General features: G+C 65.1%; 52 protein-coding genes and 1 other RNA gene (2 of these 53 cut by a window edge). 15 read left to right on the top strand and 38 right to left on the bottom strand.

Annotation, left to right across the window (positions count from 1 at the left end; all coding sequences use genetic code 11):
• The 3 genes from ASF90_RS21175 to ASF90_RS02140 form a co-directional block, all read right to left on the bottom strand.
• A protein-coding gene (locus ASF90_RS21175) for a hypothetical protein (RefSeq protein ID WP_082473374.1) crosses the window boundary here: on the bottom strand, positions 1-185 show its 5' portion. 616 nt of this gene lie to the left of the window's left edge; 185 of the gene's 801 nt are visible here — the first part of the coding sequence; its start codon is at positions 183-185; the stop codon falls past the left edge of the window.
• A 174-nt stretch (positions 186-359) separates the two neighbouring features.
• Positions 360-1,409: a L,D-transpeptidase gene (locus ASF90_RS02145; protein ID WP_156364943.1), complete on the bottom strand. Its 1,050-nt coding sequence runs from the start codon at positions 1,407-1,409 to the stop codon at positions 360-362.
• A 239-nt stretch (positions 1,410-1,648) separates the two neighbouring features.
• Complete coding sequence (locus tag ASF90_RS02140; RefSeq protein WP_055846234.1) at positions 1,649-2,743, bottom strand: alkene reductase; 1,095 nt, start codon at positions 2,741-2,743, stop codon at positions 1,649-1,651.
• A 244-nt stretch (positions 2,744-2,987) separates the two neighbouring features.
• Here ASF90_RS02140 and ASF90_RS02135 point away from each other — a divergent pair, with 244 nt between their 5' ends.
• The 7 genes from ASF90_RS02135 to ASF90_RS02110 all read left to right on the top strand — a co-directional run bounded on the left by ASF90_RS02135 (position 2,988) and on the right by ASF90_RS02110 (position 8,531).
• Complete coding sequence (locus ASF90_RS02135) at positions 2,988-4,196, top strand: MFS transporter (protein ID WP_055845260.1); 1,209 nt, start codon at positions 2,988-2,990, stop codon at positions 4,194-4,196.
• A 265-nt stretch (positions 4,197-4,461) separates the two neighbouring features.
• Positions 4,462-4,638, top strand: a complete 177-nt coding sequence (locus tag ASF90_RS23165) for a hypothetical protein (protein ID WP_115559767.1) — start codon at positions 4,462-4,464, stop codon at positions 4,636-4,638.
• A 213-nt stretch (positions 4,639-4,851) separates the two neighbouring features.
• Complete coding sequence (locus ASF90_RS02130; protein WP_055845257.1) at positions 4,852-5,307, top strand: PA2169 family four-helix-bundle protein; 456 nt, start codon at positions 4,852-4,854, stop codon at positions 5,305-5,307.
• Between the two features lie 278 nt (positions 5,308-5,585).
• Entirely contained in the window at positions 5,586-6,188 is a 603-nt protein-coding gene (locus ASF90_RS02125) for a 2'-5' RNA ligase family protein (RefSeq protein ID WP_055845254.1), read from the top strand.
• Between the two features lie 47 nt (positions 6,189-6,235).
• Positions 6,236-6,841, top strand: a complete 606-nt coding sequence (locus ASF90_RS02120) for a hypothetical protein (RefSeq protein WP_055845253.1) — start codon at positions 6,236-6,238, stop codon at positions 6,839-6,841.
• 64 nt (positions 6,842-6,905) lie between these two features.
• Positions 6,906-7,088, top strand: coding sequence for an oxidoreductase-like domain-containing protein (locus ASF90_RS02115; protein ID WP_055845250.1), 183 nt, complete (start codon positions 6,906-6,908; stop codon positions 7,086-7,088).
• Between the two features lie 69 nt (positions 7,089-7,157).
• Positions 7,158-8,531: an AcvB/VirJ family lysyl-phosphatidylglycerol hydrolase gene (locus ASF90_RS02110; protein WP_055845247.1), complete on the top strand. Its 1,374-nt coding sequence runs from the start codon at positions 7,158-7,160 to the stop codon at positions 8,529-8,531.
• A 264-nt stretch (positions 8,532-8,795) separates the two neighbouring features.
• On the opposite strand, the gene mprF is transcribed toward ASF90_RS02110, so the two are convergent.
• Positions 8,796-11,360: a bifunctional lysylphosphatidylglycerol flippase/synthetase MprF gene (gene mprF, locus ASF90_RS02105; protein ID WP_055845244.1), complete on the bottom strand. Its 2,565-nt coding sequence runs from the start codon at positions 11,358-11,360 to the stop codon at positions 8,796-8,798.
• A gap of 261 nt (positions 11,361-11,621) precedes the next feature.
• On the opposite strand from mprF, the gene ASF90_RS02100 reads away from it, so the two are divergent.
• Together ASF90_RS02100 and ASF90_RS02095 are read left to right on the top strand one after the other, a co-directional pair.
• Entirely contained in the window at positions 11,622-12,329 is a 708-nt protein-coding gene (locus ASF90_RS02100; RefSeq protein ID WP_055846231.1) for a DUF998 domain-containing protein, read from the top strand.
• A gap of 10 nt (positions 12,330-12,339) precedes the next feature.
• Entirely contained in the window at positions 12,340-12,687 is a 348-nt protein-coding gene (locus ASF90_RS02095) for a RidA family protein (protein ID WP_055845242.1), read from the top strand.
• A gap of 375 nt (positions 12,688-13,062) precedes the next feature.
• Here ASF90_RS02095 and ASF90_RS02090 read toward each other — a convergent pair whose 3' ends face one another.
• From ASF90_RS02090 to ASF90_RS02000, 19 genes are all read right to left on the bottom strand, one after another.
• The gene (locus tag ASF90_RS02090; RefSeq protein ID WP_055845238.1) at positions 13,063-14,133 is read right to left on the bottom strand and encodes a cyclopropane-fatty-acyl-phospholipid synthase family protein; all 1,071 of its coding nucleotides are present in this window, start codon (positions 14,131-14,133) and stop codon (positions 13,063-13,065) included.
• 17 nt (positions 14,134-14,150) lie between these two features.
• Positions 14,151-14,933, bottom strand: a complete 783-nt coding sequence (locus ASF90_RS02085; RefSeq protein WP_055845235.1) for a DUF1295 domain-containing protein — start codon at positions 14,931-14,933, stop codon at positions 14,151-14,153.
• Positions 14,930-15,475 carry a DUF2878 domain-containing protein gene (locus tag ASF90_RS02080; protein ID WP_055845233.1) on the bottom strand — a complete coding sequence of 182 codons (546 nt, stop codon included), beginning with the start codon at positions 15,473-15,475 and terminating at the stop codon, positions 14,930-14,932. Before ASF90_RS02080 ends, ASF90_RS02085 begins: the two co-directional genes overlap by 4 nt.
• Before the next feature lie 3 nt (positions 15,476-15,478).
• Positions 15,479-16,765: a cyclopropane-fatty-acyl-phospholipid synthase family protein gene (locus tag ASF90_RS02075; protein WP_055845230.1), complete on the bottom strand. Its 1,287-nt coding sequence runs from the start codon at positions 16,763-16,765 to the stop codon at positions 15,479-15,481.
• Positions 16,762-17,646 (bottom strand): DUF1365 domain-containing protein, encoded by an 885-nt coding sequence (locus tag ASF90_RS02070; protein ID WP_055846227.1) that lies wholly within the window; start codon positions 17,644-17,646, stop codon positions 16,762-16,764. The genes ASF90_RS02075 and ASF90_RS02070 overlap by 4 nt, the downstream gene beginning before the upstream one ends.
• Positions 17,646-18,896 carry an FAD-dependent oxidoreductase gene (locus ASF90_RS02065; protein ID WP_055845228.1) on the bottom strand — a complete coding sequence of 417 codons (1,251 nt, stop codon included), beginning with the start codon at positions 18,894-18,896 and terminating at the stop codon, positions 17,646-17,648. Before ASF90_RS02065 ends, ASF90_RS02070 begins: the two co-directional genes overlap by 1 nt.
• Positions 18,893-19,888, bottom strand: coding sequence for an acyl-CoA desaturase (locus ASF90_RS02060; RefSeq protein ID WP_082473372.1), 996 nt, complete (start codon positions 19,886-19,888; stop codon positions 18,893-18,895). The genes ASF90_RS02065 and ASF90_RS02060 overlap by 4 nt, the downstream gene beginning before the upstream one ends.
• Positions 19,889-20,227: 339 nt before the next feature.
• Positions 20,228-21,064 carry an anti-sigma factor gene (locus ASF90_RS02055; RefSeq protein WP_055845225.1) on the bottom strand — a complete coding sequence of 279 codons (837 nt, stop codon included), beginning with the start codon at positions 21,062-21,064 and terminating at the stop codon, positions 20,228-20,230.
• A complete protein-coding gene (locus tag ASF90_RS02050; protein ID WP_055845222.1) occupies positions 21,061-21,624 on the bottom strand; it encodes a sigma-70 family RNA polymerase sigma factor in 564 nt (187 codons plus the stop codon). Before ASF90_RS02050 ends, ASF90_RS02055 begins: the two co-directional genes overlap by 4 nt.
• A gap of 58 nt (positions 21,625-21,682) precedes the next feature.
• Entirely contained in the window at positions 21,683-22,048 is a 366-nt protein-coding gene (locus ASF90_RS02045; RefSeq protein ID WP_055845219.1) for a hypothetical protein, read from the bottom strand.
• Between the two features lie 85 nt (positions 22,049-22,133).
• Positions 22,134-22,922, bottom strand: a complete 789-nt coding sequence (locus ASF90_RS02040; protein ID WP_055845216.1) for a hypothetical protein — start codon at positions 22,920-22,922, stop codon at positions 22,134-22,136.
• 340 nt (positions 22,923-23,262) lie between these two features.
• Positions 23,263-23,682, bottom strand: coding sequence for an Rnf electron transport complex subunit RnfB (gene rnfB / locus ASF90_RS02035; protein ID WP_055845213.1), 420 nt, complete (start codon positions 23,680-23,682; stop codon positions 23,263-23,265).
• Between the two features lie 6 nt (positions 23,683-23,688).
• Positions 23,689-24,279, bottom strand: a complete 591-nt coding sequence (locus ASF90_RS02030) for an HAD family hydrolase (RefSeq protein WP_055845211.1) — start codon at positions 24,277-24,279, stop codon at positions 23,689-23,691.
• Between the two features lie 455 nt (positions 24,280-24,734).
• Complete coding sequence (metG, locus tag ASF90_RS02025) at positions 24,735-26,825, bottom strand: methionine--tRNA ligase (RefSeq protein ID WP_055845209.1); 2,091 nt, start codon at positions 26,823-26,825, stop codon at positions 24,735-24,737.
• Between the two features lie 258 nt (positions 26,826-27,083).
• A complete protein-coding gene (locus tag ASF90_RS02020; RefSeq protein ID WP_055845208.1) occupies positions 27,084-27,533 on the bottom strand; it encodes a DUF2147 domain-containing protein in 450 nt (149 codons plus the stop codon).
• 395 nt (positions 27,534-27,928) lie between these two features.
• On the bottom strand, positions 27,929-31,519 hold the full coding sequence (locus ASF90_RS02015) for an ABC transporter permease subunit (RefSeq protein WP_055845206.1): 3,591 nt from the start codon (positions 31,517-31,519) through the stop codon (positions 27,929-27,931).
• A gap of 12 nt (positions 31,520-31,531) precedes the next feature.
• Positions 31,532-32,425 carry an ABC transporter ATP-binding protein gene (locus ASF90_RS02010; RefSeq protein ID WP_055845203.1) on the bottom strand — a complete coding sequence of 298 codons (894 nt, stop codon included), beginning with the start codon at positions 32,423-32,425 and terminating at the stop codon, positions 31,532-31,534.
• Positions 32,426-32,576: 151 nt separating this feature from the next.
• Positions 32,577-32,966 carry a VOC family protein gene (locus tag ASF90_RS02005; RefSeq protein WP_055845201.1) on the bottom strand — a complete coding sequence of 130 codons (390 nt, stop codon included), beginning with the start codon at positions 32,964-32,966 and terminating at the stop codon, positions 32,577-32,579.
• The gene (locus ASF90_RS02000; protein ID WP_156364942.1) at positions 32,963-33,130 is read right to left on the bottom strand and encodes a hypothetical protein; all 168 of its coding nucleotides are present in this window, start codon (positions 33,128-33,130) and stop codon (positions 32,963-32,965) included. Before ASF90_RS02000 ends, ASF90_RS02005 begins: the two co-directional genes overlap by 4 nt.
• A 139-nt stretch (positions 33,131-33,269) precedes the next feature.
• Here ASF90_RS02000 and mmuP point away from each other — a divergent pair, with 139 nt between their 5' ends.
• Both mmuP and mmuM read left to right on the top strand, forming a co-directional pair.
• Entirely contained in the window at positions 33,270-34,667 is a 1,398-nt protein-coding gene (mmuP, locus tag ASF90_RS01995) for an S-methylmethionine permease (protein ID WP_055845196.1), read from the top strand.
• Entirely contained in the window at positions 34,664-35,626 is a 963-nt protein-coding gene (mmuM, locus tag ASF90_RS01990; protein ID WP_055845193.1) for a homocysteine S-methyltransferase, read from the top strand. The genes mmuP and mmuM overlap by 4 nt, the downstream gene beginning before the upstream one ends.
• A gap of 195 nt (positions 35,627-35,821) precedes the next feature.
• Here mmuM and ASF90_RS01985 read toward each other — a convergent pair whose 3' ends face one another.
• The 5 genes from ASF90_RS01985 to ASF90_RS01970 form a co-directional block, all read right to left on the bottom strand.
• On the bottom strand, positions 35,822-37,771 hold the full coding sequence (locus ASF90_RS01985) for a DUF885 family protein (protein WP_055845190.1): 1,950 nt from the start codon (positions 37,769-37,771) through the stop codon (positions 35,822-35,824).
• A 218-nt stretch (positions 37,772-37,989) separates the two neighbouring features.
• A non-coding RNA gene (locus tag ASF90_RS21170) (sX9 sRNA) lies at positions 37,990-38,065 on the bottom strand.
• 68 nt (positions 38,066-38,133) lie between these two features.
• On the bottom strand, positions 38,134-38,910 hold the full coding sequence (locus ASF90_RS01980) for a queuosine precursor transporter (protein WP_055845187.1): 777 nt from the start codon (positions 38,908-38,910) through the stop codon (positions 38,134-38,136).
• 4 nt (positions 38,911-38,914) lie between these two features.
• Positions 38,915-39,589: a DUF502 domain-containing protein gene (locus ASF90_RS01975; protein ID WP_055845184.1), complete on the bottom strand. Its 675-nt coding sequence runs from the start codon at positions 39,587-39,589 to the stop codon at positions 38,915-38,917.
• A 225-nt stretch (positions 39,590-39,814) separates the two neighbouring features.
• Positions 39,815-41,368, bottom strand: coding sequence for an alginate export family protein (locus tag ASF90_RS01970; protein ID WP_055845180.1), 1,554 nt, complete (start codon positions 41,366-41,368; stop codon positions 39,815-39,817).
• A 378-nt stretch (positions 41,369-41,746) separates the two neighbouring features.
• Here ASF90_RS01970 and ASF90_RS01965 point away from each other — a divergent pair, with 378 nt between their 5' ends.
• Together ASF90_RS01965 and ASF90_RS01960 are read left to right on the top strand one after the other, a co-directional pair.
• Complete coding sequence (locus ASF90_RS01965; protein ID WP_055845177.1) at positions 41,747-42,109, top strand: PadR family transcriptional regulator; 363 nt, start codon at positions 41,747-41,749, stop codon at positions 42,107-42,109.
• The gene (locus ASF90_RS01960) at positions 42,109-43,023 is read left to right on the top strand and encodes a sensor domain-containing protein (protein ID WP_161963607.1); all 915 of its coding nucleotides are present in this window, start codon (positions 42,109-42,111) and stop codon (positions 43,021-43,023) included. Before ASF90_RS01965 ends, ASF90_RS01960 begins: the two co-directional genes overlap by 1 nt.
• Positions 43,024-43,155: 132 nt before the next feature.
• Here the strand turns inward: ASF90_RS01960 and ASF90_RS01955 are convergent, their stop codons facing one another.
• Positions 43,156-44,499, bottom strand: a complete 1,344-nt coding sequence (locus ASF90_RS01955; RefSeq protein WP_082473371.1) for a polyhydroxyalkanoate depolymerase — start codon at positions 44,497-44,499, stop codon at positions 43,156-43,158.
• 423 nt (positions 44,500-44,922) lie between these two features.
• Complete coding sequence (locus ASF90_RS01950; RefSeq protein WP_082473401.1) at positions 44,923-45,525, bottom strand: class I SAM-dependent methyltransferase; 603 nt, start codon at positions 45,523-45,525, stop codon at positions 44,923-44,925.
• 74 nt (positions 45,526-45,599) lie between these two features.
• Here ASF90_RS01950 and ASF90_RS01945 point away from each other — a divergent pair, with 74 nt between their 5' ends.
• Positions 45,600-46,046 (top strand): CopD family protein, encoded by a 447-nt coding sequence (locus tag ASF90_RS01945; protein WP_055845169.1) that lies wholly within the window; start codon positions 45,600-45,602, stop codon positions 46,044-46,046.
• 456 nt (positions 46,047-46,502) lie between these two features.
• On the opposite strand, the gene ASF90_RS01940 is transcribed toward ASF90_RS01945, so the two are convergent.
• The 8 genes from ASF90_RS01940 to lpxD all read right to left on the bottom strand — a co-directional run bounded on the left by ASF90_RS01940 (position 46,503) and on the right by lpxD (position 56,686).
• Positions 46,503-47,258: a tetratricopeptide repeat protein gene (locus ASF90_RS01940; protein ID WP_055845166.1), complete on the bottom strand. Its 756-nt coding sequence runs from the start codon at positions 47,256-47,258 to the stop codon at positions 46,503-46,505.
• Positions 47,259-47,322: 64 nt separating this feature from the next.
• Positions 47,323-48,282, bottom strand: coding sequence for an acetyl-CoA carboxylase carboxyltransferase subunit alpha (locus ASF90_RS01935; RefSeq protein WP_055845163.1), 960 nt, complete (start codon positions 48,280-48,282; stop codon positions 47,323-47,325).
• A 185-nt stretch (positions 48,283-48,467) separates the two neighbouring features.
• Positions 48,468-52,058 (bottom strand): DNA polymerase III subunit alpha, encoded by a 3,591-nt coding sequence (gene dnaE / locus ASF90_RS01930; protein WP_055845160.1) that lies wholly within the window; start codon positions 52,056-52,058, stop codon positions 48,468-48,470.
• A 283-nt stretch (positions 52,059-52,341) separates the two neighbouring features.
• Complete coding sequence (locus ASF90_RS01925; RefSeq protein WP_236699192.1) at positions 52,342-53,007, bottom strand: ribonuclease HII; 666 nt, start codon at positions 53,005-53,007, stop codon at positions 52,342-52,344.
• A 77-nt stretch (positions 53,008-53,084) separates the two neighbouring features.
• Positions 53,085-54,371, bottom strand: coding sequence for a lipid-A-disaccharide synthase (gene lpxB / locus ASF90_RS01920; protein ID WP_055845155.1), 1,287 nt, complete (start codon positions 54,369-54,371; stop codon positions 53,085-53,087).
• A 29-nt stretch (positions 54,372-54,400) separates the two neighbouring features.
• Complete coding sequence (lpxA, locus tag ASF90_RS01915; protein WP_055845151.1) at positions 54,401-55,192, bottom strand: acyl-ACP--UDP-N-acetylglucosamine O-acyltransferase; 792 nt, start codon at positions 55,190-55,192, stop codon at positions 54,401-54,403.
• Positions 55,193-55,217: 25 nt separating this feature from the next.
• Entirely contained in the window at positions 55,218-55,676 is a 459-nt protein-coding gene (gene fabZ, locus ASF90_RS01910; RefSeq protein ID WP_055845149.1) for a 3-hydroxyacyl-ACP dehydratase FabZ, read from the bottom strand.
• Entirely contained in the window at positions 55,673-56,686 is a 1,014-nt protein-coding gene (gene lpxD, locus ASF90_RS01905) for a UDP-3-O-(3-hydroxymyristoyl)glucosamine N-acyltransferase (RefSeq protein ID WP_055845145.1), read from the bottom strand. The genes fabZ and lpxD overlap by 4 nt, the downstream gene beginning before the upstream one ends.
• Before the next feature lie 127 nt (positions 56,687-56,813).
• Between lpxD and ASF90_RS01900 the strand changes: the two genes are divergently transcribed.
• On the top strand, positions 56,814-56,862 hold the 5' end (the start) of the coding sequence (locus ASF90_RS01900; protein WP_055845143.1) for a hypothetical protein. The gene runs 143 nt beyond the window's last position; the window shows 49 of its 192 coding nt (coding positions 1-49); it begins with the start codon at positions 56,814-56,816; the stop codon falls past the right edge of the window.

Here is a 56,862-nt window from a genome sequence, read left to right as displayed (position 1 = left end):
CCGTCGTGTTGTGCTACAGCAAGCGTACGCGCATCGGCCTGATGTAATTCCGTCACCTGGCGCGCATCCAGGCAGTCCGCGCTTGGCGGCGCAGGACGCGTGGTTTGTGCCGATGCATCGGCCATGGTGCATGCCATCACGTTGATGCCGAACAGAACCGCAGCGAGCAGGCGCATCACGCACATCCTTGGCAATGAGGTAACCGCATCATGTGCCAGCAGCGCTGTGCTGACAATCGCGCATCGGCAGCGAAGGAGCACCCAGTCGAAAGGACACGCCGCGCGCTGAGGATGCCGGCATGCAGTACGCAGCTAACGCCGCAGGTGCCTGCCTGTCCAGGCAGAGTGCTGATAGCGCGCTCATGGTGTTTCAGGCGGATCCGAATCCAGCACCTGCAGCTTGGCGCCGGTGGTCTCGGGCAGGATGCGCTGGTCGGTGGCGACCAACACCACGCCAGGGGTCAGCAGCGGCAGCAGCCCGGCCAGAAATGCGGGCGGCACCTGCAGGCGCGCGACGGTGCTGGCGTCCAGCGCCTGCCCTGCCGCTGCGGTACTGCCGGGAATGCCGATCCGCATCCAGTTGGGCATGCGCTGACCGGGCAGCCCGGGGAGGTCGCCCGGCAAAAAGCCCTGGCCGACGATGAAAGCCTGCGTGCCCAGCGGTGCGGCGCCGGGCTCTGCGTGCAAGGCGACTTGCGCGCGCCCGATTTCCACACCGTTGCGGTAGACCACCAGTTGCTGGTCAGTACTGCTGATCAGCATCGAGATCGGGCCGGCCGGCGCCAGATCCGGCTGCCAGGCAAATGCCTGGCCGTTGGGTAGCGGCAGCAGGGCGCGCTCGGCGCCGGTGGTGGGATCGATCGGGCTGAGCGCGCGCGGATGCACCACATCGTCGGCACTGATGCCGGCCTGCGCGACCACCACCACCATGCCCATGTTGGAATTGTCGAACAGCAATCGCGCAAATTCCGACGGCAGATGCACGCAACCGTGCGATTCCGGATAGCCGGGCAGGCCGCCGGCGTGCAGGGCGACGCCGTCCCAGGTCAGCCGCTGCTGATACGGCATGGGGGCGGCGTTGTAGATGTTGGAGCGGTGGTCCTTGTCCTTCTGCAGGATGGTGAACACACCGGTCGGCGTTTCGTGCCCGAGCTTGCCGGAGCTGATGGTGGACACGCCGATCAGGATGCCGTTGCGATATGCATACGCGCGTTGTTCGGTCAGGCTGACGATCACCGCCATCGGCCCCCAGCCTTTGCTGACGCCACCCCAGATCCATTCGCCCGGCTTGAGCTGCGTGGGCAGGGTATCGGCGGGGCTGGACTGGCGCGCGCCCCAGAACGGCACGGCAAGCGCTTGCCCGCCGATCAGCAGCGTGCAGCACAGGGCAAACGAGAAAAAGCGGCGCATTGGAATTCCGGCAGCAAGGGCCGCCTGGATGCTATCCGGATGCAACGGGCGCGTCATGTAGCGACGCTGTGGTGTCGGCGCGACACGCGAAGGGTGGCCTTGCACGCAGGCCGATCAATCGGGCTGGTCTGCGGTCGCTGCGCTGCACGGCTTCGCGCGTTGCGCGCGCGACCGATCCGATCCGCTACCCGATCACCGCCGCTTCGTTGCAGCGGTGATCGGGCGAGCTGTGGTCGGAATCAGTCCGCCAGTGCGGGGTAATCCGTATAGCCCTTGGCACCGCCACCGTACAGGGTGGCCTGGTCGACGGCTGCCAGCGGTGCTTTCTCGTGTAGGCGACGCACCAGATCCGGGTTGGCAATGAAGGGGCGGCCGTAAGCGATTGCATCGGCGTAGTCGCTGCTGATGGCGTGTTCGGACATGCCACGGTCGTAGCCGTTGTTGGCAATCCATGCACCATCGAACTTGGTACGCAATGCGGCGTAGTCGAAGGCGATGTTGTCGCGAGCGCCACCGGTGGCGCCTTCGATCACGTGTATGAAGGCCAGCCCGCCGATCAGGTTGAGCCGCTCGACCGCACGTTCGAACAACGGCTGCGGATCGGAGTCGTGTGCGCCGTACACCGGGGTCACCGGCGACAACCGCACCCCGGTACGCTCGGCACCGATCTCGTCGGCGATGGCCTGCACCACTTCGCTCAGCAGGCGTGTGCGATTTTCGATGTCGCCGCCGTAGGCATCGGTGCGCTTGTTGGAGCCATCGCGCAGGAACTGATCGAGCAGATAGCCGTTGGCGGCATGCACTTCCACGCCATCGAAACCGGCATCGATCGCGTTGCGCGCAGCGAGACGGTAATCCTCGATCAGTGCGGGAATTTCATCCAGTTCCAGGGCGCGCGGCTCGGATACATCTTCAAAGCCGCTCTTGGTGTAGGTCTTGCCTTCGGCGCGAATGGCGCTGGGCGCAATCGGCACTTCGCCCGGAGGCAGAACGCTGATGTGCGAGACGCGGCCGACATGCCATAGCTGCAGCACGATCTTGCCGCCACGGCGATGCACTTCGTCGGTGACTACGCGCCAGCCTTCGACCTGCGCCTGGGTGTAGATGCCGGGGGTGTCCAGATACCCCTGGCCGAGCGGACTGATCTGCGTGCCTTCTGCAACGATCAGGCCGGCGGTGGCGCGCTGGCCGTAATACTCGGCGGCGAGCGGCGAGGGCACCTGGCCGGCGCCGGCGCGGTTGCGCGTCAGCGGCGCCATGATCACGCGGTTGGCAAGATCCAATGCGCCCAGGCGCACCGGGGAGAACAACGGAGATTCAGTGGATTTGGACATCAGCAACCAGTTCGAGTTGGATCGCGCGCCAGGCGCGGCACCACGCCGATCGCGGTGCCCCACAGCGATGGTGGCGGACCCAAGCAGATTCGAGCGATGCCAATAGGACACTGCGTCTCCAGCACGCCAACGCGCGGCGAACTGTGATGTGCTGCGGGTTGGCGCTGAATCGCTGCAAGCACACGCCTTTCGCTAATTGCTGCATTGCACAATAATAAGCCGCCCCGTCATCCTGGAGTCGGGCATGTCCGATATCGATCTCTCAACGCCGCGCGTGCCACGGCGCGATTACGTGCTGATCCTGCTTGCGCTGGCGATGGGCGGTTTTGCGATCGGCATCAGCGAGTTTTCCACAATGGGCCTGATGACGCAGATCGCGCAGGGCCTGCAGATCAGCGAGCCGCAGGTGGGCCATGTCATCAGCGCCTATGCGCTGGGTGTGGTGGTCGGCGCGCCGTTGCTGGCGATTCTGGGCGCGCGCTGGCCGCGTCGCACCTTGTTGTTGCTGCTGATGGTGTTCTACGCGCTGGGCAACCTTGCCAGTGCGTTGGCGCCGAGCTACCACACGATGTTGTTGTGTCGCTTCATCGCCGGGCTGCCGCATGGCGCGTATTTCGGCGTTGCCTCTCTGGTTGCCGCCTCGATCAGCCCGCCCAATCAACGTGCCACTGCGGTGGGTCGCGTGCTGCTGGGCTTGAGCGTTGCCTTGCTGGTGGGCAACCCGCTGGCGACCTGGCTGGGGCAGATCGTGAGCTGGCGCTGGGCGTATGCGTCGGTGTCGGTGATTGCGCTGGGCACGGTCGCGGCGGTGGCTGCGTTGTTGCCGCCTGCGCCGGACGAGCCACGTCAGCAGCCATTGCGCGAGCTGCGTGCGTTCAACCAGCCGCAGGTGTGGCTGGCGTTGGCGATCGGCGCGGTGGGGTTTTCCGGGATGTTCTGCGTTTTCAGTTATCTGGCGCCGACCCTGACCGCGGTCACTGGCGTAGCGCCTGCGCGCATTCCGTTGGCGATGGCCGCATTCGGCGTCGGTGGCGTGCTCGGCAGCATCCTGGGCGGGTGGTTGTTCGACCGCATGCAATTCCGCGCGGTGCCGGTGCTGTTGGTGTGGTCGATTGTGGTGATGCTGACCTTCCCGCTGGCTGCGCATTCGGGCCTGTGGGTGTTCGTTTCCATTGTGGCGGTCGGCACGATGGGCGCTCTGGCGCCGGCGTTGCAGACCCGCCTGATGGACGTGGCAGCCGAAGCGCAGACGCTGGCCGCAGCGTCCAACCACGCCGCCTTCAATACCGCAAATGCCTTGGGCCCCTGGCTGGGCGGCATGGCGATCACCGCAGGCTGGGGCTGGACCTCTACCGGGTATGTGGGTGCAGCCACCGCACTCGGCGGGTTGCTGGTCTACGCGCTGGCGGTGTGGCAGGAGCAACGTCAGCGCAGTGTGGTGACCAACGACTGAGTGGCTGACCGTCGTAGCAGCGTGCGCTGATGGGCGTGCGCTGCGCCGCTGATCGCTACGCTTTGTAGATCCTGGTGATCTGCGATCCCTGCATCTGTGGCGTGCACGGCGCGCGCTCGCTGACAGCACGATTGGTTGAGCAGCGACCCATTGCGCTCGCGTTCGCTGCAGATGGAAGTGGCGGTTGCGTGCGGGCATCGCATCCACAAACAACTCACGGCCGCGCGTCGAGACTGCCCGCATTGCAACCGGACCGAACAGCGCCATGACCGACTTCACTCCACCGCCGTGGAAGCGCCCCAATCCCAAGCGAAAGTCCGCCTCCACACCGTTGACCGACGCACAGAAGGCCGCCGCGAAGCAGCGTGCAGAAGAGGCCGGGCGCCCCTATCCGAATCTGGTCGACAACATGTGGGCGAGTCGCCAGCCGAAGGGATCTTGATGCGTCGTTGCCAACGATGAATCGCAATTCATCGGCCGCACGATGGCGTGAGGACGATGCCCGTATCGCTCACATGCCGATTATGGTCGCGCCGCCAGGATACAGCCGTACACAAGGTCACGGCATCGCAATCAAGCCATCGATTGCGCTTCTCCCCGAAAGCCAGCGCATTGCATCCCTCGCAACGCTGGTGCATCCAACAAGGAGCGACACATGAGCATTCAGAGCAAGACCGAGCATAGCCTCAACGACCTCATCGCCATCTCCCGCGACGGCAAGGACTTCTACGACGAAGCCGCTGCCAAAGTGGGCGATGTAGAACTGGCGACGTTGTTCCGCCGCATTGCCGGGGTCAAGACAGACATCGTCAGCAGCCTGAGCAGCGTGGTCGCATCGGCCGGCGGCACGCCGGAAAAGCACGGCACCATGGTCGGCAGCATGCAGCAGTTCTACGGCAAGGTGCGCGCAACGTTGGGCGATACCAAATACGGCTACGTGGCCGAGCTGGAAGAATCCGAAGACCGCCTGCTGAAGGCGTTCGATGAAACCATCGCCGATGCAGACACGCCGGCTGCCGCACGCGACGCTGCACTGCGTCTGTTGCCGGAAGTGCGTGCATGTCACGACGTGATGCGCAACCGCAAGCATGCGATGAAAAACGCCGCGTAAGGCGTCGCAAGACCGAAGTGCATCTGCACTGATGCAGCTCTCGGAGTAAATCGATACAGGCGAGAAACGGGTAGCGCAAGCTGCCCGTTTCTTTTTGTGCGTGCGGCATGCCGCGCGCCAGCTGGCGAACAAATCACCACGGCGGCAGTGCCGTTCCGCGCTGACGAAGTGTTCCACGTGAGCGCGGGGTTGCGCGGCGTATTCGCACACGCATCAGGTCTGCTAGTATCCGCCGCCCTTCTTCAACCAGGCCCGCGCAGGCGGTCGTGGAATTACCCATGAAGCAGCAGTTTCTATATCTGTCATCGGCCGAGGCGCAGTTGTCGCTGGGCCTGGGGGAAGAGAAGACCACCGAGCGGCTGTTTTTTGCGGTGATGGCCGATGCGGCCACTGCCGGGCTTGCGGCCGGCATCGCCGAGGGGTTGCTGCAGAGCGGGCAGGTGGATGGCAAACCGCTGGGGCGCGAGCGGCTGCATGTGACCTTGCACCATCTGGGCGATTACGCCGGTGGGCTGCCGCCTTCGTTGGTGAGCCGTGCCAGTCAAGCGGCCGAGCGGGTGGCGATGGAAGCCTTCGACGTCGAGTTCGATCGCGTCGGCACCTTCGGCGGGCGACGCTCGCAACTGCCGTGCGTGCTGCGTGGCGAAGAGCGCGTGCGCGGGCTGTATACGTTGCAAGGGGCGCTTGGCCGTCAGCTCGCGCATGTGGGCATCGCCGGCGATGCGCAGTACACGCCGCATATGACGCTGCTGTATTGCAACCAGACCTTGCCGCAACGGCGCTGCGATGCGCTTGCCTGGACGGTGCGCGACTTTGCCTTGGTGCGCAGCTTTCTTGGCCAGTCGCGTTACCAGATCGAAGGCCGCTGGCCGCTCCGTTGAGCCGCAACGGTGTGTGCAGACGCGCGCGCACGCGGTAGCCTGCGCGCATGGATGCCACCACACCCCTGCCGTTGCATGCCGACCATCTGGCCGCGTTGGAGCAGGCCTATGCCACGCCGCCGCGCGCTTACCATCACTTCGGCCATGTGCGCGCACTGCTGCAGCACTATGCCGAGGTAGCTGCCGGGCCGGGGTGGCAGCAGCCGGTGGAGGTCTGGCTGGCGGTGCTGTTCCACGATGCGATCTATCAGCCCGGGCGCAGCGATAACGAAGCCGAATCTGCGCAGTGGGCCATGGACTGCATCCCGCGCTGGTGGCCGCAGGCCGAGGTGGATCTGCAACGCGTGCAGGCGCTGATCCTGCTCACCGCGCGCCATGGGCAATTGCAACCGCAGGATGTGGACGAGGAGGCGGCACTGTTCCTGGATTGCGATATGGCAATTCTGGCCGCGCCCGCCGCCATCTTCGATGCCTACGACCGTGCGATCGCCGAGGAATACCGCGGCCATGTCCCCGCGTTGCTGTTCCGGCTCAATCGCCGCCGCTTCCTGGCCGGGCTGCTCAAGCGGCCGCGCATCTTTCTCAGCGCGTATTTTCACGCACGCATCGATTCGGCAGCACGCGACAACCTGCGTCGCCGGCTGGGCCGCTGAGCCGGCGCTTCCGCCGCGCGCCGCGTCAACCAGGAGCAGCGGATGCGCACGCTACAATGGCCGCATGCACGACAGCGCCAGTTACGCCTCCGATCCACGTCCGCAAGCGCCGCAGGCACCCGCGCCCAACGAGTGTTGCGAGAGCGGCTGCCCGTTGTGCGTACACGACCTGTACGCCGAAGAGCTGACGCGTTACCGCCAGGCCCTGGCTGCCTGGGAAGAACGTCAGGCGGCACAGGCGCGATGAGCGAAACGTCGCGCTTCGCGGCGGCTGCCGGAACGATTATCTTTGGATCACTTTTCCCGATGGTGCGACATGCGACGACTTGAACGATGGAGCGCGCTCTGCGGCGCGGCGGTGTTGACGCTGTCGGGAGTGGCCGCCGCACAGGCTCCGGAACCGGTCAGCCACGGGCGTTTTGAACAGATCCCGGTGTTGATGCCCAAGGGCGAGCCGCAGCGTGTGGTGATCTGGCTGGCGGGCGCGGGCAATGCCGGCACGCGTCAGGCTCAGGCGCAAGCCCTGCGCGACGATGGCGCGATGGTGGCGGTGGTGGATACCGCGCATCTGTACGCGGTCCTGCGCAAGGCCGGCGGCACGTGCACGTTTTCGGTAGGCGATGTGGAGAACTTCTCGCGCTATCTGCAGGCCTTCTATCACATCCCCACGTATCGGCTGCCGTTGCTGGTGGGCGATGGCGAAGGTGCGGCGCTGGCGTACGCCATCGGTGCGCAGGCCAAGCCGCATGTGCTGGCTGGCGTGCTCACCGACGGCCTGTGCCCGGCCATGGTGTCCGATCAGGCGATCTGTCAGCCGGGTGTGCGCCCGGGCAGCAATAGCCTGGTTCCGGTGACGCTGCAGATTCCCTGGGTGCTGGCCGGCAGCCAGGACAAGCGCTGCCCTGCGGCAGCCGAAGACGCCTTTCTCAAACAGATTCCGCAGGCCCGCACCTTCAAGCGGTCTGCGCAGGGCGACATCGTGCCTGGCTTGCTCGCCGCCGCCCGTTCGCTGGGCGAACAGAAGGGGGTGGCCCTGCCGCCGCCACCGGGCGGTCTGACCGACCTGCCGGTGGTCGAACTGCCGGCCAAGCCGGACGGCGACAGCGACGACGATACCTTCGTGATTTTCGTGTCCGGCGATGGCGGTTGGGCCGGGCTGGACGAAGAAGTGGCCGACGCGCTTGCCGCGCAGGGCATCCCGGTGGTCGGGCTGGATTCGCTGCGCTACTTCTGGACCGAGCGCACGCCGCAAGGCTTCGCCACCGACCTGGACCGCATTGCGCGCGTCTATGCGCAGCGCTGGCAGCGCAAGCGCGTGGTGCTGATCGGCTTCTCGCAAGGCGCGGATGTGTTGCCGGCGGCGATCAACAAGCTGCCGACGGAGACCAAGCAGAACATCCGCATGACCGCGCTGTTGTCGGTGGGCAAGCTGGCCGACTACGAATTCCATGTCAGCAACTGGCTGGGCTCGGACGACGAAGGCCTGCCGATCGCGCCGGAAGTACAGCGTCTGCCGGCCGGCACCACGGTGTGCATCTACGGCCAGGACGACGACGATGCGTTGTGCCCGAGCCTGCCTGCGCAGGCAGCCAAGCGCGTGGCGCTGCCGGGCGATCACCACTTCAAGGGCGACTACGCGACCCTGGCCAAGGTGATCATGGAGCAGATGCACGGCCTGTCCAAACCCTGAAGTGCGGGGCGTCGCGATGATGCCCCTGCTGATCCGTCGCTGCGGCAAGCACGCAATCAAGAGCGGCTGACAACACGCCTGCGCTCACCGCCAGGCGGGCGGTGCTGGTCTTCGGTATGACAGTTGCCAGCTGCACGCGCTGGTTCTGCGTGCGCCAACCCGACGACGGCTCGCTACGTGCTGCCAGCCGCTCCAAGCCGTCCAACCACATCGTCCGAGCGATGAACCCACCTGCGCCGAAGAGGCACAGGTGCGTCAGCGCCCTTACTCCTGCCGGCCGGGGTCCACCGAGATCAGCCGGGTCACGTCCAGCAGCGCGGCCGGCAGATGCATGCCGCCGGGTGCGACCAGATAGCGTGGGCGCCAGGTCGGGGCGAACTTCGACTTGAACCGGCGCAGCCCGCTGAAGCCGTAAAAGCGCTCGCCATGGCGTGCGACCAGGCTGGCGAAGCGGTTCCAGCGGCCAGCCAGGCGGTGCTCGGCCAGCCCCGACAACGGCGCCATGCCCAGCGAGAACCGCGTATAGCCATTGGCCTGGCCCCACAGGAACAGCTCGATGAACAGGAAATCCATCGTGCCCTTGGGCGCCTCGGCGCTATGCCGCATCAGGTCCACCGACAGCTCGCCGCCGGCCGGTGCCCACCACACATTGGCGAAGGCCACGATCTGCCCTTCTGCCTCGGCCACTGCCACCGGGAAACGGCGCAGATACTCCGCATCGAAGCTGCCGAGCGAGAAGCCTTTTTCTTCGCCGGATTTTTCTTCCAGCCATTGTTCGGACACCTCGGCCAGGCGCGGCAACACCGCGTCCACCTGCTCGGGTTGCAGCATGCGAAAGGTCAGGCCGCCACGCTTGCCGCGGTTCCAGGCCTGGCGCAGATCGGCGCGGTCGCGGCCTTCCAGGGTGAAGCCCTCCAGCGGCACGATCGCTTCTTCGCCAAGCTTGACCAGGGTCAGGCCCATGTCCAGATAGGTCTGCCAGTATTTTTCGCCAACCTGGTAGAACACCGGGCGCAGGCCCATGTGGTCGGCCTCCTCGCGGAAGCGCCAGATCAGTGCGCGCGCCACCTCCGGCGGGCCGACCGGGTCGCCCATCGAAATCAGCGAGCCGCCGTAGCGCTGCATCATTACAAAGCCACGGCCCTGCGCATCGAACAGAAACGCCTTGTCGCCGGTCAACGCCAGGCAGGCCTGGGTGTCGGTACTGATCTCCAGAATCGGGGCCAGCGTCTGCAGGGTTTGCGCATCGGCGGCCGGCATCGGCCGGCGCCCGCCACGCAGCAGCCGCGCCATGCCGAACACGATCACGCCCACGCACAGGATCAGTGCGGCGCGCAGCGCACGCGGCGCGTTGGCCGAGGTGGCGAATTGCCACCACAGATCGTTGCTGTATTCGACATGGCTGTAGACGAAGAACAGCAGCCAGAAGGTGGCCACCAGCACCAGGCCCAGATTGCTCAACCAGCGCCATGACCAGGCTTCGTCCAGCAGCGCCCCCTGGCGGTAAAACTCGCGCCGCGCGGCCCACAGCGCGACTGCTGCCAGCGCCGCCGACAACGACACCGAGATATGGCTGCCGCGCAGCAGCGACAGTGGCGGCAGCAGCACGCACACGCCCAGCGCCAGCATCCAGGCCGCATGGCTGCGGCGCTGCAGGCCCTGGCCGATCAACAGCAGCAGCATGCCGCCCAGGCTGACCAGCAGATGCGAGGTTTCGATCAGTGGCAGCGGCGCGACCTGCTGCCGCGCGCGGGGCGTTGGCAGGGTGCCGTCGATGACCAGCGCCGCGCCCACCGCAAACACCGCCAGGGCCAGAATCTGCGGCAGCCACGGGCGCAGCGCCTTCCACACCGTGCGTGCGGTGCTGGCGCTGGCGCGGACCGGTGCCCCCAACCCGGAGGCGGCCGCCATCGCCACTGAAATCAGCAACGGCACGATGTAATAGGTGACGCGATACGCCAGCGCCGCGGCCAGCACGGCGGCAGGCGTTACATGCGGCAGCAGCTTGAGCAGGCTCCACTCGAACACGCCCAGCCCGGCCGGTACGGTGGAGATCAGGCCGGCCACCACCGCCACCAGCCAGATGCCGATAAAACCGAAGTAGCCGGTGCCCGGGTCCGGCGGCAGCAGCACGTAGAACGCCGCCGCGGCCAGGCCCAGCTCGACCAGGCTGAGGGCGGTGACGCCGAGCACGGTGGTGCGGTCGGGCAGCCAGAAGCGATGGCTGCGGATGCCGAATTCGCGGCCCTGTTTGCCGACCAATACCAGCATCGCCACATAGCCGACCAGCAAGGCGATGCCGGCAATGCGGATGCCTTCGGCAGCGATCGGCAGGGCACGTGCGGCCGCTTCCGGTTCCAGCATCAGGGCAAGCCCGAGCAGCACCCAGGCACCGAAGATGAAGCCCAGCGTGCTCATCAGCACCACCTGGCCGATCTCGGCCAGGGTCAGCCCGACGCTGCCATAGCCGCGCAAGCGCACCGCGCCCCCGGTCAGCGCGGCAAAGCCCAGGGTCTGGCCGACCGCATGCGCCATGAAGGCGGTGATGCCCACCCGCGCCGGATGCAGCCGCTTGCCGGTGCGCTTGAGCCCGACCCAGTCGAAGCCCACCAGGCAGGCGTAGCTGCTTAACCCGAGCAGCAAGGTCAGTGCGATCTGCCCCGCACCCAACGCCCGGAACGCCTGGCGGATCTGGCGGTACCCATGGTCGGTGAACTGCGAGGACAGCGCGTGCAGCGCCATCGCCAGGATCGCCAGGCTGATGATGACCGGCAGGGCGCGACGCCAACCGCTGGCAGACGCTTCGGAAGACACGGGGGTATCCGTCATGAGGGCAACGGGATCTGCATAAGAGGGAAGAAGGACGCATGCACGATACGTGCCGCGTGCGCAAAGATCTGCATGTGCCAGGCGGGTTGAAGAAGCATGCAGCGTGATCGCGATGTGCCGAAACGGGGGTGAACGCAGGCTCGTAAGAGCCGACACCTGTCGGTCCGGGACGGCCGCGCGCATCATAGGGCAAAGACGCATATGCGTGCCGCAGGCGAACCCGATGAACGGCGTCACCGTTGCAAGGCAGACAGGCTGCTGATGCGCACGACCGACCTTCGCGCGCATGTTGCGCAGACCCTGCCGGGACGCGCGCCACGCTGGAGCGGGCATGCCGGTGGGGTGGCGGCAGTTGCCGGCATGGCGTTCATCAGCCTGGTGCTCGCGCTGCAATGGCTGCGTGGCGATCTGTGGTGGATCGATGCGCAACTCAGCGCCTATCTGCATGGCGCCTACGGTCTGCTACTGCGCACCGCCTACTGCCTGTTGGCTGCGGCGATGGCATGGCTGGCCGCTGGTCTGTATGCGGCACTGGCACCGACGGCAAGCAGCCGCACGGTGCTGGGATTGTTCTGGCTGGCAGCGCTGGGCTTGTGCGCGGTCTCCATCGGCGACAGCTGGATGCCGGTGCTGGCGCCGAACGCGGCAAAGCTGGTGCATGTGCTGTCGGCCGATGCCACGTTTCTGTGCGTGATCGCAGCGGTGTTGCTGCAGTCGTGGTACTTCCGCCGCGATCGCGCGTGGCGCGCGCATGCTTTCAGTGCATGCGTGCTCGGTTGGGCAGCATTTGCGGCCTTGCTGTTCCACGTCACGGTTACCAGCGCACCGCTGGGGATCAGCCAGAAGATCGCCATCGTGCTGATCGTGGTCTGGATGGTGCGGGTGGGGCTGTGGCTGACGCGCACCGTACGGGGCGGGGCTGCACGCATCGCGCATTCGCGTGACAATGGCCGGGTCAATCAACCGTAGGAAGTCTGAAATGCTGCAGCGATTCGATGCGGGTCCGCGTATGTCCGAGATGACCGTCCATGGCGGCGTGTGCTACCTGGCCGGCCAGATTGCCGATGACACCAGCGAAGACATCACCGGGCAGACCCGCCAGGTGCTGGCCGAGATCGACAAACTGCTGTCGCTGGCGGCCAGCGACAAGACCAAGATCCTGCGCGCCGAAATCTACCTGGCCGATATCGCCGATTTCGACGGCATGAATGCCGCATGGGACGAATGGGTGCCGCACGGCTTCACGCCCGCGCGTGCCACGGTCGAAGCCAAACTGGCGCGGCCGGAATGGAAGGTGGAGATCGTGATCACCGCAGCAGCGGGCTGATCGCGCACTCCATGCGGTAACCGACACGGCCGCGCATCCGCCAGGGTGTGCGGCCGTGTCCAGCATCGGTTTGTCATCCCCGCGCACTGGGTTTTCGTAAACGCCGTATGCGCCTGGCACCAATGACGCTGCATGGCGTCGCCTCAGCCGCGGTGTGCAGGGCGCGCTTCACCGTCGGCGGTTGAAGCGCGTTGGCCGCTGACCTGGCTTGCGACGCGTTGCGCCCGTCGCGCGTTCGGTGCGGCTCGCGGGTTGCGCCTACGCTGCATTGCCAACCAGTGCGACGGCTCGCGTGATGCGTATACGCGATGCGTATCGAGGCGGAGCCTCTGCCTGCCAGTCATCGCCACGCAGGCGTTTGAACGCGCCGTGCGCTCAGCGCTTGACGAAGCGGTAGTGCGCCACACCCCATTCGCGGCCTTGGTCGTAGCCGAACAGCTCTGCGCAGGCCAGCCAGAACATGCGCCAACGCTGCCACCAGCGCTGCGCGTCGTCGCCGTAGGTCTGCTTCAACAGCGGCATGATCTGCGCGCGGTGGCGGTCCTGGTTTTCCAACCAGGCATTGGCGGTTTTTTCATAATGCTCGCCCGACAAGACCCAGCGTTGTTCGATCACCACGTCCTGCTGGAAATGCAGCAGCGTATCGGCCGCCGGCATCAGCCCGCCGGTGAAGAAATGCCGTCCCATCCAGTTGTCTTCGCCGGCCACCTCGAACGGATAGGCCAGATCGCGGTGACAGAAAATGTGCACGAACAACTTGCCGCCTGGCGCCAGCCAGCTGCCCACGCGTGCAAGCAGATCGCGGTAGTTGCGCATGTGCTCGAACATTTCCACCGACACCACACGGTCGAAATTGCCGGGCGGCAGTGCCAGCGCGTTGACGTCGGCGGTGATGACCTGCACGTTGCCCAGACCGCGCACGCGGCACTGCTCCAGGATATGCGCGCGCTGCGGGCGCGAGTTGGACACCGCAGTGATGGTGGCGTTGGGGTAGCGCTCGGCCATCCACAAGGTCAGCGAGCCCCAGCCGCAGCCCAGCTCCAGAATGCGTTGGCCGTCGGCCAGCTCGGCGCGTTCGCCGTATAGCCCCAGCATGCGTTCTTCGGCCGCGTCCAGGTTCGGCGTACTCGCGTCCCAATAGCAGCTGCTGTATTTCAGCCGCTTGCCCAGGCACAGGGTGAAGAACTGCGGCGGCAATTCGTAATGCTGGCGATTGGCGGCATCGGTTTCGATCGCGATCGCGCTGGCGCGCAGGCTGTCGATGAAAGCGCGCTGCCGCTCGCCGTTGGCATCGGCATCGCCGCCGCGCTCATCGCGCAGGCGCTGCGCGCACAAACGCCGGATGCCGTGACGCAACGCGGCGTCGGGCAGCACGCCGGATTCGGCCAGACGGGTGGCGAAAGCTTCTTCGGGCAGCGCGGAGGGCGGGGCGGTGACGGTGGACATGCAACTCTCCAGGCAACTCAGGACGAAGGGGGAAGCGGGAAAAACGCACTGGTGGTGCGCTGGTACTGCGCGTAATCCTCACCACGCGAGCGCAGGGCCTGCTGCTCGGTGTAGGGAATACCGGTGAAGCGATACAAAAACACGAACATCACTACCGGCCCGAGCGCGCACAGCGCCACCGGCCAAGGCCCTGCGCCGACCGCCAAAGCCAGATAGGCGAACCAGTGCACGAACTCGAAGAAATAATTGGGGTGGCGCGAATACCGCCACAGCCCGGTGCGACAGGTCTTGCCGCGATTGGCCGGGTCGGCCTTGTGTGCAGACAACTGCCGGTCAGCCAGTGCCTCGCCGCCGACCGCAATCAACCACACCACGATCGCCAAGGTGCTCCACACGCTCCATGCCGGGTTCGGGTTGCTGGCCGCAGCCAGGAACGGCACCGCAAACAGCACCACCACCACCGCCTGGGCCAGGAAGAAGCCGAGGAACTTGCGCTGGTCGCCGTTCCAATGCTCACGTAGCGCGCGATAACGGCCGTCTTCGTGCGGGTCGCCGAACACGCGCACGCCCAGATGCCAGGCCAGACGCGCGCCCCATAGACCGCCAAGCACCGCCACCAACACGCGTGGTAGCAGCGCACCGTCGGACATCCACGCGCAATACGGCGCAGCTACCGCCAGGCAGGCGGCCCACAACACGTCGACCGGGCCGGCATTGCCGCTGCGGCGCTGCCAGAGCCAGCCCAGCACCATCACCCCACTTGCGAATACGCCCACATGCAGCAGCGGCCACACAGTCATTGCAGTTCTCCGGTCTTATGGTGCGGCAATGGTCGCGCCAGACGCCGTGCATACAGCGACAACACGCCGCAGGCCACGCCCCAACCGATGCCGACCGCGAGGACCGCATGCAGCAACGGTGGCGCCAGTTCCACCGCATGCCAGCTGCGTTGCGCCAGCCAGTACGAGAACGGGCCGAAGATGGCGCCCAGCAACACCGCCAGCCAGGGGCGTTGCATCACGCTGCGCAGCGAATGATTGAGCGTGAGCGCAAAGCCCAGCCACAGCGCCAGAATCCACGGTGGGGCCAGCACGCTGCCAGGCCAGGGCGCGGCATAACGCACCCAGCCCCCGGCCGCCAGCGTGGTGTCCAGCAGCAAGCCCAGCGCCAATGCCGCGATCAATAACGGCACGTCGCCCACCGCGCGTCGCGAAGGCCACAGTTGGTACAGCGCAAACAGCGCCAGTACCAGCAGCGTCGGCCATACGCGCGCATGCGCGGCGGCGGCCACTGCCACCACCCAGAGCACCTGCAAGCCGAGATAGTTGCCGAGCTGCTTCATACGTCACGCAAGGCCGGGCACGAACTGCGGCGGGCGCGCACCGGGCTTACTCAGCCACAGGTGTACGTCGCCGATCGAACGCTCCAGAAAGCCGGCTTCGCAATACGCCAGATAAAATTCCCACATGCGGAGAAAGCGTTCGTCGTAGCCTAGTGCGCGTACCTGCGGCAGCTGCGCCATGAAGCGCTGCCGCCAGGCGCGCAGCGTCAACGCATAGCTGGGGCCGATATCTTCCAGATGGAACAGGCGCAGATCGCTGGCCCGCGCCACCGCGCCGGTCATCGCCGCGACCGACGGAATGAAGCTGCCAGGAAAGATATGCCGCTTGATGAAATCCACCGAATGCAGCGCCTGCTTGTAACGGTGATCTTCGATGGTGATGGCTTGGATCAGCGCCTCGCCATCGTCGGCAAGCAGGCTGCCGACCTTGGCGAAGTAGGTGTCCAGATACTGGTGGCCGATCGCCTCGATCATCTCGATCGAGACCACGCGATCGAAGCGGCCTTGTAGATCGCGGTAGTCGCTCAGCAACACCGTGACCCGGTCGCTCAATCCGGCATCGGCGATACGCTGCGTCGCCAGATCGAACTGCTCGCGCGAGATGGTGGTGGTGGTGACCCGGCAACCGTGTTCGCGCGCCGCATGCAGTGCAAAACCGCCCCAGCCGGTACCGATTTCGACCACGTGGTGTTGCGGCCCCAGACGCAATTTCTGACAGATGCGCTCGAGCTTGCGCGTGGCCGCACGTTCCAGCGCCGCTTCGCCCTGCGCTTCCTCGCCATCGACGAAGATCGCCGACGAGTACATCAGGTTGTCATCCAGAAACAGCTTGAACAGCGGGTTGCCCAGGTCGTAATGCGCGGCGATGTTGCGTCGGCTGCCATTGCGGGTATTGCGGGCGAATGCATGCAGGCTGCGCATCGCCCAGCCACCCAGGCGCGCGGTGCCGGTTTCCATTGCGTCCAGCCGGTCGCGATTGCGCAGCAGCAGGCGCATCAGGCCGACTAGATCGTCGCACTGCCACTGCCCATCCATGTACGACTCGCCCGCACCGACGCTACCGTTGAGTGCGGCCTGTCGATAAAAGTCCGGGTCGATGACGCGCAACTGCATCTGCAGCGCGTGCGCTCCGCTGGCATTGCCTAGCGTGGTCACCGCGTCGCCTTCGTGCAGCTGCAGCTGCCCGTCGCGCAGTTCGCCCAAGGTGGCCAGCAGGCGCTTGCGCAGCAGGCGGTCCGTCCAGGAAGCCGCGCGTGGCGCAGCAGTATCGGGCAGGGACGTGGCGTTCATCGGGGATCTCGCACAGGCGGATGGGGGTGATCGTGGACGGGGTTACCGCGCAGCCACAGGCGCAAGGCCTGCCAGTGGATGGCGAGCACCACCTGCACGGTCATCAAGGGATAGGCGAGCAAGGTGCGCGCCAACGTGCGTGCGGTCAGCGGCTGACGTTGCAAGACCAGCGTGGCATCGAAGCGGCGCGTGCCGCTGTTGTCGATTGCGCCGGCAGCGTCGTCGTCATTGGCGTCCAGCACATCCATGTGCACGCGCAGCTGCGCATCCGGCACGCTGAAGCGCCAATCGTAACGGTGCTGCATGCCCATGAACGGCGATACGTGGAAGCGTTTGTCGAACCGCCATGCGTGCACATCGCGATGTGTGCGTGCCTGCGCGACCGGCAGCACATAGGTGTGACGTTGCTGCCAGGGTGTATTGGTGATTTCCGCCACGATCCAGCGCAAACCGTCGTACCGATCGAAGCAGTAATAAAAGCTCACCGGATTGAACACATGGCCGAAGTAGCGCAGATGCGTCAGCAGCCGGATGGCGCCGTCCGGGCGCTCGCCGGTCTGCGCCTGCACGCAATCACGCACTGCCTGATCCAGCGGAACGTTGGGGTCGCCCAGATAATCGCTGCGACGGAACTGCGCCAGATTGGCGCGGCCTACCGACCACAGCCAGCGATGGGCGAACACCTGATCCAGTTCGGACAGGTCCAGATACATCAAAAACAGGCGGTAACGGAAATCCAGCGGTTTGGGCGCGAAGCGGCGATGCCGCACCCATCCGGTGTAGATCGCGCTGCGCAAGCCGCCGGCCACGCTGCCGGTGCCGCTGTCCTCACCGGGAGGCAGCGGCACGGCGTCGGTGCTGGCTTCGCGCAGCAGCTGCATCACCAGGTCACTCCCAGGCCGTGGGCCACGTCCACACCGCTGCGCAGGCCGTCTTCGTGGAAGCCGAAGCCCCACGCGGCACCGGCAAACCAGGTGTGGTGGCGGCCCTGGATCTCCGCCTTGCGCTCCTGCGCCGCCAGCGCGGCAGCGTTCTGCACCGGGTGGCGATAGCGCATGCGCCGCAGCACCTTGGCCGGGTCGATGTCATGGTCGCGATTGAGGCTGACGATCAAGGGCTGCGGCGCATCGATCGACTGCAGCGCGTTCATCCAATAACTCACCGTGCAGGGCGCCTGCGGGTCGGCCGGCACATGTGCATTCCACGCTGCCCAGGCGCGCTTGTCGCGCGGCAACACGCGGGCATCGGTGTGCAGTACGGTGTCGTTGTCCTGGTAGGTGATGCCGCCCAGGATCTCTCGCTCGGCCGGGGTGGCATCGCTCAGCAATCCCAGCGCATCGTCGGCATGGCAGGCCAGCACGACCTCGTCGAAGTACTCTTCGCCGCGCAGCGAGGCGAGCATGACGCCGTCGGGCGTGCGCCGGATCGCATGCACCGGCGTGGACAGGCGCTCCAGCACCTGCCAGCGCCGACGCAATGCACGGATATAGCTGTTGGACCCGCCGCGCACCACCTGCCATTGCGGCCGGCCGCTGATCTGCAGCATGTGGTGGTTGGCCATGAAGCCGATCAGCTGGCCCATCGGAAATTCAAGAATGGTCTGCGACGGCGAGGACCACAGCGCCGACGCCATCGGCACCAGGTGCTGGTCGCGAAACGCTGCCGAGTAACCATGCCGTTGCAGATACGCGCCCAGCGTGCTGAAACGCTCGTCGCTGTGCAGCACGGCCGGCGCCTGCCGATAAAAACGCCGCAGGTCCGCCAGCATGCGCCAGAAGCGCGGGCTGAGCAGATTGCGCCGCTGGCAAAACAACCCATCCAGACTGCCGGCGTTGTATTCCAGCCCGCTGCCTGCATCGTGCACCGAAAAACTCATCGTGGTCGGCTGCGATGCCACGTCCAGCTCGGCAAACATGCGGGTCAGCAACGGATAGTGCTGCGGGTTGAACACGATGAAGCCGCTGTCCACCGCATAGCGCTGGCCGTCCAGCTGGATGTCGTGCGTGTGGGTGTGGCCGCCGAGATAATCGGCCGCCTCGAACAGGGAAACCTCATAGCGACGCGACAACAGCCACGCTGCGCCCAGGCCGGCGATTCCACTGCCGACCACGGCAATCCTGCCCTCGCTCATCGCGCCACCCGTTGCGCGCGGCGGGTGAGCATTGCCGGCATCGGCTTGAGATCCCACACCAACCCCACCCACGACATCGCCTTGAGGCCGTACCAGGTGACGTCGTACTCCCACCAGCGCATGCCTTGCCGCGCCGAACCGGGGAAGAAATGATGGTTGTTGTGCCAACCTTCGCCGAAGGTGATCAGCGCCAGCAGCCAGTTGTTGCGGCTGTCGTCGCGCGTCTCGAACCGCCGGCTGCCGAAGCGGTGTGCCAGCGAATTGATGGTGAAAGTGGCATGGAACAGCGCCACGGTGGACAGCACGAATCCCCATACCAGCAGCTGCGGGCCGTTGGTGTGCAACGCGGGCGCAGCGTCGGCCAGCCAGTCGCCAAGCAGATACAGGCCAAGCGCGAGCAGCACCGGCATCACGATGTCGAAGCGGTCGATAAAACGCAGCTCGCCGAAACGGCGCAGGTCCGGGATCACCTCCCAATCGGTGCGGAAGTTGCGCGGGGTCAGGAACCAACCGGTGTGGCTCCACCAGAACCCGTGCTGGGCCGGCGAATGCGGGTCGCGGCCGGTGTCGGTATGCCGGTGGTGGTTGCGGTGATGCGCCGCCCACCACAGCGGCCCTCGCTGCACGCACGTTGCACCGATGGCGGCAAACACGAACTGCAACACGCGCGAGGTCTTGAACGCGCGATGAGAAAAATAGCGGTGATAGAAGCCGGTGAGCGCGAACATGCGCAGCGCGTACAGCGCCAGTGCGAGGGCGACCGCAAACCACGATGCGCCCACCCAGATCACCGACAGGCAGGCCACATGCAGCGCGATGAAGGGCAGGGCGCGCAGCCAGTCGATACGATCGGCGCGCGCCTCGTCCAATGGCTCATCGGTTTGCGAATCTACCCAGCGACGCAGGCTACCGATGCGCGATGCAACCCAGCCACGACGTGTGGGCGAGGGTTGAGGCGTTGCGGCGCGGGGGTCGAGTCCAGTGCTCGGCACGCGTGGTTCTCCGTAGGTTATCGACACCCTTTACGCAAGCTGCCGGCAAACAGATGCACCAGGTCGCTTGATCGTCGCATGCAAGGACAGGATTGGCGCGTTTGCGCAGCGCAATGACGCAACCGCGCACCCGGATGTGTGCGCTCAGTATCACTGACGCTGATGAGGTGGCTTGTGAAGTTGCTTGCGTGGGCGGCGCAGGCGAGCGTGCAGGAGCAGCGCTACGCAGGCGTGCTCATCCCGGACGGATGGCACGCATTGGCAGTGAGGAGAGGTGGCCCTCTCAAGCACCTGCTGCGCCGCGTCTTGCGGCCGCGCAGCAGGTGCTCATGCGCCCGATCAGGGCGCCATTGCCAGCGTGCTGATGCCGCCCTTGGCAACCACCGTGCCGGTGGCCACGCCACCCGGTGCACCGCCCGGCGGTTCCAGCGTCACCGCCAGAATCGCCTCGTTGCTGAGCATGGGCATCAGCTGATCCGGGATCTGCGCGCGACGCGCACGCTGATCGTCGAAGATGCCCATCGAATGCGCCTTGCCGTCCGGCGTGATCAGCCACAGCTCGGGTACCTTGTCGGCCGTGGCGGTGCGATCCAGCGGCGTCACCGTGATGGTGTGCTTGTCGGCATCCATCAGCGCCACATAGCCTGGACGCCCGTCTTCGGTGGCCAGCGTGGAGGTCATTGCAATGCCGGTGGCCGGCGGTGTGGTGGCCACCGGCGGGGTGACCGGGGTCTGTACCACCGGCGTATCGCCAACAGGCGGTACCGGTGCCGGCGGCGTGCGCAGGTTCAACAACGCGAGCACGCACACCGCAGCGGTCGCCAGACCGCCAGCGCTGGCCCAACGCCACACGCGCACGTTGTTCCACAATGGCGCGGCCGGCTTGCCGGTGGTGGCTGCAGGCGCGGCCGATGTCACCGCAAGGAGCGGCGTGTCGAAGCCAAGCGTCTGGCGCACCTGCGCCCACACTTGATCAGGCGGGGTCACGGCGGAGATTTCTTCCAGCAACGGGGCCAGAAGATCCTGCCACTGCAGCACCGCCTGGGCGAACTGGCCGTCGGTCGCAATGCGTTGTTCTGCCGCCAGACGTTCTTCTGCGCTCAGCAGGCCGAGCACGTACTCGCCGGCCAACACGTCGCGCGGCGGTTCCTGGTCGATGGGAAAGGGCGTGCTCATCGTTCCAGACATGCCTTGAGTTTGGCCAGGCCGCGACGGATCCAGCTTTTAATCGTGCCGATCGGTGTGTCGGTGCGCGCGGCAAGCTCTTCGTAGGTGATGCCTTCGAAGAACGCGGTGCGAATCAGTTCGCTACGCGGCGGTTCGAGTTCGGCCAGGCAGTGGTCGATGCGACGACGCGTGCTGGCGCGCTCGGTGCGTTCCAGCGGAGACGCATCGCCATCGCGCAGTTCGCCGGCATCGTCCAGCGCCACGTTGCGGCGCTGTGGCGCGTTGGCACGCAGATGATCGATCGCCTTGTTGCGCGCGATCATCGCCAGCCAGGTCAGCCCGCGGGCACGGCTGGGATCGAACTGACCGGCCTTGTGCCAGATCAGCGTGAACACGTCCTGCAGCACCTCTTCGGCCTCGGCACGTTGCGGGATCATGCGCAGGCAGACCCCGAACAGCTTGGGCGAGGTCTGCCGGTACAGCGCTTCGAAGGCATGCCGGTCGCCGCCCGCAGTTGCGGTCAGCAGGCGTCCGGTTTCATCGTCGTCCTGGCCAGGAATGGCACTCATGCGATCGGGCGTTGGGTAAGGTGGGGGCGATGCTACCGGACTGTGCAGGCGCTGTCTGTCACTTGCGCAGCCACAGCAGCACGGCGGCGAGCAGCAACAGGATCTCGACACCGGCAAGCGCGACGGTTGGTGCGGAAACCGGCCACAAGCGCGACAGCGAGACGCTGCGGAACAGCACGATGGGGACGTAGAACGCCAGCGCGACCAGCAGCCCGGTGCGCGGTTGATTGATCCAGGCGAAGTAACCGAACAGGAACGCCATGCCCAACTGCAGGCCGCCATAGATGACCAGATACTCCGATTGCCCGGCCGGCGACAGCTGGGTATAGCCAACCGCGTTTGCGGTCTTGGCCGGCGACAGCGTGCACCAGATCGCCAGGACGACGTAGAGCACTGCGTTGAGCCAGAGATAAGCTTTTGCCATGGAGGTGCTCCTGTACGGGGAATGGGTGCCCGGGCCGTTGTACGCAACGGCGCGTGGTCGAACGTGAAGATGGCGCGGGCCTGGCTCACGACGCGTTGCAGCTCTTGGTCAGCGGCTGCTCGCGTGCCTGGCGCAGGTCGTCCGCGCTGGCAGCACGCGCAGCGGTGTCCGCAAACACGATGCGCACGCGCGGGTAGCGCCCTTGCGCATCGCGCAGATTGCCCACGCCGCGGAACTCGAGCAGGCGTTTGTTGGCGATGGAGTAACGCACCTCCAGCGATGGCACTGCTGCGCCATACCAGGCATCGAGCGAAATGCGGAAGCGTCGTTGGCCGGCGCTGTCGTCGAGACGTTCGACCCGGAACGCCAACTGCCGTTGCAGGCTGGGCAGCACGAAGTCCACCCGTTGCGATGCGCTGGCCAGTGCATCCCAGTGGCTGCGCAGATAGGCATCGAAACCGGCATCGATCACACGCTCGTCCTTGCCGGCCGGTAATGCCGTGCTGCGTTCGGGTTTACCGGGCTGTTGCTGGAACATCTCGCGCGCGCCGCCGCGCGTGCGCACGCCTTCGCGGTAGCCATCGCGCCCATCGATCAGGCTGAAGTCGGGCGAGCTGCTGCCGCCATCGACCTGTTTGCGTGCGAACGGTTGCCCATTCGGGCAGCGGTACAGCACTAGCCGCCCGCCACCGTCGAGCAGCCAGTGCGATTCGCGGTAGCGCAGGGCGCCCTTGTCGGCATCGAAGACGTCGCCATCCACCCGCGTGACCGCCACCGCGTTGAGCGGCACGCTGCCCAGCACCAGCAGCAACAATGGCGGAATCGGCCGGCAGCGGAGTGCCAGCGCAGCAACGACAGCAGCAAATGGGCGCATCGGCCGATTCCTCGATGGGAGTGCCTACTCATACGGGCGCCGCCGCAGCATGGATGCGCCGGCGGCGTCAGGACGTTCCTGACGGAATGTAGGACGCGGTCGCGCGGGCTGGTGGTTTGGGCGGTGCCGCGATGCCGGGCGTTGCGCGTGGAACCTGCCTGCGATCACGCCGCAAGATCGCGCCATTCTTGCGGCGTGCATTCGGGTAACTGGCACACCGCGGCACGCGTGTCATCGGTTGGGCGCTTGCGCGCGGCAGCCGCAGAACCACCTGCGACAGTTGTGGCATCCAGCGACGGCCGTGCTGGGCTGGCGGCGCAGCGGCTCGCGCTTGCGGCGCCTAGCCGATGGCGTGCAGCTCGATGCAATCCACCGGGCACGCCGGCAGGCACAGCTCGCAGCCGGTGCACAACGGCGCGATCACCGTATGCATGTGTTTGGCCCCGCCGACGATCGCATCCACCGGACAGGCCTGGATGCATTTGGTGCAGCCGATGCAATCGGCCTCCACGATCCAGGCGACTTGTTGTGGTTTGTGCGCGCCGCGGCTGCGATCGAACGGGCGTGCCGGTACCTCCAACACCTGCGCCAGGGCCCGCGCGCCCGCATCGCCGCCGGGTGGGCAGTGGTCGACACCGGCGTGCCCATCGGCCATGGCCTGCGCATAGGGGCGGCAGCCGTCGTAGCCGCATTGACCGCATTGGGTCTGCGGCAGCAGGCGGTCGAGCCGTTCGACCAACGTGGGCGCGGTGTCGGGCATGCGCGCTCAGTGCACCGGATTGCCGCGATACCAGCGCTGGTGCGCCAGTGCCAGCATCGGCGTGTCTTCGCGGCTGTCGCCGTAGGCATGCACGCATGCGTACTGCGACAGATCGTAGCGTGCGCGAATCTGCGCGGCTTTGTGCGGGCCGCAATCGCCGTCGGCATAGCGCCCGCTCAGGCGGCCGTCGCTGTGCTCCAGCCGATTGCAGATCAGCGACAGCCCGTGCTGGGTGCACCACGGCTGCAGATACAGATCCACCGACGCCGACACCAGTACCACCTCGTGCCCTTGCGCCTGATGCCAGTCGATGCGCTGCATCATCTCTGCACGCAGGACGCCCGGCAGCGCGCTGCGCGCGTAGTCCACGCCGTGTGCGGCCATCTCATCCAGCGTGCGGCCGCTGAAGACAATGCGGGTCACACGTGCACGCAACGCCGCAGCGGACACCAGGCCCAGCCGATAACCCAGCACCCACGGACCGACCTGCCACTTTGCCGACGCCAACTGCGCGGGCGCCGCGACCTTGCGCAGAAAGCGCGCATAGGTATCGCAGGTGGTGATGGTGTGGTCGAAGTCGAACAGGGCCAGGTGCATGGGGGCTGGGATTGGGGAGTTGGGATTCGGGATGGGGTGAGGGCGCGGTGACTGGTTGCTCTCCTCTCCCGCATGCGGGGGAGGTGCTACTCCAGCGTTGATCTATCTGCCTTCTCCCGCATGCGGGAAAGGGGCTGCTCCATCGCTGATCTAACTCCTTCTCCCGCGCGCGGGAGAAGGTGCCCCGCAGGGGCGGATGAGGGGACGGACGGAGCCACGTGCAAGTGCAACGGTACCAGGGCTTCGCCACGGACCCTCATCCCAACCTCTCTCCCGGCGGGAGAGGGGCTGCTCCAGCGTTGATCTAACACCTTCTCCGGCGTGCGGGAGAAGGTGCCCCGCAGGGGCGGATGAGGGGACGCGCCAAGCACTCGTGTCAGGTCTCCCTCAACAATCGGTTCTGGCTTCTACTGATCCCGAATCCCGAATGCGAATCCAGACTCCCCACTCCCGCTTCACCTGACAGGCATGCCTGGTTGCGCGCCGCTATCGGCATCCAGCAGCGCCAGCGCGCCGCCGTCGAAGCCGGCCGACAGGATCATGCCTTCGCTGATGCCGAAACGCATCTTGCGCGGGGCCAGGTTGGCAATGAACACCACGCTGCGGCCGACCAGTGTTTCCGGTTCGCCGTAGCTTCCGCGAATGCCCGAAAAGATCTGCCGCTTGCCCAACTCGCCGGCATCCAGCTCGAAGCGCAGCAGCTTGTCCGAGCCTTCCACGAACTCGCACACCAGCACCTTGCCGATGCGCAGATCGAGCTTGGCGAAATCGTCAATGCCAATAAGCCCTGGATTCGAGACGGAGGCGGGGGGATTGGCCGGCGTAGTTGCTTTTGCATCGGTCTTGGCCACCGTTGCATTGCTGGCGTTGGTCGCAGCCGGAGCCGCAGCTGCGGCCATGGTGTCTTTTGAAGCGTCGGTCATGGCGTCGATCTGTTTGGGGTCGATACGGGTGAACAGGGCGGTGTAGGGCTGGATCGTGTGCGCCGTGAGCGGGCGCTGCACATCGTCCCAACTGGTCATGGGCGCCGACAAAAAAGCCTCGGCTTCGGCACAGGTGCGCGGCAGGATCGGCTTGAGTCCGGCGACCAGGATGCGGAACAGGTTCAGGCCCTGCGTGCAGACCGATTGCAGCTGCGCATCGGCGCCGTCCTGCTTGGCGATCACCCACGGCTTGGTGTCGTCGATGTACTTGTTGGCCTCGTCGGCCAGCGCCATGGTCTGGCGGATCGCGCTGGCTGCATCGTTGCGCTCATACGCCTCGCGGATCGGCGCCAACGCGGCGACGAAGCGGTCGTACTGCGCCGGATCGGGCAGCGCGTCGGCCAGCTTGCCGTCGAAGCGCTTACCGATGAAGCCGGCACAGCGGCTGGCCAGGTTGACGAATTTGCCGACCAGATCGGCATTCACCCGTGCGATGAAATCGCCCAGGTTGAGGTCCAGATCGTCCACGCCGCCCGAGGATTTGGCCGCGAAGTAATAGCGCAGCGCCTCTGGCTCCAGGCCGACATCCAGGAAGGTCCGCGCCATCACGAAAGTGCCGCGCGACTTGGACATCTTGGCGCCGTCCACGGTCAGATAGCCGTTGACGTGCAGGCGCGTGGGTGAGCGGTGGCCGGTGCCGTGCAGCACCGCCGGCCAGAACAGGCCGTGGAAATTGACGATGTCCTTGCCGATGAAGTGATGCAGCTCGGTCTGCGTGCCGGCCACCAGATGCGCCTCGAAGTCTTCGCCCATCTGTGCGCACAGCGTCTTGAAGCTGCACAGGTAGCCGATCGGCGCATCCAGCCACACATAGAAATACTTGCCCGGCTGGCCGGGAATCTGGAAGCCGAAATACGGCGCATCGCGCGAGATGTCCCACGCGCGTAGGCCGCCTTCGGCATCCAGCCATTCCTTGAGCTTGGCCTTGACGCCCGGCAACGCCACATCGCCGGCCAGCCACTCACGCAGGAAGCCATCGAAATGGCCCACCTCGAAGAAGAAATGCTCCGAATCGCGTAGCTCCGGCGTGGCGCCGGAGATCACCGATTTGGGCTCCTTCAGCTCGGTTGGCGCGTAGGTGGCGCCGCACACTTCGCAGTTGTCGCCGTACTGATCAGCGCTGCCGCAGTTGGGGCAGATCCCCTTGATGTAGCGGTCCGGCAGGAACATGCCCTTGGCCGGGTCGTAGAACTGCGCCACCGAGCGCCGGCTGATATGGCCGGCTGCTTCCAGCTTGTTGTAGAACGCTTCGGTGAGCTCGCGATTGACCGGCGAATTGGTCGAATCGTAATGATCGAAGGTCACCCCGAACGCGGCGAAATCGCGCTCATGGCTGGCCTGGATGTTGGCGATGAAGGCTTCCGGGGTGACGCCGGCCTTCTCGGCCGCGAGCATGATCGGCGTGCCGTGGGTGTCGTCGGCGCAGACGAACCAGGTCTTGTCGCCGCGCAACCGGCGCGCGCGCACCCAGATATCGGCCTGGATGTAACCGACCAGGTGGCCAAGATGCAGCGGACCGTTGGCATACGGGAGAGCGGTGGTGACAAGTGCGGTGCGGGTCATGGCAGGCGTGATGCGGGGGACACGCGATTATCGCACTAGTCGAGAGCCGGGATTGGGGCATGGAGATTGGGGATTCGTCAAAGCAGGATCAGGTCGCCTGATTTTCCGGGCGCGCGGCGATAGCCGTCTTTGAGGCACCAACTGCCGATGATCCGACCCAACAGGGCTCTAGCCTCCAGAGATGCATCGACGCACAAAAAAGGCGCCCTCACGGGCGCCTGCTCTTGCGAATCCCTAATCCCGATTCCCCAATCCCGGCTACTCACGCACCCAGGTCTGCGTACGGCCCAGCGCTTCGATGCCGACGTAGCCGCGCATCTGCAGCTTCTTGCCGCCTTCGGTCAGGGTGATCTTGGCCTTGTAGGTCTTGCCCTTGGCCGGGTCCAGCACCGAGCCGCCACCCCATACGGCGGTGCCGTCGGCCTTGAGGCCCCACAGGATGGTCATGCCCTTGATCGGCTTGCCTTTCAGCGCGCCGTCGCACTTGTCGCACATCGGATTGGGGCCATTGTTGGACTGCAGGATCTCGACCACCTTACCGCTCAGCGTGCCGTTGGCGGCCTGTTCGATCTGCACCACCGACTTGGGCTTGCCGGTCTCGTCGTCGATGGTCTTCCAGCGACCCACCGGCGAATCGGATGCCTGGGCCAGCAGCGAAGCGGCCGCCAGCGGCAGGGCCACCATCAGGGTCTTGAAGGTCTTGCGCATGATTCCCCTCCCAGGGATTGCTGTGGCCGCCGTCGGCGGCCTGATGGCGAATGTATACCGTGGGGTATGGTGGCGGAAAGCCGCACTGCGGGATGCGTTCATGCCGCGCGGCTGCGGTGCCGTCGCCGCGCCGCTCCACTGAGAACGCCGGCTACGCAGGCTGACCGCTTGCGCGCCGGCGCCGAGTCGGCAAATCCCGTCGTGCGATGCGCGTTGTCCGAGATCCGGGAGCACGGGCGAACGCAGTCCGTTCGATGTGGCTGAGTCGACGATGCGCGCAGGGCGCGTCGTCAGGTCGGCCGTCGCGGAATCATTCGGCTCGCTTGCAGTCGTTGGCTGTACTCGTCGCCGGTCCTGGCCGAGCAGCGAGCATCGGCCAGTGACCGCGATTGCCGCTATTGCAGCGACACCCGCTTGCGATTGTCGTCCGGCACCCGGTCGATCAGCTTGTTGTCGGGATCGAAGCCGGCTTCGATGGGCAGGGCGTCGACGGTCAGGGTGAAGCTGGGCGTGGCGCTGGTGACGTGCTGCCGCTGCAGCGCCAGTACCGGCGCCTGCGCGTTCTTGCCCGCGGGCAGACCGTAGATCCCGACTTCGATCCAGTCGTCCATCGGCACCGCATGCTCCTTGCCGCGGCCATCGGCCTGCAACTTGGTCGCCTGCGCCTGCACGGTCACATCGAAGCGTCCATCCGGGCGCTTGCGGGCCTGTGCGCTAACCACACGGTTGTCGTAGAAGGTGATCTTTTCGAACAAGTCGGTGATCATTCCCTGCTGGTCCGGGCGGGCCTCGGCACGAATCGCCTGCAGCAGCTCGGCCGAGGTGGTGTAAGGCGGTTGCTGAAATGCCTTGGCCTGCAGGAAACGCTGCAACGCGCGATTGAGCGCCTGCTCGCCGAGTTCTTCGCGCAGGCGGTAGAACGCCAGCGACCCCTTGCGGTAGTGGATGTATTGCTGGTTCTCCACCCGGTACAACGGAAGTTCCTCGACGATCTCGCCGCCGCGGCCCTCCAGATAGCGGTCCAGTTCGTACTTGAGGAAGCGGCGCATGTGCGCACGCCCGTACTCGCGCTCCATCACCATCAGCGCCGAGTACTGCGCCAGCGATTCGGACAGCATCGTGGCGCCCTGCACATTCGCACCGATCACCTGATGCGCCCACCACTGGTGCGCCACTTCATGCGCGGTGACGTAGAACACGTAGTCGATGTCGTCCTTGTCGCGCAGGTCGGCGATGAAACCGACCGATTCGGAATAAGGAATGGTATTGGCGAACGACTGCGCAAACCCCGCATAGCCCGGAAACTCGATGATGCGCACCTGGTGATGCTGGTACGGGGTGAAATTGGCCTCGTCATAGGCCAGCGATTTCTGCACGCTCTCGATCATGCGTTGCACGTTGTACGGGTGCTTGGGGTCGTAATAGATCTCGATCGGAATCTTTTTGTAGTAGGCCTTGCGCACCTGCCAGCGCGCCGACAGGTAGGCATAGAAGTTCAGCATCGGGCGATCCATTACATAGCGGAAGCAGCGCCTGCCAGCCTGCTGGAACTCCCTCTGCAGATAGCCCGGCGCCAGCGCAATCTGGTCCGGTGCGGTGCAGATGGTGCTGGCGAAGCTGAGCCAGTCGGCATCGTTGCTGACGTAGGTGTTGGCGCGTGCGGCCTGGTCTTCCAATTTAGGCATGCGCGTGGGCTCACCCAGACCACGCTTGCGGCGATCATTGCGGTCGGTGATCTCGGTTTGGCTGTTGTAGCCGAACCAGGGCAATACCTGACTATTGAAGAAGCTGCCGTTGGCGACCAGATCGGTCTGTGCCTGCCCGGCGGTAATGCCATGCGGGTGCTGGTCCACGCGGAAGCGGAACACGCGCTCTTGGCCTGGTTGCAGCGGGCGTTGCAACCGGTAGATGCGGTAGCCGGCCGCACGATCGTGGGTGATCAGCGTCTGCCCGCCCAGATCCACGTTGACCAGGCTGCGGTCGCCAGTGCGTCCCTGCATGCCGATATGCACTTCGCTGATCGGCGCGCGATGGGAATTGCGCACGGTCCAGGTGGCATCGATCACCACCGATTGCGTTTCCGGATGCAGGTCGACATGGTTATCCACGGCAACGATGCGCGGCTGCGGCAGGTCCCTGTACTTGCTGTAGTCACGCTCGTAGCGCGCTTGCAGGTCTAGCTGCTGCTCCGGCGACAGGAAACTGTTGTAGACGTTGGTGTTCCAGTACAGCCAGCCGCCGATCGCTGCAAAGCCAAGCAGGCTGACCGCCAATGCCACGCCGGTCGCGCCGCGCAAGCGCTGCAATGCCAGGCGCATCCGCTGACGCAGTCCATGGCCGACGCCGCGCGGCCACAACGCCGAAGACAGAAGCAACAAGGCCAGCAGGAACACGCCCCAATAGCCTTGAAACCACAACTGCCCGGGCAGGAAATGGCCGAAGCCATTCATGTCCGAATACGGAGCGTTGGGCCAGCCTCCGAAGTTGTACAGATTCTGTGTGTAATCGAGCAGCGACAACGCCGATTGCCCGATCAATACCAGCATCAGCAATGCGTAGCCGACGAACTTGTTGTTGCTCAGTACCTGCAGCACCAGGGCCATGCCGCCCATCAGCACATACAGCACCGAGCCAAGCGCCAGGGTCTTGAGATACAGCAGCGGCTCGATCGTGGTGTAGCCGCGGCCAAGTTGCAGCGCGATCGAGGTCAACGCGCCGGCGAGCTGGAAGCTGGCGATCACTGCCAGCAAGGCCACAAACTTGCCAAGCAGGGGAACCCAGTCCGGCACCGGCATGGCATCGGTGATGCCGTCGATGCGGTTGCTGCGTTCTTTCCACACCAGTTCGCCGGCATAGAACAGCACCACGATGATCAGCAGAAAGCTGTAGCTGTTCTGCAGTGCTTGCAGCATCAACGAGGTGACCGGCAGCACGGCGGTACCGTACATGCGCGCATTGAACAGTGCGGTCGGGATGAAGTTGGCCAGGCCCAGGATCAGCAGCACCACGAACGGCGCGCTGCGCAGCACGCCGAGCGTATCGAAACGGATCTGGCGCAGCAGTTGTTGAAAAGCGGTGCTAGCCGCGAAGGCGGGTGTCACGGCGAGGCGGGTGGTGGTGACGCGCACGCTGGCTGCCTGTGCGCTGGTGGATGCAGCAGGCGCCGCGCCGCGTCGACGACGCGTGCCGCTGCGTTCGGTGCGGAACAGTGCGAAGGTCGCAGTGAACAACAGCCCGCTCATACCCAGCCATAGGGCGCGATTGGCGAGCAGGTAACCGGTCAACGGAGGAAGCTGCAAGTTGCGTTGTTCGGCCGACCAATAGCGCAATGTCTGCGACAGTGCGCGGATGCCGAGGGGGTCGGCCAGGGTCGCGATCCAGACGTTGTCCAAATCGGCCAGCAGCGCACGGCTCACGCCATACAACACGAAAAACACGATGACGCCGATGTAGACCCACAGGATGCTGCGCGTGGTCACCGCCAGCACCGACAGCAACGCGGTGGTGAATAGCAGGTTGGGCAGTATCAGCACCAGCAGCGACCACAGGTATGGCAACAGCGCGACTGGCCCCAGCCGCGCCTGGTCAATCCACGGCATGAACTGCGCCACGAACATGCCCAGCGCGATCACCAGATACATCACCGTGCCGGCGATCAGTGCCGCACCGATACGGCCGACCAGGTAATCGCGGCGGCGCACCGGTGTGGAAAACACCAGCTCCGCAGTGCCCATCTCAAAATCGCGCAGCAACGCGTTGCTGACGAACAAGGCAGCCACCAGCAGACCGAGCAGACTGAAGATCGCCAGTACGCTGGCAATGACGGTCGGCGCGTTGCGCAGCACATTGCCGATGCCACCACCAATCTGCACGGCATCGCTGGAGAGTGCGGCGAAGGCCAGCAATGCGTATAACGCGGCCAGCAACCACAAAAAGGGCGAGCGCAGTTGTTCGCGCAGCTCGAAGCGCAGGAACGCCAGGATCATCGCGGCGCTCCGTCAGGCAGCCAGCGCTTGCTTGCGCAGGCGCTGGAAATAGACATCCTCAAGATCGGGTGCGACCTGCTCGAAGCCCGGTTCCGGGCAGTCGGCGCTGAACACATGGATCACCGGATGGCCGGCAATCAGGCGCGTGGACAGTACGGTGAAGCGCGCTTCGTAATCGGGCAAGGCGTTCTTGCTGACCTGTTTGCGCCAGACCTGCTGGTTGAGCATGTCTATCGCATCGGCCGGCTTCCCGGTCAGCAACACCTGTCCCTTGTTCATGATGGCCATCGTCGGGCACAGGTCGGTGACGTCTTCGACGATGTGGGTGGACAGGATCACCACCACGTTCTCACCGATTTCGGCCAGCAGATTCAAAAAACGATTGCGCTCTTCCGGGTCCAGCCCGGCCGTGGGCTCGTCGACGATCACCAGTTGCGGGTTGCCCAGCAGCGCCTGCGCGATACCGAAGCGCTGGCGCATGCCGCCGGAGTAGGTGCCGAGCTTGCGCTTGCGCGCGTCCCACAGATTGACCTGTTGCAGCAAACGTTCGACCACCTCCTTGCGCTGTGCACGGTTGGTCAGCCCTTTGAGCACCGCAAAGTGATCGAGCATGTCCAGCGCACTGACCTTCGGATACACGCCGAAATCCTGCGGCAGATAGCCCAGCCGGCGGCGCAACGCGTCCTTGTCCCTGAGCACGTCGATGCTGCTGCCGTCGGCGCAGCCGAGGCTGACGCTGCCGGCATCGGGTTCCTGCAACGTGGCTAGCGTGCGCATCAAGGACGACTTGCCGGCCCCGTTGGGGCCAAGCAATCCGAACATGCCGCGAGGAATATCCAGCGTGACGCCTTGCAACGCATGCACGCCGTTGGCGTAGGTCTTGGACAACGCACGAATCTGCAGCATGGACGTTCCTGTGTCCCGGGATGCTTAGATCTTCATTGCGTTGCTGCGGCGCCGCATCGGCCGGAAGTCATGTGGAGGATCGATTAGCGAAGCGCCGCCGAGTGGATGTCGAACCGGTGCCCGTCGAGCCGATGCCCGGCGTGGTGGTTTCTCAGCCGATCTCGTACAGCTCCAGCGGCAGATCGTCCGGATCGGCGAAGAAGGTGAAACGCCGGCCGGTGTATTCGTCGATGCGGATGTTTTCGGTGATGACGCCATGGGCGTTGAGATGCGCCACCGCGCTATCCAGGTCTTCTACGCGAAAGGCCAGGTGACGCAGCCCGCGTGCTTCCGGGCGGCTGGGGCGCAGCGGTGCGTTGGGGAACGAGAACAGTTCGATCTGACCGCCGTCGGGCAGCGCCAGATCCAGCTTCCAGGAATCGCGTGCCTGGCGGTAATGCTCGGCCAGCACGCGCAAGCCCAGGATCTGGCAATAAAACTGTTTCGAACGCGGGTAGTCGCCCGCGATGATTGCCACATGATGGATGCCGGCCAGCCTCATGCTGCGCTCCGCTGTACCGACAGATCGTGTTGCTGGCCGCGATCAACCGCCATCACCGCCTCGCGCAGATCCAGCGCGCGGCGGTGTGGCGCATGCGCAGGCAGCAAGCAGCGTGCGCGGGGCGGCAACGCTGCAGGCAGGCGCGGGTAACGTGTCTCAGACATGACGGTGCTCCGCAGGATCGGCACGCGAGCATACCCGCGTCTGCCTGAAGTGCTTGTACAGCGTCACAGCTCGCCACCGCATGGCTGTGCTCGCCTGCATGCGCGTGGCAGGATGGTGCGCCGCCCATCAGACCGACGCATGCCAGACCCTTCTTCCAGCGCCGCACCGCAGTTCCAGCGCAGCATGCAGGTGCGCCATCTGGTGATGTTGTCGCTGGGCGGGGTAATCGGCACCGGGCTGTTCTTCAACACCGGCTACATCATCGCCAGCACCGGTGCGTTGGGCACGGTGATCGCGTATCTGATCGGTGCGCTGGTGGTGTATCTGGTGATGCAATGCCTGGGCGAACTGGCGGTGGCGATGCCGCAGACCGGGGCGTTTCATGTGTATGCGGCGCGCTATCTGGGGCCGGCCACCGGGTATGTGGTGGCGTGGCTATATTGGCTGACCTGGACGGTGGCGCTGGGGTCGAGCCTGACCGCCGCTGCGTTCTGCATGCAGTACTGGTTTCCGCATAGCCCGGCATGGCCATGGTGCCTGTTGTTCTGCGCGCTGATCTTCGGCTTGAACACGGTGTCGGCGCGTTGGTTTGCCGAGGGCGAATTCTGGTTTTCGTTGATCAAGGTGATCACGATTTTGGTGTTCATCGTGCTGGGCGGCGCGGCGGTGATCGGCCTGCTGCCGTTGGCCGATGGTGCGCCTGCGCCCGGGTTGCGCCATCTGCGTGCCGATGGCTGGTTTGCGCACGGCACGTTGCCGATTCTGATGACGATGGTGGCCGTGAACTTCGCGTTTTCCGGCACCGAATTGATCGGCGTGGCCGCGGGCGAAACCGCGCAGCCGGCACGCGCCATTCCGCTGGCGATCCGCACGACGCTGGTGCGGCTGGTGGTGCTGTTCGTGGGTACCGTGTTTGTGCTCGCTGCCTTGCTGCCCGCCAGCCAGGCGGCCGTCGAGACCAGCCCGTTCGTGCGCGCGTTCGAGTTGCTGGGCATTCCGTACGCGGCGGACATCTTGAATGCGGTGATCCTGACCGCGATCCTGTCGGCGGCCAATTCCGGCCTGTATGCGGCGGCGCGCATGCTGTGGTCGTTGGCCAACGAAGGCACGCTGCCGGCGCGCCTTGCGCGCCTGACCCGGCGCGGCATTCCGTTGCCGGCCTTGCTGCTGAGCATGCTGGGCGGTCTGCTGGCCCTACTCACCGGCGTGTACGCGGCCGAGACGGTGTTCGTTGCGATTTCCGCAGTGTCCGGCTTTGCGGTGGTGGTGGTGTGGCTAAGCATCTGCGCATCGCATTACCGCTTTCGTCAGCAGCTGGTCCGCGACGGGATTGCCGCAGAGACGCTGGCCTATCGCGCGCCCTGGTATCCGTGGACGCCGATCCTTGGATTCGCGCTGTGTCTGCTGGCCTGCATCGGGTTGGCATTCGATCCGCAACAGCGCATCGCGCTGTGGTGCGGCATTCCATTTGTGGCGCTGTGTTACGGCGCCTATGCACTGACCCAATGGCTCGCGGCCAGGAGACTGCACACATGAAGATTCTTCCCCGCCAGCCGCGCGCAACTGCGCCGTTCAGTGCGGCGCTCCAGCACGATGGCTATGTGCTGCTGGATGGCGCGCTTGCCACCGAACTGGAACAACGCGGCTGCGATCTCAACGATGCGCTGTGGTCGGCGCGCGTGCTGATGGAGCAACCGGAGCTGATCTATCAGGTGCATCGCGACTACTTCGCTGCCGGCGCGCAATGCGCGATCACTGCCAGTTACCAGGCCACGCCGCTGGGCTTTGCGGCGCGCGGGCTGGATCTGGCGCAATCGCAGGCCTTGATCGCCCGTAGCGTGGCCCTGGCCGCACAGGCGCGCGCCGATCATCTGCAGGCGCAGCCGGACGCTGCGCCGTTGTGGGTGGCTGGCTCAGTCGGGCCATATGGGGCGTATCTGGCCGATGGCTCGGAATACCGTGGCGACTACGTATTGCCGTTGGCGCAACTGATGGAGTTCCATCGCCCACGCATCGCCGCGCTGGCTGCCGCGGGTGTGGATGTACTGGCCTGCGAGACGCTGCCCTCGGCGAACGAGATCGTGGCGTTACGCCTGCTGCTGGAAGAATTTCCGCAGCTGCATGCGTGGTTCTCTTTCACCTTGCGCGATGCCGACCATTTGAGCGATGGCACGCCGCTGGCGCAGGTGATGCCGGCACTGGATGCCTGCGCACAGGTGATCGCGGTGGGGATCAACTGTATTGCGCTGGATCAGGTCACCGCCGCATTGCAGCGCCTGTCGGCGCTGACCGCGTTGCCGCTGGTGGTGTATCCCAACTCGGGCGAGCACTACGACGCTGGCGACAAGCGCTGGCATGCCGGCGATGCGCCCGCGTGCAGTCTGGCGGATCAGCACACGCGGTGGCTGGCCGCAGGCGCGCGGTTAATCGGTGGCTGTTGCCGCACCACGCCGCGCGATATCGCCGCATTGGCCGCGGCGCGGGCGGTGGGTTGAAGACACCACCGTCGTTGCCGCGCCTTGAGGACGCGCCTCAAAGCGGCGAGCGTGGCCGCTGCGGCACCCGCAACCGGCAACCGGCACGTCATGCCGGTGTTGCGCGACGCATGCCAAGCGCAGATCCGCACCCAGGCCTAACACCGGCCTGACCGCGACGGCCGATAACCCTTGCATCGGCCGCAATCGTTGCCCTCAGCCTTTCTGCGCTGCGATCCAGCGCTGGATCTTGTCCTGCAGGATCTCCAGCGGCACCGAGCCGTCCTTGAGCACTTCGGTATGGAAGGCGCGGATGTCAAAGCGCGGCCCCAGCTCGCGCTGCGCCTGCTCGCGGAGCTGCGCGATCTTCATCTCGCCGACCTTGTAGGCCAGCGCCTGACCGGGGATGGCCATGTAGCGGTCGACTTCGGCTTCGGCGTCGATGCGGCTCATCGCCGAGTTGTCCAGCATGTAGTCGATGGCCTGGGTGCGGGTCCAGCCCTTGCTGTGCAGGCCGGTATCGGCGACCAGCCGGATCGAGCGCCACAGCGCATTCTGCAGATAGCCGTAGGTGTTGTACGGGTCCTGATACAGCCCCAATTCGCGGCCCAGCGATTCGGCATACAGGCCCCATCCTTCGATGTAGGCGGTCTCGCCCCCGAGCCGACGGAACTTGGGCAGGTCGGTCAGCTGCTGCTGCAGCCCAAGCTGGTAATGGTGGCCGGGAATCGCCTCGTGCAGGTACAGGCTCTCCGCTTCCCAGGTCTTGCGTGAGGGCAGGTCGGAGGTATTGACGTAGAAGATGCCCGGCGTGGCGCCAGTGCTGCCACCGACGCTGGGACGCATGTACGAGCCGCTGGCCGCCGCTTGCGCGCGCTGCGGTTCCACCGCGCGCACTTCCAGCGGCGGCATGTCCTGGCTGGCGAACAGGCGCGGTACTGCGCCTTGCACGCGTCCCTGCAGGCCACGGTAATACCCCAGCAGCTCGGTATCGCTGCGGAAGCTGAAGCGCTTGTCGGTCTGCATGAACTTGTAGAACTTGGGCAGGTTGCCGCGGAACTTGACCTGCTTGGCCAGCGCGGCGATCTCGCCCTGCAGGCGCGCGACCTCGTCAAGCCCGATCTGATGGATCTGCTCCGGGCTCAGGTCGGAGGTGGTGCTCTGACGCACGTCGTAGGCATACCACGCCGCGCCGTTGGGTAGCGCCGCCAGACCATCGGTGTCGCGGCAGGCGGGCAGGTATTCGGTGGCGATGAAGCCGCGCAGCGCGCGATACGCCGGCAGGATGCGCACCTCGATCATCCGCTTGTACTCGGCGGTGAGGCGCTGCTTGTCGGCCTCGGGCATATCGGCCGGCAGGTTGCGGATCGGCCCCCAGAACAGGCTGTCTTCGGCGCTGCGCGCAATGATCGCATCCAGTTGCGGCAGCACTTTCTGCATCAGCACCTTGGGCTGCACCACGCCGGCCTGCATGCCGGCGCGCATGTTGGTGATGGCCTGGTCGAACAGGTCGGGAATGCCGAGCGCACGCCGCGACCAGTTGTCGTAATCCTTGACCGTCTTGAACGGCTGCGCGCCGGTGCCGGAACCGAGCACCACCGCAATGCTGGCGATGTTGTAGAACTGGTTGATCGGCAGCATCCAGCTGGGGAACTGCTCGGCGGCCAGCGCACTGCGCGCATCGCGCACGAAGATCTGGTAGCTGAGCAGGTCCTGCCCGCTCAGGCCATCCGGGCCCAGCGCTTCGGCCTTGCCCAGCCACAGCACGGTGAAATCATGCGATTGCTGGCGGAACGCTGGCGAGAGGAAGTTGGGCAGCTGGTCGTTGTAGCGGCTCTCGCCCTGGAAGGTGGCCTGCAGCGGATTGAGCTTGAGCGAGGCGTCCCAGTACTGGTCGTAGAGCAGGTTGAGCTGCTGGGCCTTGGTTAGCACCACTGGCGCGGCGACCGCGCGTGGCCTGGCCTTGGCGGCCTTGCTGCCCTTGGCGGTCCTGGAGGCCTTGGCCGCCGGCTTGGCGGTCTTCTTGCCTTTGCTCGCCTTCGCGCGCGTTTGCGAGGTCTGTGCCTTGGCGGTCTTCTTCTTGGCCGCATCGGCGGGCGCTGCCACTGACAGGCTCAACACAGCGGCGAGGACCAGCGACAGCAGGCGGGAAAAGCTGAGGGGCATTACCGGCTCCGGAAACAAGCGAGCGGGGAGCTTGCCCGATCCGCACCGTTACGGCCAGCTATCCGGGGCATGCGGCGCACATGCAATTCAGATGCGGCACGGGCAGGCACAGTGCATCGCTGGAATGGTGCGCTGCGATAACGCACCGCGCAGCGTGCTGCCACAGGCACTGTTGGCCTTGGGCAGGCAGTGGGTGGGCGCTGCGCAGCCTTTAGAGCGGCTCACAAAACGTAGCGAGCAGTCGTCAGTTCGGTGTGGACGGTGCGGAGGAACCGGCGTGTACGAACGGTACATGCCGCACCGAGAACCGAACACCGGCCGCGCCCGCCTGGTGGTGAGTACGGTCGTTTTGCGAGCTGCTCTTAGTCTGCAGCGGCTTCTTCGCGCAGCTGCTCGGCGCGATCGGCGCCGAGATACGCGCTGATGGCGCGACGCGCGACGTACAGCAGCGGAATCAGGGCGATCGCAAAGCCCATCTTGTAGATGTAGTTGAGCGTGCTCACCGCCAGGAACTGGTCGATAGACCAATGCTGCGGGCCAAGCACGAAGGCGATGTAGATCACCACGAAGCTGTCCACCAACTGCGACACCGCGGTGGAGCCGGTGGCACGCAGCCACACGTGTTTTTCGCCGGTGACCTTGCGGATGCGATGGAACACCGACACGTCGATCAACTGGCCGAACAAAAACGCCACCAGCGAGCCGCCGATCGTCCACAAGCCCTGCCCGAACACCGCGGCGAATGCAGCCTGATAGTCCGGCACACCCTGGCTCTGTGCTGCGGTCACCCACCAGCCGGCCGGCGCCAGGGCGATCGCCGCGAACGCAAACACGAATCCGTAGCCGATCAGCGCCACCGCCACCCACGAGATGAAACGCACCCCGCGGCTGCCGAAGAACTCGTTGATGGTGTCGGTCATGATGAACACCACCGGCCATAACAAGGTGCCGGCGGTGAAGCTGAGCGAGCCGGTCTGGCCGAACAGGTTCCAGTTCAGCGGTGCGATGCCGAGCGTGTCTTCCAGCGCGAAGATCTTGACGCCGATGAACTCGGCCAGCGCCGCGTTGACGCAGAAAAACGCCGCCAGGGCAATGAACAGGCGGACCGCACGATCGTCGAGGGTACGCGTGTGTGTCATGGCGTCAGCGATCCGCAGTACGGGTGAAGGGAACCGACTCCGGCGAAACCGCGCCGCCGGAGATGATGAAACTCATTGCCTGATCCACAGTCCAGTCGGTGGGCGTGAGCAGCTCCACCGGCACGATTTCCAGATAGCCGGAGGTAGGGTTGGGCGTGGTCGGCACATACACCGCCGCCAGCTCGCGGCCGGTGCCTTGCTCCTTGATTACGCGCGTGACCAGGCCGACCGACTTCATATCGCGATGCGGGAAGTCGATCAGCACCACGCGCTGCGTACTGCCGGGCTGCGTCTGCAGGATGTCGAGCAATTTGCGCGCGCTGTCGTAGACCACGCTGGCCAGCGGGATGCGCCGCATGATCGCCTCGAACCAGCGCAGCAGACGCTGGCCGATCACCCGCCGGCTCAGGATGCCCACGAACAGGATCGCCGCCACCGTGGCGACCAAGGCGATGGTGTTCTGCACCCACAGCGCCTTGATCCAGCCCAGGTAATCGGGAAACGAGGCGGCGATACGCCCGGACAGCGGCACCACCCACGGGCTGCTGATGCCAGAGAGCAGCGAGAAGACGAACTTCACCACCACCCAGGTCAGCCAGACTGGCAGCAGGGTGAGCAACCCGGTCAGAAACACGCGTTGCAGGGAAGGGCGGGTGTGCGGAGTGGGGGATTCAGACATCTGCGTAGTGTAGGCATTCGGCCGCGTCCGGTGCAGGGGAGGCTGGTATTTGGGATTGGGCAGTGGGGATTGGTAAAAGAGTGCGTGGTCATCAGACACACCAGCGCTGAAAACCAACATGCCGCGTCCTTGCGGGACGCGGCATGTGATCGAGCAACGACTTTTTAAAACAAAACGCAGGCACATCGAGTCAGCGCAGTGCAGCGCGCTGACCAAACACCGCGTTTAGAAGCGGAAGTTCAACCAACCCATCACGAAGGTCGAATCGCCGTAGCCGGCCTTTTCCAGCGCTGGACCGGCCATCAGGTGCTCGGCGCGGAAGGTCACCGACCAGTTCGGATCGATGTTCCAGGTGGCGTTGATACGCGGCATGGTGCCGATGCGACGCTCGCCGGTGCTCTGGGTGCGTGCGTAGGCGCGCGCCTGATTGTTGTAGATCGCATCGCTGGTGGTCTGGCGCCACAGGGTTTCCCATTCCAAATTCACGGTGAGCTTGGAGGTGGGTGAGAACGTGAAGGTCGGCGCGGCAGTGACCAGGTTCACCGGGCCGAAGAACGTGGCCCAGCTGAAGTAGATCGTGTTGCCATAGAGAAAATTGTTATTGCGCAGCGTGCCGGTGCCGGACGTGCCGCCGCCGCCGGAGGCGATTTCGCTATGAAAGCCCAGGCGCGGCTTCCAGCCGCTGTCGCTCAGCGTCCACGCATTGGAAGTGCTGGCCATATAGGCGCGCAGGTCGCGTCCGCCGAAACTGCCGCGCTGCACGGTCACGAACGAATCGGTGCGCAGCTTGCCCACGTTGCCCCACAACCGCAGGCCGTAATAGTTGCGATTTTCTTCGGCGGTCTGGCGGCCCCAGAGCTGATTGTCGTTGCGGAACTGGTAGAAGAACGGCTCCAGATACATCGGCTTGGCGGTCGGCAATCGATAGCCACCCACCACGCCGCGGAAATGCCGCGAGCGGTCGATGCGGTCGTCGCCCAATCCTTCGGTGCCATCCAGGTTGAAGTTGAAATCGAACACATCCACGCGGGTCTTTTCGCCGATGGCCCAGGCGCGCACACCGTTGAAGGTCACGAAGATATCGGTGTTGTCGCGTAGCGCCATCAATGTGGTCGGGCCGTCGACGAACACCTGACGGCCGACACGCAGGCCGGTGTCGGCGCCGCCGATGTTGCCCTTCACGTCGAAGAACACCTGTTGCAGGATCGCGTTGTTTTCCTGGGTGCCGGTCTTGGCGCCTTCGTTGCGTCCATCCAGGCTGCCGTGCGCCAGTTCCGTATACAAACGGAAGTGCTCGCCCACATGCAGGTCTGCACCGAAGAACGCGCGGAACAGGTACTGCTGTTGCGAATGGCTGCCGGGAATCAGACCGGGATTGGTGATGGTATTGCTGCGCACGCGCAGCTCGTTGCTGAGCGAGACGTAGACATCGCCCGATGCATTGAGCGGGATGTACTTGAGCGGGTCGAACGGGCTCTTGCGCTTGGACGGATCCTTCAGATACGACCAGTCTTCGGCCCAGCGCACCTGCCACATGTTGCCGCCCTGTTTGGCGCCCCAGCCCTGCGCTTCGAGCGGATAGCCCTTGGCGGTGGCGGGCGCGGCGGTGACCGGCGGCTTGGCGGGTTCCGGCTGGGTCTGTTCGGCATTGGCTGGCGCTGGTTGTGTCTGCGCAAAGCCCAGTACCGGCAGCGCCAAACCGATCGCAAGGCACAGGCGCCGGGTGGCTCCAAAAGAAGTTTCAGCCATGGCTGGCTGCGCCAAGCGTGTCAATTGCATCGTGTTGCCCCATCGAAAAGTGAAAAACCCCTGAGCGAAACTTATCGGCACGGGGGACGTCGACTGTAGTAAAGCCGCGCCAGAAAGGCAGTAACCCAAAGGTTCTAAGCTCATGAACGCACTAGGGTTTGCGCAGGCGAGCGCTAGTGGAGCGGGGATTGGAGATTGGGCAGTGGGGATTCGCAACGGCGCCGATGCGGGATGCGGTGACTTCATTGCGATACCAACAATTGCTCAAGCGTGGCTGGCCGACCAAGTCTCGGCCTTGGCCTTTGCGACTCCTCACTGCCGACTCCCCACTCCCCGCCCATGACTACCGGCACATTCGCTATAGCTAGGTTCTACATAGCATCACCTTCGACCTAGCGGAGATGACCGATGACCGAGCCGGATGTCCACCTACGCAAATTTCAGAAGGAGCTGAGCGCCGGCACCGTGTCGCTGGCTTTGCTGGCGGTGCTGGCCCAGGCCGACGAACCGCTGTACGGCTATCTGATCGCCAAGCGGCTCGAGCATCTGGAAGGCGTGCTGAGCGGCAAGCAGAGCGCCTTGTATCCGGTGTTGCGCAATCTGGAAGGGGCGGGACTGTTGCACAGCCATATCGAGCCGTCCGCATCGGGGCCGCCACGCCGCTACTACCGCATTACCGACAGCGGGCGTGACTGCCTGCGCCAATGGACCGCCGCCTGGCGCGCCACCCGTGATTCCGTTGATTCAGTGCTGCAGGGGACACACCCATGATGACGACCTTACCGACACGTCCGTTGCCGACCACCATTGCCGACTACCTGCTGCAGCTGCGGCAGGCGCTGGTTGGTGCCGACCCGGCGATGATCCAGGATGCGCTTTACGATGCCGAAGAATATCTGCGCGCCGAGCTTGCCGAACAGAGCGGCAAGAGCGAAGCCGACGTCATTGCAGGGGTTGCCGCCAGCTACGGTGCGCCCGATGAAGTGGCCGAGATCTATCGCGAAACCGAGGTCACGGTCAGCCGCGCGCTGCGCCCGCCACTGCCGCCCAAGCGTCCTTCATTGATCGGCAAGTTCTTTGGCGTGGCCGCCGACCCGCGCACCTATGGCGCACTGTTCTACATGTTGCTGTCGCTACTCACCGGCGTGTTCTATTTCACCTGGGTGGTCACCGGGGTCAGCCTGTCGCTGGGCCTGTTGATCCTGATCATCGGCGTGCCGCTGCTGGTGCTGTTCTTCGGCTCGGTGCGCGTGTTGTCGCTGGTGGAAGGACGCATGGTGGAAACCTTGCTCGGGGTGCGCATGCCGCGTCGCCCGCAACATCCGGGCGTGCAAGGCGGCTGGCTACAGCGCATCGCTGCGATGTTTACCGACCTGCGGACCTGGAGCACGCTGCTGTACTTCGTGTTGATGCTGCCGTTGGGCAGTCTCTACTTCACGCTGTTTACTACTCTGCTAAGCGTGTCGTTGACGCTCACTGCTGCGCCGCTGGCGCTGTTCTTCGATCAAGGAATGTCCATCACCTGGGACGGACAGGTGATCGTGATGCCGCTGATGGTGGTGCCGTTGTCTCTACTGGGGGTATTGTTGCTGTTCGTCACCCTGCATGCGGCACGCGGGATAGGCACGTTGCACGGCATGCTGGCCAAGCATCTGCTGGTCAAAAGCGGTGATGCGGAGGCGTGATGATCGAGGGTGGCGTGCAACACGCGCGTGGCCTTAGCGCAGCGCACTTTGCATGACACGGTTTAAATTGCCTCTCGATTTTTCAGCATAAAAAAAATCCCCGGACATGCCGGGGATTTTTTGTTGTGCAGATCAGGCACGCTTGCCGCGTTTGCGGATGGGAGTGACGGTGGCCGGGTCGCGGCTGCCGACCGGGTCTGCGTCATAGCGCGCAATGAACTCGCGCACCTGCGGGTAGACCACTTCGCGCCAACGACGGCCGCTGAAGATGCCGTAATGGCCGGCACCTTCCACCACCAGATGGCGGCGGTGCGCCGCATCGATACCGGTGCACAGATCGTGCACCGCTTCGGTCTGGCCGAGGCCGGCGATATCGTCGAGTTCGCCCTCGATGCTCAACAAGGCGGTGTTGCGGATCGCCGACGGCTTGACCAGCTGGCCGTCCACTTTCCACTTGCCCTGCGGCAGCAAGAAGTCCTGAAACACCACGCGAATCGTGTCCAGATAGTATTCGGCCGGCATGTCGAGCACGGCGTTGTACTCATCGTAGAACTGCCGATGCGCCTGCGCATCCTGCAAATCACCCTTGACCAGATCGGTGTAGAAATCCCAGTGCGACATCACGTGCCGATTGGGGTTCATCGACAGGAAACCGGCGTGCTGCAAAAAGCCTGGATACACCTGGCGGCCATGTCCCGGATACGGGAACGGCACGGTGTGGATCAGGTTGTTCTGGAACCACTCGATGCCGTTTTCCGTTGCCAGGTTATTGACCTGGGTGGGGCTGCGGCGTGCATCGATCGGACCGCCCATCATCACCAACGAGCGCGGCGTGGACTCGTCGTTGGTCGCCATCAACGACACCGCCGCCAACACCGGCACGGTGGGCTGACACACGCTCACCACATGCAGGCGCTCGGCGCCGATATGGCGGATGAAGTCCTGGATATAGGTGATGTAGTCCTCGAGCCGGAACGCACCGGCTTCCAGCGGCACCATGCGCGCGTCCACCCAATCGGTCACATAGACCTTGTGGTTGCGCAGCAGCGTGCGCACGGTGTCGCGCAGCAGCGTGGCGTGATGGCCGGACAACGGCGCCACCACCAGCACGGCCGGTTGCTCCTTCATCTTGCCGATCAGCTCGACGTGGTCGCTGAAACGCTTGAAGCGCAGCAGGCGACAGAACGGCTTGCTCAGCACCTCGCGTTCGATGATCGGCAGCGAGTGGCCGTCGACCTCGACATCGTCCAGCGCCCAGGCAGGCTTTTCGTATTCCTTGCCCAGCCGATGGAACAGCTCATTGCTGGCCGCCATGCGTTCGGCGCCGGGAAGCGAGGCCCACAGACTGTCGGGGTCGGAAAACATCTTGGCGTTCGCCTGGGCCTGATGCACCCAGGGGGCTAGCAGATTGCGGGTCAGCTCATGCAGTTGATAAAGCATTCCACCCATCCGTGCGGTTTTGCTGCCGCGCAGCATACCGGGTTTGGCGCATTTGCACCTTAATGGGGCTCCGGACGGTAGAGGCTGTCACAAAAGCTAGGGCAGGCGTAAGCAGCTTTAGCTGCCGCTGGTCGTGGCCTTTCGAGCGGCTTCGCACGGCTTGAAGATCGCGTTCGCCGGCAGGGTAAGCCTCTGTCTCCCTGCTAGAGAGGGGTGGGTGAGGGTACGGGCGAAGCCACATGTGCATCCAACTTTCTGTGGCTTAATCCGTACCCTCATCCGCCCCTGCGGGGCACCTTCTCCCGGTGGGAGAAGGAACAGCTCGCCGGGCTGGAAGATCGCGCTCGCCCGCAGGGTAACGGCGGGTCTGACAGGAGTAAGCCCTTCTCCCTGCGGGAGATTGGTGAGGGTACGGAGCGACGCTACACACGATAATTGCCTCAAACAGCCAACGTTGCGTCAACCATGCTCCAGCGCCGACGCCTCACCTGCCAACTGCGGCGACAACCAGCAATGCGAACCCAGCGCGGCGAAGCCGACGCTGGCAAAGCGTTTGCGATACCAGCGCGCCGGGCGTGGTTGGAAGCCGTCGTGGTCGCCTTCGAATGCGTCTTCCTGCGCAAAGGTCTCCAGAAACGCCACGCCTGCGCACATGTCGGCCAGCCCCGGCAGGCCCTGGTTGAATTCGCGCGTGGGCACGTAATGCAGCACGTCCGAGCAGATCAGCAGGTCCACCGGTGCGCAGGGACGTAGCCAGGCGAAATCGCCAAAGCGGGCAGGGTGGATCTGACGGCTGCGTCCGTAGCGCTGCAAGGCGTATGCGCTGCTGTCGAAGCCCAGATAGCTGAGCTTGGGCCGCAGCGCCAGCAAGGGGGCACGCCAGGCAGCTTCGCCGCAGCCGATATCCAGCACGCTGCGGATCGGCCGCTCCAGGTAGTACTCGGCCTGTGTGACGGCGAGTGCGACCTTGCGTCGCAGCCGGGCCGGGTCGGCCAGCCCGGCATCGCGGTACCAGCGGCGGAAATACTGGGCGTCGTACTGTTTTTCGTCTGACTGCTGCATGGGGCTCAGCTGCTTTCGCGTGCGCGGATAGGTGAAAATGCGGGTCATCCTACGCGAGCCAGCGGAGCCAGCGCATGACCCTGTATTTGTGGATCAAGACCTTCCATCTGTTGTTCGTGATCGCCTGGATGGCAGCGGTGTTCTACCTGCCGCGCATTCTGGTCAACATCGCCGAAGCCGGCAGCGAACCCTCCGTGCGTGCACGGCTGGTGCTGATGGGCCGCCGCCTCTACAGGTTCGGCCACAGCATGCTCGGTCTGGCGCTGCTGCTGGGCGCGGTGCTGTGGCAAGGCTACCGGGTGATTCCAAATTTCCCCACGATGGTGACCGGCGGCTGGCTGCACGCCAAGCTGTTCGCGGTGGCGTTGATCCTGGCGCACTACATTGTGGCCGGACGCTGGTTGAAGGGCGTGGATCAGGGCCGTGCGGTCCCGAGCGGTCGGGCGTTGCGCTTGTTCAACGAGGTGCCGGTGATTCTGCTGGTCGGCGTGATCTGGCTGGTGCTGGCCAAGCCTTTTTAAGCGGTGATGCGCGCAAGGCGGCGTGGAGCGGCTACCAAAACATGGCGAGCAATGGTCCGGTAGGCGTGGACGGCGGGCCATGAGCACGATTATCCGTGTAGTACAGGCCGCACCGCGCAGCCGCCGCGCCTGCCTGGCGGGAAGCGCAGTAGGGTTGCTAGCTGCTCTTGGCGTCGCCTTGGCGGCATGCGCCAGGTGCTGAAGTCGCCGCGACGCAGGCACATCGACGGATGCCGATGCGTTCGCTGGAAAAAACACTGCGGGCTGGCGTAGCACTGCCAGCAGTGTGCCCGTGCGCTGCACGCTCTGCAGCGATCGCGCAGCACTTCCGGACAAGCAACACCATGCTCGTCATTGGCGATATCCCGCAGCGGAGTGCGATTGGCTTGCGCTACATCTACGCAGCCAGTGCGCCAGCATCGCGACGGATAGGCGCACGCAAAACGCAGGCCTGACTCAGGCGATCGAACTCAACTCGCTTAGACCCTTGCGTGCCTGATCGATCCAGCTGCGTTGCTCGCGCTGGTAATGTTTGGGCGAGGCCGCAGCGCGACGCACCACCTGGTCGAACACGGCCTTGGCTTCCTCCGGACGCGCGGCGCGTTTTAGTAGCTGCGCATAGCGCACGCGTGCTTCTTCGCCTGGGTAGCCCTGCACCAGCGTCTCGTACTCGTGCAGCGCTTCTTCGATGGTGCCGCTGCTTTCCACCGCGCGGGCGTACAGCAGATGCCCGTCATGCGAGCGGAAGTTGGGGTTCGCGGCGATCAAGGCATCCAGGGTCTGGCGTGCCTGCGCGGCATTGCCAAGACCGAACTGCGCCTGCGCCAGCCCCAGCATCAGGTCCGGGTCGTCGCGATACAGGCCGCGCAAGGCGCCTTCGTACACCTCGGCGGCCTGCGCATAGTTGCCCTGCTCAAGCAGCGTGCGTGCCAGCTGGCGGCGGTTTTCCGGGGTGTCGGAGACATCCAGTTTGCGGGCGGCATCGCGCTGGTCGCGCTGCGGGTCCAGCTTCCGGCGCACGCGCTGCAAGCCACGACGTGCGGTCGGGTCGTTACGCATGTCCGGGATGACCGCGACAAACGCGTAGATCAACACCGCCAGATACGAAAACGTCAGCAGGATCAAGATCCAGTACAGCGGCCGGCCGCTGCGCACGACATGCACGCAGCAGGCGATTTGCAACACGATCGACAGAAGAATGAGTGGGCTCATGCCGGTAGGAGTCCTTGTCCTTGGTGCAAGTTCCTTAAGGCTCCGCCACGCGGAGCCGCAGGATTCAGTTTCCTTCGTAGGCGCCGTAGCTGCGCAGACGCTCGTAGCGTTGTTGCAGCAGTGCTTCGACCGGGATTTTCTCCAGCGCGTCCATCTCGTTGAGCAGCACGGCCTTCAGACGCTTGCCCATCTGCTCGGGATTGCGGTGTGCGCCGCCAGTAGGCTCACGGATCACCTTGTCGACCAGACCCAGGCCCTTGAGGCGCTTGGCGGTGAGGCCGAGCTGTTCGGCGGCGTCCTTGGCCTTGCCCGCATCCTTCCACAGGATCGATGCGCAGCCTTCGGGCGAAATCACCGAGTAGGTGCCGTATTCCAGCATCAGGGTGCGGTCGCCGACACCGATGGCCAGCGCGCCACCGGAGCCGCCTTCGCCGATCACGGTGCAGATCACCGGGACTTTCAGCTCGGCCATTTCCAGCAGGTTGCGCGCAATCGCTTCGGACTGGCCGCGTTCTTCGGCACCGATGCCGGGATACGCGCCGGGGGTGTCGATGAAGGTCAGCAACGGCAGACGGAAGCGCTCGGCCAGCTTCATCAGGCGCAGCGCCTTGCGGTAACCCTCCGGACGCGGCATGCCGAAGTTGCGCGCCACCTTGGTCTTGGTGTCGCGGCCCTTCTGGTGCCCGATGATGACCACCGGGCGGCCGTCGATGCGGCCCAGGCCACCGACAATGGCCTTGTCGTCGGCATAGGCGCGGTCGCCGGCCAGTTCCTGGAATTCGTCGCAGATGGTGTTGATGTAGTCCAGCGTGTAGGGGCGCTGCGGGTGGCGCGCCAGCTGCGAGATCTGCCACGACGACAGGTCGCGGAAGATCTGTGCGGTGCGCACGCGAGCCTTGTCGCGCAGCGCCCGTACCTCGGTCTCCACATTGACTGCAGGCCCGGTACTGGCGTTGCGCAGTTCCTGGATCTTGGCTTCCAGATCGGCGATGGGTTGCTCGAAGTCGAGGTAGTTAGGATTCATGCAATGGCGTCGTCAACGTAAGGCGGGGAGTGTAGCGGAAGCGATGTCTGCGGCCCGTACGGAGCCGTTCGGTAGCAGGGATTGGGCATTGGGAATTCGGGATTTGCAACGGCGGTCTACGGCCGTACTGAAGCCGTGGTACTGCTCCTGCGAATCTCCAATCCCGAATCCCCAATCCCAGCCCCTCACGCCCACGGTGGGCTGTACTTGATCTTCAACGTGCGCACCGCCGGATCGGCGCGCAGACTGTCCATCAGGTGCTGGTCGATGCGCACCGAGTTGCTGCCATTGAGGTCGAGCATGCCGGCGACGCCGCCGCCGGGGGCGCGCAGCAGCAGGTCCAGACGTAGCGGCGTCTTGCCGGGGCGGTGCTTGGCCAGCAGGGCATCGATGCGCTTGAAGGCCTGCTTTTCACGCAGATCCAGGCGCAGCGACAGCCGTTGCGCATGCTCGGCGCAGATCTGCTCGTAGTCCCAGCATTGGCGAATACGCAGGCTGTAGCCGCCGTTGAATTCGTCCTCGCGCAGGCCGCCCTTGACGATCAGGATGCGGTCGCGGGTGAGCAGGTGGCCGAACTCGGCCATCGCATCGGAGAACGCGCTGCATTCCACCCGCCCGCGGCCATCTTCCAGCTGCACGAAGACCTGGCTGTCGCCCTTGCGGCGCACGCCGATCACCTGGCCGGCCAGAATGGCGCTGACTTCCGGGCGCCAGGCGCGTTTTTCGCCATCGCCGCCACCCCCGCCGCCGCCGCGTTGCTGCGAGGCCAGGATCTTTTCCAGCGACCCAAGATCGCAGCCGACCAGCTCGCGGACTTCGTCGCGGTGCGGGTCGAACGGGTGGCCACTGAGATAGAAACCCAGCGTTTCGCGCTCGCCGGTGAGCAATTGGCCCAGTGGCCATTCCTTGCTTTCGGGCAGGTCCAGACGCAGCGCCGGCGCACTTGTATCTGCGCCGCCGAACAGTGAGTTCTGACCGGATGCGCGTTCGCGCGCCATCTGCTCGGTCGCCTTCATCACTTCCGGCAATTGCAGCATCAGCGAGGCGCGGTTGCTGCCCAGGCCATCCATCGCGCCGGCATTGATCATCGCTTCCAGCGTGCGGCGGTTGAGCTTTGCGGTGCCTACGCGCGTGCAGAAATCCAGCAACGTGGTGTACGCGCCGCCGCGTTGGCGCTCTTCGACAATCGCCTCGCATGCGCCGTGGCCCACGCCCTTGATCGCGCCCAGACCATATTGAATGGTGTCCGGGGTGGCGGCCTCGAACATATAGGCCGATTCGTTGACGCGCGGCGGCTTGACGGTGAGGCCGAGGTTGCGCACCTCATCGAGAAAGCCGACCACCTTGTCGGTGTTGTCCATGTCCGAGGACAGCGTCGCGGCCATGAATTCGGCCGGGTAATGGCGTTTCAGCCACGCGGTCTGGTAGCTGACCAGTGCGTAGGCGGCGGCGTGCGACTTGTTGAAGCCGTAGCCGGCGAACTTCTCCATCAGGTCGAAGATTTCGTCGGCCTTGGCCGCGCTCACGCCGCCCTTGGCCGCACCTTCGCGGAAGATTTCGCGGTGCTTGGCCATTTCGGCCGGCACCTTCTTGCCCATCGCACGACGCAGCAGGTCGGCGCCGCCCAGCGAATAATCGCCGACGATCTGCGCCATCTGCATCACCTGCTCCTGATACACCATGATGCCGTAGGTGTCTTTCAGGATCGCTTCGGTGCGCGGATCCGGGTAGATGATCTCCTGCTGGCCGTGCTTACGCGCGTTGAAGTCCGGGATCAGGTCCATCGGGCCGGGGCGGTACAGCGACACCAGCGCGATCAGGTCTTCGAAACGGTCCGGGCGCGCGTCCTTGAGCAGGCGGCGCATGCCCGAGGATTCGAACTGGAATACCGCACCGGTGTTGCCCGAGGCGAACACGCCCTTGTAGGTGGGCACGTCGTCGAGCGGAATGGTGGTGATGTCGACCGGGTCGATGCCGGCGCGCGCGTGGCGCACGTTGATCGCCTTGACCGCCCAGTCGATGATGGTCAGCGTGCGCAGGCCGAGGAAGTCGAACTTCACCAGGCCCACCGCTTCGACGTCGTCCTTGTCGAACTGGGTGACCGGATTCTTGCCGCGGCCGTCTTCGTCGTGTTCGGCGAACAGCGGGCAGAATTCGCTCAGCGGTTCGGGCGCGATCACCACGCCACCGGCGTGCTTGCCGGCGTTGCGGGTGAGATCTTCGAGCTGGCGCGCCAGGTCTATCAGGTCGCGTACGTCGTCTTCGACCTGATAGCGCTGGATCAGATCCGGAGAGGCCATCTCCGAGTCCTTGCCTTCGCCCATCGCATCCTTGAGCGTGATGCCCAGGATGTTGGGGATCAGCTTGGCGACGCTGTCGACCAGACCATAGGTGAAGCCAAGCACGCGCCCGGCGTCGCGCACCACCGCCTTGGCGGCCATGGTGCCGTAGGTGATGATCTGGCTAACCCGCTCGCGGCCGTACTTGCGCGCCACGTAGTCGATGACTTCGTCGCGGCGATCCATGCAGAAGTCGATGTCGAAGTCGGGCATCGACACGCGCTCTGGATTCAAGAAGCGCTCGAACAGCAGGTTGTACGGCAGCGGGTCCAGATCGGTGATCTGCAGCGCCCAGGCCACCAGCGAACCGGCACCGGAACCGCGGCCCGGGCCGATCGGGATGCCCTGATTTTTGCCCCACTGGATGAAGTCGGCAACGATCAGGAAGTAGCCGGGGAAGCCCATCTTGATGATGGTGTCCAGCTCGAATTCGAGCCGGTCGACATAGTCCTGGCGAATCTTGCCGGGCGCGATCGGGCTCTTTTCCAGGCGCGCGGCCAGACCGTCGCGCGACTGGCTGCGGATCCAGCTGTCCAGCGTCTCGTCTTCGGGCACCGGATAGGCGGGCAGGAAGTAGGTGCCCAGGCGCATCTCGATGTTGCAGCGCTGCGCCAGCGCATGCGTGTTGTCGATCGCATCGGGCACATCGGCGAACAGCGCGGCCATTTCATCGCCGGACTTCAGGTACTGCTGGTCGCTGTAGTCGCGCGGGCGCTTGGGGTCGTCCAGCACGCGGCCGGAGGAAATGCACACGCGCGCCTCGTGCGCATTGAAGTCGCTGGCATACAGAAAGCGCACATCGTTGCTGGCCACCACCGGCAGCCCGCGCACGCCGGCGGCATGCAGGGCGAACTGGTTGAAGCGTTCTTCGCCCTCGCGCCCGGTGCGGGTTAGCTCCAGGTGCAGGCCATCGCCGAACACACGTTGCCAGTCGGCGAGCTGTTGCTCGGCCAGATCGGCGCGGCCCTCGGAAAACAGGCGGCCGGCCAGGCTGTCGCGGCCGGCCAGGGCGAACAGGTTGGCGTGCCCGGCCTGCAGCCATTCCGGGTGGATCGCCACGCCGCCTTCGGGGCGGTGGCCTTCCATCCAGGCGCGCGTCAGCAGCCGCGACAGGCTCAGGTAGCCCTCGCGGTCGCGGCACAGCAGGGTCATGCGCCAGGGCGTCATGTCCGGGGTGGCGATCATCACGTCGGCGCCGGCAATCGGCTTGATGCCGACGCCTTCGGCGGCCTTGTAGAACTTGACCAGCGCAAACAGGTTATTGAGGTCGGTGACCGCCAGTGATGGCATGTCGAGCTCGACCGCGCGGCTCAGCAGGTTGGCCTGCTTGGCCTTTTTCGGGTCAGCCTGATCCGGTTTCTCGGGCACGCGGATAGTGGAATCCGCCAACGAGAACTCGGTGTGGACGTGCAGATGGACGAAACGGGAAGTGGACATGCGAGACCGGAATAATGCGCGGTCAGGGTACCGGCGGGGGCGGGGACGAACAAGGCTTGACAGGTGGGTGCGGGACGCGGGATCGGCCAGCAGGGACCCGGAAAAGCGCTGAATCGCCAGCTGCCGGGGCCTTGGGGAGGCATTTGGCTGATGAGGAATTCAGGTTCTTTGCAGGTAGAACGATCCATGCCTGCAACCCCATCGACGGATTGCACAATGTGCAGATGTTCCGATCACAGGTCCCGAGGAGAAACCAAACCAACGGTGCCAAAACGCCCGCCGCCTATGGCCGGACAACCAGCTCCACGACCTGCAGCTGTTGCGGGTCGCCGGTCCCTGGTCCCGGGGACCGGCTTTCACGGCCTTCCAGCGCCAGCCGCACCGGCGCAAAGCTGCGGCGATGCTGCGGACACGGCCCATGGGTGCGCAGCGCGGTCAGATGCACCGGCGTGGCATAGCCCTTGTGCTGGTCGAAGCGGTATTCGGGATGCTGCGCGTGCAGTTCGTGCATCAGGCGATCGCGGGTGACCTTGGCCACGATCGAGGCGGCCATGATGGCGCGGTCCAGCGCGTCGCCGCCGATCAGCGCCTCGGCCGGGCAGGGTAGTCCCTTGGGCACACGGTTGCCGTCGATGCGCGCAAACCCGGCCACGTGCGCCACGCCTTCCACCGCCCGCCGCATGCCAAGCATGGTGGCCTGGTAGATGTTGATGCGGTCGATTTCTTCGCTGTCGATCAACACCACCGACCACGCCAGCGCCCGGTCGACGATGCGCGCATACAACTGCTCGCGGCACTCGGCAGTTAGTTGCTTGGAATCGTCCAGCCCGTTGATGCGCGGCTTGCTCGGGTCGAACACCACCGCCGCCACCGCCACCGGCCCGGCGAGCGGCCCCCGGCCGGCTTCGTCGACGCCGGCGATCAAGAGCCGGGATTGGGGATTGGGCATTTGGGATTGGCCGAACAACGGCGATTGGCGTTGTTCGGCGTTCTCGCCCAAGGGCAATGTGGATGGAGCAGCGATTTTCATGCCGTGGCTCCTGACGAATCCCGACTCCCCACTCTCGAATCCCCGCCCTCAAGCAGCTCTGCCACCGCATCGGCTGCGCGTGCGGAGGCGTCGCGGCGGAGTTCGGCGTGCAGGGCCAGATAACGCGGTTGCAGGGCGGCGACCTTGTCCGGGTGCTTGAACCAATCCAGCAGCGCGACACACAGCCGTTCCGGAGTGCAGTCGTCCTGCATCAGCTCGGGGGCGAGGTCGGCGTTGGCCAGGATGTTGGGCAGCGCGTAGCGGTTGACCTTGAGCAAGCCCAGCGTCTTGACGATGCGATAAGTCAGCGGCGCGACCTTGTAGCCGACCACCATCGGCCGCTTGACCAGCATCGCCTCCAGCGTGGCGGTGCCCGAGGCCAGCAGCACCACATCGGCCGCCAGCATGGCGGTGCGCGCCTGGCCGTCGAGCAGGTGCGAGCGCATCACCGGCAACGAACTGCGCGACAGCTGTTCAGCCAGCAACTGCTTGCAGCCCGGGTTGGCGGCGGGGACCAGCACATGCAGGTTGGGCAGGTGCTCGGAGACCAGCCAGGCGGCCTGGAAGAAGGTGTCGCCCAGCTTGCTGATTTCGCCATGCCGGCTGCCCGGCAGCACCGCCAGCACGGTGCTGGAGGCGGAAATTCCCAATGTGGCGCGGGCCGCCTCGCGGTCGGCCTTGTAAGCGATGTCGTCGGCCATGGGGTGACCGACAAAGCGCGCATCCACGCCGTGCTTGGCGTAGATCGGCGGCTCCATCGGGAACAGGCACAGCACCAGGTCGGCGCTGGCGCCGATCTTCTCGGCACGTTTCTCGCGCCATGCCCACACCGACGGGCTGACGTAGTGCACGGTGCGAATGCCGCGCTGCTTGAGCCAGCGTTCGACCGGCAGATTGAAATCCGGCGCATCGATGCCGATGAACACGTCCGGTTTCCACGCCAGCACGCGCTCGCGGAAGGCGCGGCGCAGCTTCAGCAGGCGCGGCAGATGGCGTAGTACTTCGGTCAGCCCCATCACCGCCAGCTCGCTTGCATCGAACCAGGTCTGGCACCCGGCACCGCGCATCGCATCGCCACCGATACCCGCGAATTCCGCATCGGGATACCGTAGCCGCAACTGCGCAATCAGCCCGGCGCCCAGGATGTCGCCGGAGGCTTCGCCGGCGATCAGGGCGATGCGGGGGGCGCGCTTGCGCGCGCCGGGAATCGGGAGTGGGGAATGGGGAATCGGTCGTGCAGTCGGAACGCTGCCGACCGACGGGCCGTTGCGCTGGCCGTCCACGATTCCCGATTCCCGATTCCCGATTCCCGTCATCGCAGCAACGGCCTTTCTGCCGCTTCGATGAACTCAAGCATGCCGCGGACGTCTTCGCTGTCCTTGGCTTGTTCGGCCAGTTGCAACTTGGCGTCGGCCAGCGGCAGGCCGGCGACGTACAGCGTGCGGTAGGCGCGCTTGATGGCGGTGATGCGCTCGGCATCGAAGCCGCGGCGCTTGAGGCCTTCGCTGTTGATGCCGCGCGGGCGGCCCAGCGACTCGCTGCCGACCATGGTGAACGGCGGCACGTCGCCGTTGGTCAGCGCGCCCATGCCCAGGAAGGCGTGTGCGCCGATACGGCAGAACTGATGCGCGCCGGCAAAGCCGCTGATGATCACGTAATCGCCCACGGTGACATGGCCGGCCAGCGTGGTGTTGTTGGAGAACACGCAGTGGTTGCCGACATGGCAGTCGTGCGCCACATGCGTGTAGGCCAGCATCCAGTTGTCGTTGCCGACCACGGTGATGCCGCCGCCGCCGCCGGTGCCGCGATTGATGGTGACGAATTCGCGGATCACGTTGCCGTCGCCGATCGTAAGCTCGGTACGCTCGCCGGCGTACTTCTTGTCCTGCGGTTCGCCGCCGATCGCCGCATGCCCGATGAAGCGGTTGTTGCGGCCGATCCGGGTCGGGCCGTGGATCGAGCAATGCGGCCCCACCTCGGTCCCGGCACCGATGTGGACATCGGCGCCGATCAGGCAGAACGCGCCAACGCGCACATCGTCGGCCAGTTGCGCCGACGGGTCGATGACGGCGGTGGGATGAATCAAAGGTGTCGAATCACGCATCGTGTCTCACTCCGGGAGCGGGTCATTACCTGGCGCCGGCGCACATCACCTCGGCACTGGCCACAATTTCGCCGTTGACCTTGGCCTCGCCATAGAAGCATCCCACATTGCGGATCAGGCGCTTCATCTGCACCTCCATGATCAGCACATCGCCGGGGACCACCTGCTTGTTGAAGCGCGCATTGTCCACCTTGACCATGTAGAACAGCTGGGACAACGCATCGCGGCCCAGGCCGAGCTGGGTCATCACGCCACCGACCTGCGCCAGCGCTTCGATGATCAACACGCCCGGCATCACCGGACGGTTCGGGAAGTGGCCCTGGAAGAACGGCTCGTTGATGCTGACGTTCTTCTGCCCGACGATGCGCTTGGCTTCCAGGTCTAGTTCGATGACCCGGTCGACCAGCAGAAACGGGTAGCGGTGCGGGATCAGCGTCTGGATCTGATTGACGTCGATCGGCAGCTCGTAAACGGGGTAACTCATGCGTTCTCCTTGCCCACAGCCAGGATGCGCCTTGCCAGCGCATCGAGTTGTTTGAAGCGCGCGGCATTCTTGCGCCACGTGCGATTGTCGGTGAGAGGGGTGCCAGACGAATATTCGCCCGGCTCATGGATGGAATTGCGCACCACCGACTTGCCGGTGATCACGACCTTGTCGCAGATCTCCAGGTGGCCGACCACGCCGACATGCCCGCCGAGCAGGCAATAGCGGCCGATCTTGGCGCTGCCGGCAATGCCGGTGCAGCCGGCGATCGCGCTGTGCGCGCCGATCCGGCAGTTGTGGGCAATCTGCACCAGGTTATCCACGCGCACGTCTTCTTCCAGCACGGTGTCTTCCAGCGCGCCGCGGTCGATGCAGGTGTTGGCGCCAATCTCGCAGTCGTCGCCGATCACCACACCGCCCAGCTGCGGCACCTTGATCCAGTGGCCGGCATCCATCGCCAGGCCGAACCCATCGGCGCCGATCACTGCGCCGGGATGAATCCGCACGCGCTTGCCCAGCCGCACCCGGGTGACCAGGGTGACGCGGGCGATCAGCTCGCTGCCATCGTCCACCACGCAGTCTTCGCCGATGATGCTGCCGGTGCCGATGATGCAGCCATCGCCCACGCGGCTGCGCGCACCGATGCTGACGAACGGGCCAACATGCGCGCCAGGCGACACCTGTGCGCTGGGGTCGATCACCGCCAAGGGATGAATGCCGGGCTCGCGCACCGGCGCCACATCGAACAACGCGGCGATCTTGGCGAATGCGGTGTACGGGTCCTTGGCAACCAGCACGGTGCTGTGCGCCGCCTCGGCGTCCTCGGCGCGCACCACCACCACGGCAGCCTGTGTGTCAGCCAACTGCGGCCGATAGCGAGGGTTGGACAGGAAGCTCAGCTGGCCCGCTCCGGCGTGCGCCAGCGTCGCCACCCCGGTGACCTCGGTCGCGCCGTCGCCCACGACGGTCAGACCAAATTGTTCGGCAATCGCACTGGCAGTCAGGGGCATCAGGTGAACCTCGCGTAAACAGTAAGTGGCTGTTTTTACGGAAAAAAAACATCGCCAAAAATTCGCTAAACAGTCAGGCGTATCTGTTGCCTGGCCGCAACCGAGCGGCTAACCCAGGAAGAAGCATATGAAAACTCTCCTCTCCATGTTCGCTGGCGTGGTCCTGCTGGGCGCAG

Origin of the sequence: Xanthomonas sp. Leaf148, from assembly GCF_001423585.1 — a bacterium.
Classification (GTDB): domain Bacteria; phylum Pseudomonadota; class Gammaproteobacteria; order Xanthomonadales; family Xanthomonadaceae; genus Xanthomonas.
The sequence above is the reverse complement of the archived record's forward strand: the minus strand, read 5'-3'. Positions and strand labels throughout refer to the sequence as shown.

Coding starts and splice junctions, on each gene's coding strand:
- mmuP (WP_055845196.1), top strand. CDS start 33,270: ATGCCAGACCCTTCTTCCAGCGCCGCACCGCAGTTCCAGCGCAGCATG.
- ASF90_RS01985 (WP_055845190.1), bottom strand. CDS start 37,771: ATGCCCCTCAGCTTTTCCCGCCTGCTGTCGCTGGTCCTCGCCGCTGTG.
- ASF90_RS01925 (WP_236699192.1), bottom strand. CDS start 53,007: ATGCCCAATCCCCAATCCCGGCTCTTGATCGCCGGCGTCGACGAAGCC.
- dnaE (WP_055845160.1), bottom strand. CDS start 52,058: ATGTCCACTTCCCGTTTCGTCCATCTGCACGTCCACACCGAGTTCTCG.
- ASF90_RS02000 (WP_156364942.1), bottom strand. CDS start 33,130: ATGTCTGAGACACGTTACCCGCGCCTGCCTGCAGCGTTGCCGCCCCGC.
- ASF90_RS01950 (WP_082473401.1), bottom strand. CDS start 45,525: ATGCAGCAGTCAGACGAAAAACAGTACGACGCCCAGTATTTCCGCCGC.
- fabZ (WP_055845149.1), bottom strand. CDS start 55,676: ATGAGTTACCCCGTTTACGAGCTGCCGATCGACGTCAATCAGATCCAG.
- ASF90_RS02070 (WP_055846227.1), bottom strand. CDS start 17,646: ATGCAGCTGCTGCGCGAAGCCAGCACCGACGCCGTGCCGCTGCCTCCC.
- ASF90_RS02140 (WP_055846234.1), bottom strand. CDS start 2,743: ATGTCCAAATCCACTGAATCTCCGTTGTTCTCCCCGGTGCGCCTGGGC.
- ASF90_RS02135 (WP_055845260.1), top strand. CDS start 2,988: ATGTCCGATATCGATCTCTCAACGCCGCGCGTGCCACGGCGCGATTAC.
- ASF90_RS02090 (WP_055845238.1), bottom strand. CDS start 14,133: ATGTCCACCGTCACCGCCCCGCCCTCCGCGCTGCCCGAAGAAGCTTTC.
- mmuM (WP_055845193.1), top strand. CDS start 34,664: ATGAAGATTCTTCCCCGCCAGCCGCGCGCAACTGCGCCGTTCAGTGCG.
- ASF90_RS02125 (WP_055845254.1), top strand. CDS start 5,586: ATGAAGCAGCAGTTTCTATATCTGTCATCGGCCGAGGCGCAGTTGTCG.
- ASF90_RS02080 (WP_055845233.1), bottom strand. CDS start 15,475: ATGAAGCAGCTCGGCAACTATCTCGGCTTGCAGGTGCTCTGGGTGGTG.
- ASF90_RS02145 (WP_156364943.1), bottom strand. CDS start 1,409: ATGCGCCGCTTTTTCTCGTTTGCCCTGTGCTGCACGCTGCTGATCGGC.
- ASF90_RS01935 (WP_055845163.1), bottom strand. CDS start 48,282: ATGAATCCTAACTACCTCGACTTCGAGCAACCCATCGCCGATCTGGAA.
- ASF90_RS23165 (WP_115559767.1), top strand. CDS start 4,462: ATGACCGACTTCACTCCACCGCCGTGGAAGCGCCCCAATCCCAAGCGA.
- ASF90_RS02065 (WP_055845228.1), bottom strand. CDS start 18,896: ATGAGCGAGGGCAGGATTGCCGTGGTCGGCAGTGGAATCGCCGGCCTG.
- lpxA (WP_055845151.1), bottom strand. CDS start 55,192: ATGCGTGATTCGACACCTTTGATTCATCCCACCGCCGTCATCGACCCG.
- ASF90_RS02100 (WP_055846231.1), top strand. CDS start 11,622: ATGCGCACGACCGACCTTCGCGCGCATGTTGCGCAGACCCTGCCGGGA.
- ASF90_RS02030 (WP_055845211.1), bottom strand. CDS start 24,279: ATGCACCTGGCCCTGTTCGACTTCGACCACACCATCACCACCTGCGAT.
- ASF90_RS02040 (WP_055845216.1), bottom strand. CDS start 22,922: ATGCGCCCATTTGCTGCTGTCGTTGCTGCGCTGGCACTCCGCTGCCGG.
- ASF90_RS02055 (WP_055845225.1), bottom strand. CDS start 21,064: ATGAGCACGCCCTTTCCCATCGACCAGGAACCGCCGCGCGACGTGTTG.
- ASF90_RS01945 (WP_055845169.1), top strand. CDS start 45,600: ATGACCCTGTATTTGTGGATCAAGACCTTCCATCTGTTGTTCGTGATC.
- ASF90_RS01980 (WP_055845187.1), bottom strand. CDS start 38,910: ATGACACACACGCGTACCCTCGACGATCGTGCGGTCCGCCTGTTCATT.
- ASF90_RS02075 (WP_055845230.1), bottom strand. CDS start 16,765: ATGAACGCCACGTCCCTGCCCGATACTGCTGCGCCACGCGCGGCTTCC.
- ASF90_RS02005 (WP_055845201.1), bottom strand. CDS start 32,966: ATGAGGCTGGCCGGCATCCATCATGTGGCAATCATCGCGGGCGACTAC.
- ASF90_RS02085 (WP_055845235.1), bottom strand. CDS start 14,933: ATGACTGTGTGGCCGCTGCTGCATGTGGGCGTATTCGCAAGTGGGGTG.
- ASF90_RS01955 (WP_082473371.1), bottom strand. CDS start 44,499: ATGCTGCGCGGCAGCAAAACCGCACGGATGGGTGGAATGCTTTATCAA.
- metG (WP_055845209.1), bottom strand. CDS start 26,825: ATGACCCGCACCGCACTTGTCACCACCGCTCTCCCGTATGCCAACGGT.
- ASF90_RS02015 (WP_055845206.1), bottom strand. CDS start 31,519: ATGATCCTGGCGTTCCTGCGCTTCGAGCTGCGCGAACAACTGCGCTCG.
- ASF90_RS02020 (WP_055845208.1), bottom strand. CDS start 27,533: ATGCGCAAGACCTTCAAGACCCTGATGGTGGCCCTGCCGCTGGCGGCC.
- ASF90_RS02045 (WP_055845219.1), bottom strand. CDS start 22,048: ATGGCAAAAGCTTATCTCTGGCTCAACGCAGTGCTCTACGTCGTCCTG.
- ASF90_RS02115 (WP_055845250.1), top strand. CDS start 6,906: ATGCACGACAGCGCCAGTTACGCCTCCGATCCACGTCCGCAAGCGCCG.
- lpxD (WP_055845145.1), bottom strand. CDS start 56,686: ATGCCCCTGACTGCCAGTGCGATTGCCGAACAATTTGGTCTGACCGTC.
- ASF90_RS01940 (WP_055845166.1), bottom strand. CDS start 47,258: ATGAGCCCACTCATTCTTCTGTCGATCGTGTTGCAAATCGCCTGCTGC.
- ASF90_RS01960 (WP_161963607.1), top strand. CDS start 42,109: ATGACGACCTTACCGACACGTCCGTTGCCGACCACCATTGCCGACTAC.
- mprF (WP_055845244.1), bottom strand. CDS start 11,360: ATGACGGATACCCCCGTGTCTTCCGAAGCGTCTGCCAGCGGTTGGCGT.
- ASF90_RS02095 (WP_055845242.1), top strand. CDS start 12,340: ATGCTGCAGCGATTCGATGCGGGTCCGCGTATGTCCGAGATGACCGTC.
- ASF90_RS02110 (WP_055845247.1), top strand. CDS start 7,158: ATGCGACGACTTGAACGATGGAGCGCGCTCTGCGGCGCGGCGGTGTTG.
- ASF90_RS01965 (WP_055845177.1), top strand. CDS start 41,747: ATGACCGAGCCGGATGTCCACCTACGCAAATTTCAGAAGGAGCTGAGC.
- ASF90_RS01970 (WP_055845180.1), bottom strand. CDS start 41,368: ATGCAATTGACACGCTTGGCGCAGCCAGCCATGGCTGAAACTTCTTTT.
- ASF90_RS02050 (WP_055845222.1), bottom strand. CDS start 21,624: ATGAGTGCCATTCCTGGCCAGGACGACGATGAAACCGGACGCCTGCTG.
- ASF90_RS02010 (WP_055845203.1), bottom strand. CDS start 32,425: ATGCTGCAGATTCGTGCGTTGTCCAAGACCTACGCCAACGGCGTGCAT.
- ASF90_RS02120 (WP_055845253.1), top strand. CDS start 6,236: ATGGATGCCACCACACCCCTGCCGTTGCATGCCGACCATCTGGCCGCG.
- ASF90_RS02130 (WP_055845257.1), top strand. CDS start 4,852: ATGAGCATTCAGAGCAAGACCGAGCATAGCCTCAACGACCTCATCGCC.
- rnfB (WP_055845213.1), bottom strand. CDS start 23,682: ATGCCCGACACCGCGCCCACGTTGGTCGAACGGCTCGACCGCCTGCTG.
- ASF90_RS01975 (WP_055845184.1), bottom strand. CDS start 39,589: ATGTCTGAATCCCCCACTCCGCACACCCGCCCTTCCCTGCAACGCGTG.